At 70.9% G+C, this 47,777-nt stretch carries 48 protein-coding genes and 1 riboswitch; of the genes, 23 read left to right on the forward strand and 25 right to left on the reverse strand.

Annotation, left to right across the window (positions count from 1 at the left end; all coding sequences use genetic code 11):
- The coding region (locus GV155_RS10605) for a hypothetical protein (protein WP_236554254.1) at positions 1 to 348 on the forward strand (348 nt) is incomplete at its 5' end.
- 97 nt (positions 349 to 445) lie between these two features.
- Positions 446 to 898 carry a peptide-methionine (R)-S-oxide reductase MsrB gene (gene msrB, locus GV155_RS10610; RefSeq protein WP_160007776.1) on the forward strand — a complete coding sequence of 151 codons (453 nt, stop codon included), beginning with the start codon at positions 446 to 448 and terminating at the stop codon, positions 896 to 898.
- 61 nt (positions 899 to 959) lie between these two features.
- On the opposite strand, the gene GV155_RS10615 is transcribed toward msrB, so the two are convergent.
- Both GV155_RS10615 and GV155_RS10620 read right to left on the reverse strand, forming a co-directional pair.
- The gene (locus tag GV155_RS10615; protein ID WP_160007778.1) at positions 960 to 1,856 is read right to left on the reverse strand and encodes a universal stress protein; all 897 of its coding nucleotides are present in this window, start codon (positions 1,854 to 1,856) and stop codon (positions 960 to 962) included.
- Positions 1,857 to 1,859: 3 nt separating this feature from the next.
- On the reverse strand, positions 1,860 to 3,677 hold the full coding sequence (locus tag GV155_RS10620; RefSeq protein ID WP_160007780.1) for an amino acid permease: 1,818 nt from the start codon (positions 3,675 to 3,677) through the stop codon (positions 1,860 to 1,862).
- Between the two features lie 299 nt (positions 3,678 to 3,976).
- Positions 3,977 to 4,167: riboswitch (cyclic di-AMP (ydaO/yuaA leader) on the forward strand.
- Positions 4,168 to 4,171: 4 nt separating this feature from the next.
- Here GV155_RS10620 and GV155_RS10625 point away from each other — a divergent pair.
- On the forward strand, positions 4,172 to 4,561 hold the full coding sequence (locus GV155_RS10625) for a transglycosylase family protein (RefSeq protein WP_160007782.1): 390 nt from the start codon (positions 4,172 to 4,174) through the stop codon (positions 4,559 to 4,561).
- Between the two features lie 31 nt (positions 4,562 to 4,592).
- Here the strand turns inward: GV155_RS10625 and GV155_RS10630 are convergent, their stop codons facing one another.
- From GV155_RS10630 to GV155_RS10640, 3 genes are read right to left on the reverse strand one after another with little or no spacing between them, the layout of a single operon-like run.
- Entirely contained in the window at positions 4,593 to 4,877 is a 285-nt protein-coding gene (locus GV155_RS10630; RefSeq protein WP_160007784.1) for a hypothetical protein, read from the reverse strand.
- 8 nt (positions 4,878 to 4,885) lie between these two features.
- Positions 4,886 to 5,530, reverse strand: coding sequence for a dihydrofolate reductase family protein (locus tag GV155_RS10635; protein ID WP_160007787.1), 645 nt, complete (start codon positions 5,528 to 5,530; stop codon positions 4,886 to 4,888).
- A gap of 1 nt (position 5,531) precedes the next feature.
- On the reverse strand, positions 5,532 to 5,867 hold the full coding sequence (locus tag GV155_RS10640; RefSeq protein WP_160007789.1) for an ArsR/SmtB family transcription factor: 336 nt from the start codon (positions 5,865 to 5,867) through the stop codon (positions 5,532 to 5,534).
- 112 nt (positions 5,868 to 5,979) lie between these two features.
- Here GV155_RS10640 and GV155_RS10645 point away from each other — a divergent pair, with 112 nt between their 5' ends.
- From GV155_RS10645 to GV155_RS10670, 6 genes are all read left to right on the forward strand, one after another.
- Positions 5,980 to 7,707, forward strand: coding sequence for a DEAD/DEAH box helicase (locus tag GV155_RS10645; RefSeq protein ID WP_160007791.1), 1,728 nt, complete (start codon positions 5,980 to 5,982; stop codon positions 7,705 to 7,707).
- 17 nt (positions 7,708 to 7,724) lie between these two features.
- Complete coding sequence (locus GV155_RS10650) at positions 7,725 to 8,228, forward strand: SRPBCC family protein (protein WP_160007793.1); 504 nt, start codon at positions 7,725 to 7,727, stop codon at positions 8,226 to 8,228.
- 58 nt (positions 8,229 to 8,286) lie between these two features.
- The gene (locus GV155_RS10655) at positions 8,287 to 8,982 is read left to right on the forward strand and encodes a class I SAM-dependent methyltransferase (protein ID WP_160007795.1); all 696 of its coding nucleotides are present in this window, start codon (positions 8,287 to 8,289) and stop codon (positions 8,980 to 8,982) included.
- 79 nt (positions 8,983 to 9,061) lie between these two features.
- Positions 9,062 to 10,207, forward strand: a complete 1,146-nt coding sequence (locus tag GV155_RS10660) for an MFS transporter (protein WP_160007797.1) — start codon at positions 9,062 to 9,064, stop codon at positions 10,205 to 10,207.
- Between the two features lie 134 nt (positions 10,208 to 10,341).
- On the forward strand, positions 10,342 to 10,674 hold the full coding sequence (locus GV155_RS10665) for a YciI family protein (RefSeq protein WP_160007799.1): 333 nt from the start codon (positions 10,342 to 10,344) through the stop codon (positions 10,672 to 10,674).
- 17 nt (positions 10,675 to 10,691) lie between these two features.
- Positions 10,692 to 11,999 carry an RNA polymerase sigma factor gene (locus tag GV155_RS10670; RefSeq protein ID WP_236554255.1) on the forward strand — a complete coding sequence of 436 codons (1,308 nt, stop codon included), beginning with the start codon at positions 10,692 to 10,694 and terminating at the stop codon, positions 11,997 to 11,999.
- A gap of 3 nt (positions 12,000 to 12,002) precedes the next feature.
- Here the strand turns inward: GV155_RS10670 and GV155_RS10675 are convergent, their stop codons facing one another.
- The 3 genes from GV155_RS10675 to GV155_RS10685 all read right to left on the reverse strand — a co-directional run bounded on the left by GV155_RS10675 (position 12,003) and on the right by GV155_RS10685 (position 15,617).
- Positions 12,003 to 13,235, reverse strand: coding sequence for a TolB family protein (locus GV155_RS10675; protein WP_160007801.1), 1,233 nt, complete (start codon positions 13,233 to 13,235; stop codon positions 12,003 to 12,005).
- Between the two features lie 1,135 nt (positions 13,236 to 14,370).
- Positions 14,371 to 14,661 (reverse strand): DUF1330 domain-containing protein, encoded by a 291-nt coding sequence (locus GV155_RS10680; protein WP_160007803.1) that lies wholly within the window; start codon positions 14,659 to 14,661, stop codon positions 14,371 to 14,373.
- A 173-nt stretch (positions 14,662 to 14,834) separates the two neighbouring features.
- Complete coding sequence (locus GV155_RS10685; protein ID WP_160007805.1) at positions 14,835 to 15,617, reverse strand: alpha/beta fold hydrolase; 783 nt, start codon at positions 15,615 to 15,617, stop codon at positions 14,835 to 14,837.
- A gap of 185 nt (positions 15,618 to 15,802) precedes the next feature.
- Here GV155_RS10685 and GV155_RS10690 point away from each other — a divergent pair, with 185 nt between their 5' ends.
- The 4 genes from GV155_RS10690 (at position 15,803) to GV155_RS10705 (ending at position 20,032) form a co-directional block, all read left to right on the forward strand.
- On the forward strand, positions 15,803 to 16,420 hold the full coding sequence (locus GV155_RS10690; protein WP_160007807.1) for a histidine phosphatase family protein: 618 nt from the start codon (positions 15,803 to 15,805) through the stop codon (positions 16,418 to 16,420).
- Positions 16,421 to 16,583: 163 nt separating this feature from the next.
- Positions 16,584 to 16,763, forward strand: a complete 180-nt coding sequence (locus GV155_RS10695; RefSeq protein WP_160007809.1) for a hypothetical protein — start codon at positions 16,584 to 16,586, stop codon at positions 16,761 to 16,763.
- A 597-nt stretch (positions 16,764 to 17,360) separates the two neighbouring features.
- Entirely contained in the window at positions 17,361 to 19,169 is a 1,809-nt protein-coding gene (locus GV155_RS10700; protein WP_160007811.1) for an ABC transporter ATP-binding protein, read from the forward strand.
- Complete coding sequence (locus tag GV155_RS10705) at positions 19,166 to 20,032, forward strand: serine/threonine-protein kinase (protein WP_160007813.1); 867 nt, start codon at positions 19,166 to 19,168, stop codon at positions 20,030 to 20,032. The genes GV155_RS10700 and GV155_RS10705 overlap by 4 nt, the downstream gene beginning before the upstream one ends.
- A gap of 357 nt (positions 20,033 to 20,389) precedes the next feature.
- Here GV155_RS10705 and GV155_RS10710 read toward each other — a convergent pair whose 3' ends face one another.
- From GV155_RS10710 to GV155_RS10720, 3 genes are all read right to left on the reverse strand, one after another.
- Positions 20,390 to 20,869, reverse strand: coding sequence for a TspO/MBR family protein (locus GV155_RS10710; protein ID WP_160007815.1), 480 nt, complete (start codon positions 20,867 to 20,869; stop codon positions 20,390 to 20,392).
- Positions 20,866 to 21,249 carry a hypothetical protein gene (locus tag GV155_RS10715; RefSeq protein WP_160007817.1) on the reverse strand — a complete coding sequence of 128 codons (384 nt, stop codon included), beginning with the start codon at positions 21,247 to 21,249 and terminating at the stop codon, positions 20,866 to 20,868. The genes GV155_RS10710 and GV155_RS10715 overlap by 4 nt, the downstream gene beginning before the upstream one ends.
- Positions 21,250 to 21,477: 228 nt before the next feature.
- Positions 21,478 to 21,951, reverse strand: coding sequence for a tetratricopeptide repeat protein (locus GV155_RS10720; protein ID WP_160007819.1), 474 nt, complete (start codon positions 21,949 to 21,951; stop codon positions 21,478 to 21,480).
- 273 nt (positions 21,952 to 22,224) lie between these two features.
- Between GV155_RS10720 and GV155_RS10725 the strand changes: the two genes are divergently transcribed.
- Positions 22,225 to 22,803 carry an isochorismatase family protein gene (locus tag GV155_RS10725; RefSeq protein ID WP_160007821.1) on the forward strand — a complete coding sequence of 193 codons (579 nt, stop codon included), beginning with the start codon at positions 22,225 to 22,227 and terminating at the stop codon, positions 22,801 to 22,803.
- A gap of 1,340 nt (positions 22,804 to 24,143) precedes the next feature.
- On the opposite strand, the gene GV155_RS10730 is transcribed toward GV155_RS10725, so the two are convergent.
- On the reverse strand, positions 24,144 to 25,547 hold the full coding sequence (locus tag GV155_RS10730) for an aminotransferase-like domain-containing protein (RefSeq protein WP_201300140.1): 1,404 nt from the start codon (positions 25,545 to 25,547) through the stop codon (positions 24,144 to 24,146).
- 18 nt (positions 25,548 to 25,565) lie between these two features.
- Between GV155_RS10730 and GV155_RS10735 the strand changes: the two genes are divergently transcribed.
- The 3 genes from GV155_RS10735 (at position 25,566) to GV155_RS10745 (ending at position 28,307) form a co-directional block, all read left to right on the forward strand.
- Entirely contained in the window at positions 25,566 to 26,189 is a 624-nt protein-coding gene (locus tag GV155_RS10735) for a DJ-1/PfpI family protein (RefSeq protein WP_160007823.1), read from the forward strand.
- 592 nt (positions 26,190 to 26,781) lie between these two features.
- Complete coding sequence (locus tag GV155_RS21125) at positions 26,782 to 27,375, forward strand: RNA polymerase sigma factor (protein WP_442938838.1); 594 nt, start codon at positions 26,782 to 26,784, stop codon at positions 27,373 to 27,375.
- Positions 27,348 to 28,307, forward strand: coding sequence for a CU044_5270 family protein (locus GV155_RS10745; RefSeq protein WP_160007827.1), 960 nt, complete (start codon positions 27,348 to 27,350; stop codon positions 28,305 to 28,307). The genes GV155_RS21125 and GV155_RS10745 overlap by 28 nt, the downstream gene beginning before the upstream one ends.
- 197 nt (positions 28,308 to 28,504) lie before the next feature.
- Here the strand turns inward: GV155_RS10745 and GV155_RS10750 are convergent, their stop codons facing one another.
- A complete protein-coding gene (locus GV155_RS10750; RefSeq protein ID WP_160007829.1) occupies positions 28,505 to 29,038 on the reverse strand; it encodes a hypothetical protein in 534 nt (177 codons plus the stop codon).
- Positions 29,039 to 29,277: 239 nt separating this feature from the next.
- Between GV155_RS10750 and GV155_RS10755 the strand changes: the two genes are divergently transcribed.
- Positions 29,278 to 29,916: an HAD family hydrolase gene (locus GV155_RS10755; protein ID WP_160007831.1), complete on the forward strand. Its 639-nt coding sequence runs from the start codon at positions 29,278 to 29,280 to the stop codon at positions 29,914 to 29,916.
- A gap of 200 nt (positions 29,917 to 30,116) precedes the next feature.
- On the opposite strand, the gene GV155_RS10760 is transcribed toward GV155_RS10755, so the two are convergent.
- From GV155_RS10760 to GV155_RS21130, 6 genes are all read right to left on the reverse strand, one after another.
- Positions 30,117 to 30,671: a GNAT family N-acetyltransferase gene (locus GV155_RS10760; RefSeq protein WP_160007833.1), complete on the reverse strand. Its 555-nt coding sequence runs from the start codon at positions 30,669 to 30,671 to the stop codon at positions 30,117 to 30,119.
- 285 nt (positions 30,672 to 30,956) lie between these two features.
- A complete protein-coding gene (locus GV155_RS10765; protein ID WP_160007835.1) occupies positions 30,957 to 31,265 on the reverse strand; it encodes a putative quinol monooxygenase in 309 nt (102 codons plus the stop codon).
- 273 nt (positions 31,266 to 31,538) lie between these two features.
- Positions 31,539 to 32,060 carry an RNA polymerase sigma factor gene (locus tag GV155_RS10770; RefSeq protein ID WP_160007837.1) on the reverse strand — a complete coding sequence of 174 codons (522 nt, stop codon included), beginning with the start codon at positions 32,058 to 32,060 and terminating at the stop codon, positions 31,539 to 31,541.
- The gene (locus tag GV155_RS10775; RefSeq protein ID WP_160007839.1) at positions 32,057 to 32,665 is read right to left on the reverse strand and encodes a hypothetical protein; all 609 of its coding nucleotides are present in this window, start codon (positions 32,663 to 32,665) and stop codon (positions 32,057 to 32,059) included. The genes GV155_RS10770 and GV155_RS10775 overlap by 4 nt, the downstream gene beginning before the upstream one ends.
- A 465-nt stretch (positions 32,666 to 33,130) precedes the next feature.
- Complete coding sequence (arr, locus tag GV155_RS10780; RefSeq protein ID WP_160007841.1) at positions 33,131 to 33,547, reverse strand: NAD(+)--rifampin ADP-ribosyltransferase; 417 nt, start codon at positions 33,545 to 33,547, stop codon at positions 33,131 to 33,133.
- Positions 33,544 to 33,864, reverse strand: a complete 321-nt coding sequence (locus tag GV155_RS21130) for an AMIN-like domain-containing (lipo)protein (RefSeq protein WP_442938839.1) — start codon at positions 33,862 to 33,864, stop codon at positions 33,544 to 33,546. The genes arr and GV155_RS21130 overlap by 4 nt, the downstream gene beginning before the upstream one ends.
- A 242-nt stretch (positions 33,865 to 34,106) precedes the next feature.
- On the opposite strand from GV155_RS21130, the gene GV155_RS10785 reads away from it, so the two are divergent.
- On the forward strand, positions 34,107 to 34,517 hold the full coding sequence (locus GV155_RS10785; RefSeq protein WP_160007843.1) for an AMIN-like domain-containing (lipo)protein: 411 nt from the start codon (positions 34,107 to 34,109) through the stop codon (positions 34,515 to 34,517).
- Here GV155_RS10785 and GV155_RS10790 read toward each other — a convergent pair.
- The 5 genes from GV155_RS10790 to lon form a co-directional block, all read right to left on the reverse strand.
- Positions 34,484 to 34,864, reverse strand: coding sequence for a DNA glycosylase AlkZ-like family protein (locus GV155_RS10790; RefSeq protein ID WP_236554256.1), 381 nt, complete (start codon positions 34,862 to 34,864; stop codon positions 34,484 to 34,486). The two genes, GV155_RS10785 and GV155_RS10790, sit on opposite strands and share 34 nt — an antisense overlap.
- The gene (locus GV155_RS10795) at positions 34,855 to 35,544 is read right to left on the reverse strand and encodes a hypothetical protein (protein ID WP_160007845.1); all 690 of its coding nucleotides are present in this window, start codon (positions 35,542 to 35,544) and stop codon (positions 34,855 to 34,857) included. Before GV155_RS10795 ends, GV155_RS10790 begins: the two co-directional genes overlap by 10 nt.
- A 101-nt stretch (positions 35,545 to 35,645) precedes the next feature.
- Positions 35,646 to 36,065 carry an adenylyltransferase/cytidyltransferase family protein gene (locus tag GV155_RS10800; protein WP_160007847.1) on the reverse strand — a complete coding sequence of 140 codons (420 nt, stop codon included), beginning with the start codon at positions 36,063 to 36,065 and terminating at the stop codon, positions 35,646 to 35,648.
- Positions 36,066 to 36,106: 41 nt separating this feature from the next.
- The gene (locus GV155_RS10805) at positions 36,107 to 36,730 is read right to left on the reverse strand and encodes a methyltransferase domain-containing protein (RefSeq protein WP_160007849.1); all 624 of its coding nucleotides are present in this window, start codon (positions 36,728 to 36,730) and stop codon (positions 36,107 to 36,109) included.
- Positions 36,731 to 36,760: 30 nt separating this feature from the next.
- Positions 36,761 to 39,136: an endopeptidase La gene (gene lon / locus GV155_RS10810; RefSeq protein ID WP_160007851.1), complete on the reverse strand. Its 2,376-nt coding sequence runs from the start codon at positions 39,134 to 39,136 to the stop codon at positions 36,761 to 36,763.
- Between the two features lie 164 nt (positions 39,137 to 39,300).
- Between lon and GV155_RS10815 the strand changes: the two genes are divergently transcribed.
- From GV155_RS10815 to GV155_RS10830, 4 genes are read left to right on the forward strand one after another with little or no spacing between them, the layout of a single operon-like run.
- A complete protein-coding gene (locus tag GV155_RS10815; RefSeq protein WP_160007853.1) occupies positions 39,301 to 40,527 on the forward strand; it encodes an exonuclease SbcCD subunit D in 1,227 nt (408 codons plus the stop codon).
- Positions 40,524 to 43,718: an AAA family ATPase gene (locus GV155_RS10820; protein ID WP_160007855.1), complete on the forward strand. Its 3,195-nt coding sequence runs from the start codon at positions 40,524 to 40,526 to the stop codon at positions 43,716 to 43,718. The genes GV155_RS10815 and GV155_RS10820 overlap by 4 nt, the downstream gene beginning before the upstream one ends.
- A gap of 22 nt (positions 43,719 to 43,740) precedes the next feature.
- Positions 43,741 to 45,267, forward strand: coding sequence for a TldD/PmbA family protein (locus tag GV155_RS10825; protein ID WP_160007857.1), 1,527 nt, complete (start codon positions 43,741 to 43,743; stop codon positions 45,265 to 45,267).
- Complete coding sequence (locus GV155_RS10830; protein WP_160007859.1) at positions 45,267 to 46,676, forward strand: metallopeptidase TldD-related protein; 1,410 nt, start codon at positions 45,267 to 45,269, stop codon at positions 46,674 to 46,676. The genes GV155_RS10825 and GV155_RS10830 overlap by 1 nt, the downstream gene beginning before the upstream one ends.
- Before the next feature lie 78 nt (positions 46,677 to 46,754).
- Here the strand turns inward: GV155_RS10830 and GV155_RS10835 are convergent, their stop codons facing one another.
- Complete coding sequence (locus GV155_RS10835; RefSeq protein ID WP_160007861.1) at positions 46,755 to 47,666, reverse strand: CHAD domain-containing protein; 912 nt, start codon at positions 47,664 to 47,666, stop codon at positions 46,755 to 46,757.
- Positions 47,667 to 47,777 lie beyond the last annotated feature (111 nt).

The raw sequence follows: 47,777 nt of genomic DNA on the forward strand, positions 1-47,777 counted from the left end.
CCCCTCCACCTCACCGTCCCCCACCCCGAGTACCGGTCCCTGGTGGGGTGGACCGACAACCGCCACGTCGTGCTCGTCGACACCCACGACGACGACACGACCCGACTCCTCAGCCACCGCCTGGACGGCGGCCGAAGCCAGGTGATCACCAGCGTCGACGGCACCTCGAGCTACGGCGTGGGCAGCGTCCAGCTCGCATCGGCACTCCTCAGCGACATGGAGGTCCGAGGAGCGGGCACACCGGACAGGGGGTCGATCCCGGAGCTGCGCCTCGCACTGGCCGTGCTGCTCGGCCTGGCTGTCACGGCCCTCGCCGCGCGCCTGCCCCGCCGCCGGTCGAGGCCGTAGGAGACAGCTCCGCCACGGACGAGGACGGCGACTGTGCGACACCACCATCGGGGACTCGACGTGGCAGCCGTCAGGACCCCGTCCCTAGTCTGGACCCATGTTCAGGCGCCGGTCCCGACCACCGCCGGAGGTCGTCCGCTCGGACGCCGAGTGGCGCGCGAGCCTCGAGCCCGAGGCCTACCGGGTCCTTCGCCGCTCAGGCACCGAGGCCCCCCGGACCAGCCCGTACGAGCACCCGCCCGCGGACCCGGTCGGGGTGTACCAGTGCCTGGGCTGCGAAGCGGAGCTGTTCCGCGCCGACGACCAGTTCGACTCCGGGACGGGGTGGCCCAGCTTCACCTCCGCCGCGACCCCGGACGCCGTACGCGTCCGCACCGACTTCACGATGCTGGTGCCACGGCGCGAGGCCACCTGCACCCGCTGCGGAGGGCACCTGGGACACGTGTTCGCCGACGGTCCGGCGCCCACCGGGCAGCGATGGTGCATCAACGGGGCCGCCCTCACCCTCGACGGGTCTGCGTCCGCACCCGCGGCGGGGCAGCCCGGCTAGGTCGGTCCTCAGTCACACTGCTCCGCTGCACCCTTCGACACGGGAGCGATGGGCAGTCGGCTCAGTCGGTACGCGGGGCAGGCACCATGAGGACCGGCACGGGTGCCGATCGCAGGATCTTGGACGCCCGGGACCCGAGGAAGAGCCGGGCGGCCGGGGCGACCGAGCTCGGCCCGACGACCAGCACGTCGCCGTCGCCCCAGGTGACGTCCCAGATCGCCTTGTTCCACGACACGCCCTCCCCGACCACGAGCGAGGCCGCGAGCCGTTCGCCCAGGGCGGCGTCGACAGCGCCCACCTGAGCCTCGATCCCGGCCCGAGTGCGCGTCACCCACTCATCGACGACGAGCTCGTCGGCGGACTCCTCGACGGTCCCGAAGAACCTCTTGGGCGGTCGGACGAGGAACGACACGGCCCGGAGGTCTGCGCCGACCAGGTCGGCGAGCCCCGCGCCCAGGGTGGCCAGCTGGGCCGCGCCCGACGATCCGCCGTAGCCGATGCTGACCCGACGGATGCGTGTGGTCGGCCCGCAGCGGAACCCGCGCGGGGCGAGGAGCACCGGAAGCGGTGCCGTGTGCGCAAGCCGATCGGTGATGCTGCCCAGCGAGATCCGGCCGAGAGCCCCCTTGCTCGACGAGCCGAGGACCAGGACCGACGCATCCGTGGCGGCAGCGAGCTCGAGCAGTCCTGCAGGGATGGACGACGCCTGACGCACCTCGAAGGTCGCCTCGACGTCGCGCGGGAGACTCGCTCTGGCCCTGTCGAGGACGGATCGGGCCCATTCGGCGAGCGGACCGAGGTAGTCGCCGTCGACGAGCTCCGGCGTCCCTCCGGCGTGCGCCGTGGTGATGACGACCCCGACGACCAGCGGCTCGCCCGTCGAACGGGCCAGCAGGATGGCCAGCTCCAGGCCCGAGGTGCCGCTGTCCTGCGCGGTGTAGCCGACGACGATCGTCATCGGCTACGCCCGTGTCACCAGGGAGGACGCCTCGACGTGGGTCACGGGCACACCGTGCTCGGCGGCCCGGTCGACGACCTCGAACCGCTGCCAGACCGATGCCGACGCGGGAAGCGTCACGACGACGATCTGGTCGGGGTGGAACTCCTTGACGGCCGCCGCCAACGCGCGCAGCGGTCGGTAGTCCCCCAAGCCCCCCGACGCCTCCAGGTCGTCGGCGCTCATGGCGTCGAGCGTCCTGTCCAGTCGCTCCTGCGCAGCCTTGACCGTCTCCTCCCGTACGGACATCGCGCCGTGGCTCGAGGCGACGCCGGTCTCCACCGCGCTGGCCGGCACGCAGACGTAGTACGTCGCCGTCCCCGCGGCGTCGATCCGCTTCAGCTCACGGAGGAGCTCGTCGGCTTCCAGGGTCTGGTTGGCCAGCACGAGGACGCGGTGCGCCTCGCCGGTCAGTACGGGAGCGGTCTGTCCGGGTAGCCGGGCGACCCGTGCCTTGTTGATGAAGAACAGGACGATCACGACGCCCCACGACACCAGGCTCAGCACCAGCTGGATCCGCACGTCGTCGGTCAGGGCCATCTGGACCAGCACGAGGAAGATGCCCAGGGTCGCGACGACGGAGAGGCCGGGGAAGAGCCACATCTTCACCGTGAGCGTCGCTTGGTCGGCTCGGTAGCGGAGCACGATCTGGGAGATGGCGATGAGCAGGTAGACGAACAGGATGACCGCGCCGGAGGAGTTGAGCAGGAACGAGAACACCGTGTCCGGAGAGACGGCGGCCATGATGACCGCCAGGAACCCGACGACCGACGAGGCGAGGATGGCGACCATCGGGACGCCGCGGGAGCTGACCGACACCATCGCCGCGGGCGCCTCGCGGCGGGCCGCCAGGACGAACAGCATCCGGGAGGCCGTGTAGAGACCGGCGTTGAGGCAGGACAGGACCGCGGTGAGGACGACTGCGTTCATGACGTGGTCGGCGTACGGGATGCCCATCTCCCTGAACGCCGCGACGTACGGCGAGGCAGCCAGGTCGTCGGAGTTCCACGGAAGGATGACGGAGAGCAGGAAGACCGAGCCGACGAAGAAGATCGCGATGCGGGTGATGACCGAGTTGGCGGCCTTGGCGACGGCGCGCTCGGGGTCGTCGGACTCGGCAGCGGCGATGGTGGCGATCTCCGCCCCGACCATCGAGAAGATGACGGTGACGACGCCGGCGGTGATGGCCGCCCCGCCCTGGGGAAGGAATCCGCCTTGCGAGGTGAGGTTGCTGAAGTCCGGGCTCGCGTCCGGCCAGATCCCGAGGACGAAGAGCGCGCCGCAGACGAGGAAGACGATGATGGCGCCGACCTTGATGCCGGCGAACCAGAACTCGAACTCGCCGAAGGACGACACCGAGATCAGGTTGGTTCCCGTCATCAGGAGCATGAGGACGAGGCTGAGCACCCAGGTCGGCACATCGGGGAGCCAGAAGTTGATGACCACCGCACCGGCGACGGCCTCGAAGCCGACGACGATGACCCAGAAGTACCAGTACAGCCAGCCGACCGAGAAGCCGGCCCAGTCCCCCAGGGCCTCGCGGGCGTAGTCGGCGAACGACCCCGTCGACGGGTTGGCCACCGCCATCTCGGCGAGCATCCGCATGATCAGGATGATGAAGGCCCCGCACAGGGCATAGGTGAGGAATGCCCCGGGTCCGGTGTTCTGGATGACCGTCCCGGACCCGACGAAAAGGCCCGCTCCGATGACACCGCCCATGGCGATCATGGTCAGCTGGCGCTGGTTGAGCGCCTTCTTCAGCTCAGGTCCGGCACCAGTCATGTCAGGTTCCCCTCAGTGCACGAGATGACGGGGTGAATCGAGACATGTCGATCCGACGCGTTTGTCCGGCCGAACTGCACTGCCCCGAGATGCGGTTATCAACGTAATGACCGTTGCGACACTTGTCTACGGACCGGAATTCGCGGGAATTCCCCACCAGGAAACTATTTCCCACGTCGCAAGGGTCGGGGCATCGCTCCCCGGCGGGCTCGGGCGGCGTCGGCGTCCCTCGCGTGCGGCGACGGCCGCACGTACGATGCCACGGCCGCTCCCGATGGGCGGCGCGACAACTCCACACCAGCGCGGTCACGCCGAATCCTGCCCGCCGTCGCTGTAACCCACCACGGGCAGGAGCGGGGGACCCAGGTTCCACGCGGCCGCCGACACCCGTCCCGACGGGACGGCGGCCACTCGGGGCGAAGCCACTGCGGTGGCGGGGCACCTTTCTGCTCCAGCCCGACAGCTCACTTCGCAGGCGCGGGAAGGAACTGGCCATGCCTGCGATCCGTGCTGCCTCCGATGCCTCACGCCTGCTCGTCTCAGCCCTCGGCTCCGCGGCTCTCGCCGCTGCGCTGCTCACCGTGGCCGCTCCCGCGGCCGAGGCCCACGACGGCGCGAACCGGTGGGAGTGCCTCGCCCACTACGAGTCGACCCACCGGTGGCACGTCAACACCGGGAACGGGCACTACGGGGGCCTCCAGTTCTCGTTGTCGACCTGGCGCTACTACGGCGGCCCGAACTACTCGGGGAACGCCTACCCCCACGTGGCCACGCGCAAGGAGCAGATCAGGATCGCCAAGCGCGTCGCGTGGCGCGGGTGGAACGACCGGCAGGCTCAGGGCGGCGCGTCGGCCTGGCCGAACACGTGGAGCAGCTGCTCCTGACCCGCATCGCAGTCCTGGCGGGAGCTGCCTCCTACGTGAGGAGGTGGGCGGCCAACAGCTCGAGGTTTCCTCGGCTCCCGGTCTCGCGGTTCGGGCCGTCGGCCCAGAACTGGTCCAGGAAGACGCCGTGCTCGGTGTGGACGAGCCGGGTGCCTCGGTCGAGCGGGACGAGCCCGTACGACGTCACGGAGGTGGACAGGTGGGTCCCGTCGAGCCACATGTCGTAGGTGGAGACGATGCGGACGTGCTCGGCCGGCGCGGGGTAGTCGCGGGTGAGGGTGAAGCCGGAGTGGGCGAGGCGGCGTCCGTCGGTCATGGGGAGTCCTAGCGCGAGAAGGTGACGTGGATCGTGCCGCTCTCGGCGACGTCGGTCCTCATGCGGTGGGTGCGTTCGAGCCCGCGAAGGTCCTCCCAGACGCGGTGCCCACGATCGAGCAGGACGGGTGCGATCGCGACGTGGAGGTCGTCGACGAGGCCGGCCCGCACGAACGCGCGGGCGGTGCTGATGCCTCCCCCGACGCGCACGTCGAGCCCGCCGGCGGCCTCGCTGGCCTCGGCGAGCACGTCCTCGGGAGCCGCATCGCGGAAGCGGAACGTCGTCCCTCCCCGCATCTCGACATCGGGTCGTGGCGCCGTGCCGGTGAGGACGTAGACCGGGAAGCCGAACGGTGGCTCCTCGCCCCACCAGCCCGTCCAGTCGGGGTCGTCAGGGAACGCGTGCAGGCCGAACATCGCGGCGCCCATGATCTCGGCACCGACGCCCTCGAAGAACGCTGCGGCGTAGGCGTCGTCGACACCGGTCGTGCCGGCGCCGCTGGTGTCGCGGAAGACGCGCTCCCTGATGGTGCGGGTCGCGACGTAGGCCGTGGTGAGGGGCTCCCAGTCCTCCCCCATCGGGTTCTCGGGGCCGCCACCGGCCGAGGTGTAGCCGTCGAGCGAGCTGAAGAGGTCGGTGCGGACGCGGGTCATGTCACGTGGCTTCCTGTGCGGAGCGGGTCAGATGGATGCCGAGCCGGTCGGCCTGCCGTTCGGCGGGTGTGCGCTGCTCGCCGAGCCACAGGTGCAGGACGTCGAGAGCGCCCGGCCGCAGGGTCACCGTGCGCACTCGGCCGTGCTTCTCCGAGGTCACCACTCCGGCGTCCTCGAGCACCCGGAGGTGCTGCATCAGGGACGGCAGCGCCATCGAGAAGGGTGCGGCCAGCTCGGAGACGACGGCCGGCGAGATCGCCAACCGCTCGACGACAGCCCGGCGGGTCGGGTCCGCCAAGGCGCGCAGCACGGAGTCCAACCCGCCATAGTGAGGCATGTGACTCACTGTTGCGCAGGGATCGACAGCCGTCAACCACGCCTGAGGCGTCGCACGTCGGCGGCGGGCGAGCCGCCGCTCGCCACCGGGTCGGTCCCGGTAGCGTCCAGAAGTGCCGAGTCGTCGCCCCTCCCCCGCTCGCCGACGCAGCGCGTCGTCGCGCCGCGGCGGCACGCGCCCGCGGCCGCTGCCGACCGCCGGGCCGGGCGAGCGGCTGTGGGTGCTCGACGTCCCCTACGGCACCCAGGTCGACGGCGCCGCCTGGCACCCGGCGGTCAGGACCCACCTGTACGTGGGGCGTGACCTGCCCACCGACCTCGCGCCCTACGCTCCCGGGCCGTACACGCTCGGCCGGTTCATCGAGAACACGCTCAACCCCGACAGCCCGACCCCCTCCCCCGCACCGACCGACGAGCTCGAGCCCCGGCGGATCCAGTTCGAGGCCGCGGACGCGATCGCCGCGCGCGCCGAGGCGGGCGGACGGCAGTTCCTGCTGGCCGACGAGCCCGGCGTCGGCAAGACGATCTCCGCGGTGCTCGGGGCGACGGCGGTGGGCGACCTCCGCGGCGCGCGGCGGGTGCTCGTCGTGGCCGACCGGCCCGCCGCCATCACGATCGGCCACTGGTGCCGCACGATCACCGCGCTGGGCGACGGCGGCCTGGAATGGGTCGTGATCACGTGGGACCGCCTGGAGAAGGTCAAGGACCACCCGTGGGACGTGATCATCGCCGACGAGGCGCACGCGCTGCGGCGTACGACGACGAAGCGGTGGAAGCTCTGGGCCAAGATCTCGGGCCACGCCCGAGCGCACGACACGGCGCCGTTCGTGATCGCGACCACCGCGACACCCGGGCACACGCCGCTGGAGCTGCCGTACCTCGCCCCGGCCTACGCGCAGGTGCTCGACGAGCCGATGAAGGAGTGGACCTCGGCCGCGCAGCCCGGGGCCACGTTCGCCTCCGCGCTCGAACGCCACGGCGTCGGCGTGGAGCCGGGGCGCTCCGGTGCGACCTGGACCACCGATCCCGGCCGGCGCGCCGCCGACCTCAAGCTCGTACGCGGCTGGCTCGCCGACGAGCGGCCCCCGGCGATGCTGCACCGCGCCGCACCGTGGGGGCCGGTGCCGATCTCCGGCATGCCGGTGGCGCTCACGCCGGCGGAGCGGAGTGCGTACGAGGCCGAGTGGGGCGAGTTCTGCCGCGAGATGGACCTCGCGCGACGGGGGCGCAGCGTGGCGAAGGGCCGCGCCGCGCTGCTGCGGTTCCGGCAGAAGGCCGGGCTGATCCGGGTCGACTCGACGGTCGACTGGATCGCCCAGCAGGTCCAGGCCGAGCGACAGGTGGCGTGCTCGGTCGAGTTCGTCACGACCGCCGCCGACCCGATCGCCGACCGGCTGCGTGACTCGGGCATCGACGTCGCCACGATCTACGGCCGCGACCGGTTCGACCCCGAGGCCGAGCGGCTCCGCTTCCAGACCGGGCAGGCGAAGGTCTGCGTGTTCACCACGGTTGCCTCGATCAGCCTGCACGCCGGCGAGACCCTCCCCGACGGCCACCAGGCGAGCACGGAGCCGCGCGTCGGCGTCTTCCACCAGGCCCGCTTCTCCGGCATCGCCGCACGACAGGTCACCGGCCGTACCCACCGCGACCACCAGGTCTCGCCCTGGCACATCGCCTACGCCGAGGGCACGGTCGAGGAGCAGGTCGGCAAGGTGATGGTGGAGCGGATCGCCGCCGCCTCCGACACGGTGGGGAGCGACACCACCGGGCTCACCGACCTCGCCCAGCTCCTCGGCGCCGACTGGCTGCCGACCACGACCTTGACCGAGGACGGCACCTGACCTGCGAGGGTGGGCAGGTGAGCGAAACAAGCATCCGCAACCACCACGAGTCCCTCACCGTCGAGGCGTCGGCCGAGACGCTCTACGACCTGGTCTCGGACATCACCCGCACCGGCGAGTGGAGTCCGGTCTGTACGTCCTGCTGGTGGGACGACGACGCCGAGGCAGGTCAGGTCGGCGCCTGGTTCACCGGGCGCAACGAGCTCCCGGACCGGACGTGGGAGACCCGGTCGACGGTGGTGGCGGCCGAGCGCGGTCGCGAGTTCGCCTGGGTCGTGGGCGGCAGCTACGTCCGCTGGGGCTTTACCTTCGCCCCCGCCGGGACCGGGACGAGGATCACCGAGTCGTGGGAGTTCCTGTCCGGCGGGATCGCCATGTTCGAGGAGAAGTTCGGCGACCGGGCGGACGTCGAGATCGCCGACCGTACGCAGCAGGCCCTCCACGGCATCCCTGAGACGCTCGCTGCGATCAAGCAGATCGCCGAGTCGTCCACGGGCGCCGGAGATCGGGCTCGGTCCTGACCGGGCGCCGTGGCGTTTCGGCGAACCCGCAGGCCAGCCACATGCCACAGTCGGGGACGTGACCGGGAGCGACTACGACCAGTGGGCAGAAGCCTACGCCACGGCGAACGCCGAGGGCTTCTTCAACGCCTGGTACGAGAAGCCGGCGATGCTCGACCTGCTCGGTGACGTGAGCGGGCATCGGATCCTCGACGCCGGGTGCGGCTCCGGTCCGACCACCGCCGCCCTGATCGACCGCGGCGCCCAGGTCAGCGGGTTCGACCTCAGCGCCGCGATGATCGGGATCGCCCGCCGCACCCTCCCCGAGACGGACCTCCGCGTCCACGACCTGACCGAGCCCCTGCCCTGGGACGACGACACGTTCGACGCCGTGGTGGCCTCGCTGGTGCTGCACTACGTGCACGACTGGTCGGGACCCCTGGCCGAGCTGCACCGGGTGCTCACCGTGGGCGGGCGGCTGCTGGTCTCGGTCAACCACCCTGGCGCCTTCCCGATCGTGCACCCGGACTCGGACTACTTCGCGATCACCGAGTACACCGAGGACTACGACTTCGCTGGCACCAGCGTGGACCTCACCTTCTTCCACCGCCCCCTCAGCGCCATGTCGATGTCCTTCGCCGAGGCCGGCTTCCGGATCGCCGGGATGCACGAGCCAGCGGCCCACCCCGACACCCCGGCCGAGCTGTTGCCGCCGGGGGTGGAGCCCGCGGGGCGGTTCATCGGCTTCCTCTTCTTCGACCTGGAGGCGCTCTGACCGCGTGGTCGCGTGGAGCCTCGCCCGGTGACCGCCGTGGACCCGGGTCGATGGCCGGGCACGTGCGAGGCTGCGCCGTGTGACCTGGAGCGCGGACAGACGGCTTGCGGTGCTGCTGCTCGCGGTGGCCACCGGGACCAACGTGCCCACCCCCCTGCTCCTGGTCTACCGCGAGCAGCTTGCGATGACCGATGCGTCCGTGACCGCGCTCTTCGGCGTGTACGCCCTCGGCCTGATGCTGGCGCTGGCGGTCGCGGGCCGCGCCGCCGACCGGTTCGGGCGACGTCGGGTCGTGCTGCCGGCAGCGATCTGCGCTTGTGCCACGTCGGGCCTGTTCATCCTCGCGACCGACAGCGAGCTCCTCCTCTACGTCGTCCGGTTCCTGCAGGGCGCGGCCTCGGGAACGGTGTTCAGCGTCGGCAGCGCCTGGCTGGTGGAGACGGCCTCGCGACGCGGCAACCCCGCGGGACCTCGTACGGCCGCGGTCGCCATGACTGGGGGCTTCGCGATCGGGCCGGTCTTCGCGGGCCTGATCGGCGAGTGGGGACCCTGGCCCCTGGTCCTCCCCTACCTGCTGCACGTGGTGATCCTGCTGGTGGCACTCCTGATCTCCTGGTCGGTGGCGGAGTCGCTGGTCCGGCCGACGAGAGCACCCGACGCTCCTGCCACCGGCGCGTTCCGGCCCGGCGCCCGGCGTACCGGCCTCCTCGTGGTCGCGCCGCTCGCGGTGTGCGTCTACGCCTTCCCGGCGAGCACGGTCGCCGCGGTCCCCGTCCTCGTCGGGTTCCCCGTCGCACCTGTGGCGCTGACCGGGCTGATGGCCGGCCTCGCCCTCGGCGCCGGAGCGCTGGCGGCACCGCTCCAGGGTCGGCTCGGGCCGCGCACCGCACCGGTCGCGGCCGCCTGCGGAGTCGTCGGCTTCGGCGGTACGGCCCTCGCGGCCGCCGTACCCGCGCTCCTGCTGGTGGTCGTCCCGGCCTCGGTGGTGCTGGGAGCCGGCGGTGGTCTCGCGCTGGCCAGCGGAATCTCGCGGCTGCCCGCACTGGCCAGCGAGGGCCGGCTGGGCACCGTCTCGGCCGCCTTCTACGCCACCGCCTACCTCGGGTTCGGGTTCCCGCTGATGATCACCACGCTTGCCGAACGCGTCTCGGTGGCTCCCGTGCTGGCGGTCCTGGCCGGGCTGTGCGCCGTGCTCGCCGTCCAGCAGGAGCGGGCGCGGTTGTGAGTCGCTGGGACCTAGGCCACTGACCTCGGCGCTGGTGTCGATCTGGGTGGATGCTGTTCGTCGTCTCGGTGTCAGAGCAGTTCGACCGACGCAGGCGACCACCCCGGTCGCCCCATCCCGAAGGAGACACCCTCATGGCCCAGTACCTCGTCCTGATCTACGAGTCCGAGAACGACTACGCCAACGCCGCACCCGAGGTGTACGGCGAGGTGATCGCAGCGCACCAGCGGTTCTACGAGCGGTGGGGCGACGCGATCCTCGGCGGCAACGCCCTGCAGGGCAGCGACACCGCGACCACCGTCCGCGGCGACGTGGTCACCGACGGACCCTTCGTCGAGAGCAAGGAGATGCTGGGTGGCTACTACCTGGTCGAGGCGGCCGACCTCGACGAGGCGCTCGAGATCGGGAAGTCGTGCCCGGCCGGCTTCGGCGGGGTGGAGGTCCGCCCGGTGATGGTCTTCGGCTGAGCCGGCAGGAGGAACCGGTGGACGACGCGCACGAGCAGGTGACGACGCTCGACGCGGTCCGCCGGGCGCTGGACGACGCGCACCGTCGCGAGTGGGCCTCCGTGCTCTCCGCGACGGTGCGGGTCGCCGGGAGCCTCGACCTCGCGGAGGAGTGCACCCAGGACGCCTACGTGCGGGCCCTGGAGGTCTGGGCCCGGGACGGGCTCCCCCGCAACCCCGGCGCGTGGCTCACCACGGCGGCGCGCAACCTCGCCATGGACCGGCACCGGCGGGCCGCCGTCCTGCGCGCCAAGCTGCCTCAACTCGCACCGGACGCCCGGTCCGCTCCCCCGGCCGCGAGCGACCAGACCACGGCCGACGCCCTCGACGAGGAGATCACCGACGACAGGCTCCGACTCGTCTTCACCTGTTGCCACCCGGCCTTGGCCCTCGAGGCGCAGGTGGCCCTCACGCTCCGTCTCGTGTGCGGCCTGAGCACCAAGGACATCGCGCACGCGTTCCTCGTCAGCGAGTCGACCATGGCGGCGAGGGTCACCAGGGCCAAGAAGAAGATCACCGCGGCGCGGATCCCCTACCGGGTCCCGGCGGGTCACGAGCTGGCCGAACGGCTCGATCCCGTGCTCACGGTGCTGCACCTCCTGCTCGCGACCGGGCACACCGCCCCCACCGGCGACCAGCTCCACCGCGTGGACCTCGTCGACCGCGCCGTCGACCTCGCCCGGGCGCTGCTCGATCTGATGCCCGACGAGCGCGAGCTCCGCGCGCTGCTGGGGCTCGCCCTGCTCAGCCAGGCCCGTGCCGCGACCAGGGTCGACACCACGGGGTCCTTCGTCCCGCTCGAGGACCAGGACCGTCGGCTCTGGGACCGCGAGCTGATCGCCGAGGGTGAGCCGTTGGTGCGGGACTCGCTGCGCGGGGGGCGACCTGGCCGGTTCGCGCTGCAGGCGGTGCTCGCGGCGCTGCACACCGCCGCGCCGAGCGTGGCCGCCACCGACTGGGACGAGGTGGTCACGGTGTACGACCTGCTCCTGCGGGCCTGGCCGTCACCGGTCGTCGGGCTCAACCGTGCTATCGCGATCGCCTTCCGCAACGGCCCGGAAGCCGGGCTCACCGCCCTGGAGTCGCTCGAGGCCGCGCACGGCACCACGCTGGAGCGCTACCACTACCTGCCCGCGGCACGAGCCGACCTGCTTCGCCGACTCGGCCGGACGGCGGCGGCGAGCGCGGCGTACGAGCAGGCTCTGACGCGGTGTGAGAACGATCCCGAGTCCCGCTACCTGCGCCGACGCCTCGCGGAGGTACGGCTCGCCCACGGTATGACATGAGGGCTACCGGGTGTGGAGGTAGACGTCGGGGCACTGCCCGGGGTGACCCGCGAACAGCGACGGGCGGCAGGTGTTGGTGTCGCCTGGCGCCAGGTTCGAGGCCGTGCTGAAGAAGGCCACCGAACGACCGTCTCCGCTGATCGCCGGGTCCGTGCTCGCATCGTCGGCCTGCTCCCCGGCACCGCTCACGCTGACCCTCGTCGTGGCCTCGGTCAGGCGGTCGTGGGTGAAGATGTCAGGGCACTGGCCGGGGAGCGTGAAGCTGGGCAAGGTCCGGAACGAGCAGGTGTTGGTGTCGTCCGGGACCAGGTTCGACGCGATCGAGCCGAATGCGACGACCTGTCCGTCCGCGCTGATGCTCGGACCGAAGACGCTGGCGCCGCGGATGCCGTAGTCGGACTCGTCGTTGCCCTGGACCCCCGCGCTGTCGACGCTCACCCGCGAGGTGGTGCCTGCGACGACGTCACGGACGAACACGTCGCGACGCGCGTTGGTGTCAGCGGAGGTCAGGTTGGTCGCATCGGAGACGAAGGCGACGGTCTGCCCGTTCGCGCTGATGGCCGGCATGCCGCTGAACGCGTCGCCCTCCGCGCCGGCGCTGGTCACGCTCACTCGCGTGGTCTCCCTCAGTCGCCGGTCCCGCAGGAACACGTCGACCTGGTCGTTGGTGTCACCCGCCACGACGTCGGGTGCGAAGGAGGTGAACGACACGTAGCGGCCGCCGTTGCTGACGGCCGGTGCCGCCGCGTTCGACAGCGGCGCACCGCCGACCGACCTGCTGACCAGGAAGATCCGGCCGGTCCGGATGTTCTTGACGTAGATGTTGCGGGTGAACTCCGGGGTGCCGCCCGCGACCAGGTTGGTCGCGTCCGAGGCGAACGCGGCGAAGGTCCCGTCCCGGCTGATCGTCGGCGTCAGGCTCGGCGCGTTGCCGGGCGTCCCGTCGGAGGCGCTGCTGATCAGGGTCGTGGTCCGTGCGCGCAGGTCCCGCAGGAAGATGTCGCTGGCGTTGTTGCGGTCCCCGGGGACGAGGTTGGTCGCGCTCGAGGTGAAGACGACCTGCCTGCCGCCGCCACTGACCGCCGGCCAGTCGCTGTCTCCGTCGGCCTGGCGGCCCCCGCTGTTGACGCTGACCCGCTCGACGACAGCCGAGCCGAGCCGCCGGACGAAGACGTCCTCCACGGTGTTGGTGTCCCGCCGGACCAGGTTGGTGGCGACCGAGTCAAAAGCGATCACCGAACCGTCTCGGTTCACCGAAGGTCGGCTCAAGCGGGCACTGATGTCGTCGGGCTCACCGGTCGGGGACACGCTGACGCGGACCGTGCCGCTGGGTGGTGCCACGGCCACTCCGGAAGCCGTGGGAGCGAACCCGACGAGCACGGCGGCTCCGAGGGTGGCACAGGTGCGTAGGCGCATGAAGACTTCTCCTGGTCGTCGAACCTGTCGGCGCGTCGTGCCCGAGCTGGATCGTCAACGTAGGACGGCGTCGCGGCGAGGCACCAGAGCAATTGGTGCTGGTACCTCGTCGAGCAACCGTCGCCCGTTCGATCACGGCGGCTCGGGTGACGCACGCTCTGCGAGCCGATCGTCGGCTGGCACCCGAATCCGGGTCATGAGGGATTCGATGCATCAGGTTCCCGACAACAGAGATGCTCGTGGGCATGTCCGCGGATTTCCTGCCCGCGCCGACGCCTCGGCCGTCTCGACTGGTGCGCCATCGGTGGATGGCCATCGCTCTGGCTTTCTTCTTGACGGTGGGGACCAGCGCCGTGGCGTGGGCGTGGAGGCACCCCGATGTGTCCTTCGACTACGGCTACGGCATGTCGACGACTCGCCCTGTCGGCGTCACGAGCTGGACGGCGCTTGCCGACTCGTACGGGTCGGGGTCGTCGCCCGTCACCTTCACGGGTCTCGAGCCGATCTATGAGTCCGACGGTGCAGCGGTGCGCGTCGAGTACCTCCTCTGCGAGCTCGATCCGCAAGCACTCGAGGAGGAAGGCGTATCCGGCTTCGGGTTCGGGCTCAGCACCCGCGCGGTCGATCGATACTGCTCGAGCATCCGCCCGGCGCAGGGCGCGGCTTCCCTCTGCGCTCGCAGGACCGACAGGAGCTGCTGGTCGGGATCACGCCCACCCAGGCAGGGCGCAGCATCATCCGCCCGCACCACCTGTCGTACCGAGCTGGCTGGCAGCGAGGCAGCAGTGACATCCTTGTCGAGACGAGGCTCGAGGCGCGGCGAGCGGAGTGACTCCGGAGTTGCGATGCCCGTGTCGAACCCGTCGAGGCCGGTCCCTCGCCTGCGTCGGACCCCATGTACTCCTTGACGGAGGCGCAACCGCTGACGGGAGCAACTGACGGGTCCCGTCGGTCGTCACGTGGTGGCTCGTCGGTTCGGCGCTCCGATCCGGGAGAGGACCACGGTTCCCTGCGAGAAGGCGCGGCGGATCCGAGCTAGGCGCTGGTAGGCGGCAGAGGCGTACCAGTCCTTCGCGCCGTCGGTCTCGGGGAACCCGATGACGATGAGATCGTCGGAGAAGGAGCCCTCGACCACCGTGGGTGAGCCACCGTGGATGAAGAAGCTGCCTCCGTAGGGGGCGAGGGTGTCGTCGATCTCAGTGAGATAGGTCTGCAGACCTTCGCCGGGTTCGATCGCGTGCAGCATGCCCACGGCGAAGCTTGCGGGTCGGGTCGTAGTCGTCATGGTGCTGCTAGCGGTCGGCCGGGACGCGAACGATCCCTGAGTGACGGCCCGGGTGTGGACGAGTCACTGGCACGCTCCGCGTGATGTTCCGCCGAAGGCGACGGGTGCGACAGCCGACCGGCTGAGCAGCAGACTCAGTCGGTGCCGTCGAGAATGAGTCGGGCCGCCTCTTCCGGTGCGTCCCATTGTGGGAAGTGCCCGCACCGCTCGAACCAGTGCAGCACCGCGTCGGGATACAGCGCTTGCGCACGGGTGGCCTGCCTCGGCACGGTCACCAGGTCACGACGACCCCAACCGATCGTGACCCGGCCGGGCACGGTGCCCGCCGGGGCTCCCTGTTGCTTGGGCCCGTTCGTCAAGGCGTCCAGGGCGGCACCGGTCCCCGGGGAGTCGGCCAACCCACGCACGTCCGGCAACACGGTCTCGGCCGAGAGTGCCCAGGGTCGCGGCGACAACTGCGCGAGCAGCAGAGTCCGCCCCACCGGGCTGGCAAGCAGGGCCGGCAGCCTGCCTCGCAGGGCTCGGACCAGGGCGATCGACGGCCGCAGCGTGGCGCCGAAGACGACGAGCTCGCGGTCGCTCCAGAAGCCACCCGGGTCCAACGCCACGGTGTCGCCGCCGATGCCTCGGCGCGCGAGCTCGAGCACGATCCGGCCGCCCATCGACTGGCCCGCGGTCGAGACGCCGTCCAAGCCCTGTTCACGGATGAAGTCTGCGACGGAGTCGGTCAGGGTGGCGATCGAGACCTCGCCTGTCAACGGCGGCGTCTCGCCGAACCCCGGCAGGTCGACGGCGATGACCTCACGACTCTCAGCCAGCGCGTCGAGGACCGGGGACCACGATCGCCACCCAGCCCCCAGACCGTGCACCAGCAGCAGCGGACTTCCGCTGCCTCGTCTCACATGGTTCAGCGTCACTCCCGAAACGGTACACGCGGCATTCGGGCCGCTCGGGCCTCTCGGGGTGCCCGGACCGCTCGACCGCCAGATGCGTATCGGCCCGCTTGGCACTACGGGTCGAGACGTCATCTATCAGTGCAGCAGTCCCGACCGCCTTGCATGCTCAAGGCTCTTTCGCGTTCAGGCGCTGCCAGACTGGCTTCATGCGGGAGATCTATCTGGTGACACACCCTGAGGCGACCCACGTCGTCGAGGGATTGGTCGGCGGGTGGTACGACGCCGACCTCACCGCGAACGGAATCGAGCAAGCCGAACGGATCGCCACCTCCATCGCTGCCCGTACTCCTCACCGGGAAACAGCACTCACATCCTCAGACCTGCGGCGAACCCGTCGCACGGCCGAGGCAATAGCTGGCCGCCTCGACGTGGACCCCCTACTGGATCCTGGATTGCGGGAACAGTCCTACGGCGCCGCTGAGGGGCTGCCCGTCGGCACCATCGACTTCCTGCCACTGCCGGTGGCCGGCGACCGCATCCGACACCACGACGGGGTCACGGGATCTGAGACCAGACTCGACTTCGCCACCAGGGTCTACGCCGCCTTGGACCGTGTCATCGAGCGCGGCGCGGAGCACTCGGTGGTAGTGACCCACGGGGGCAGCGCAACATTCTTGATCGCGGCGTGGATCGGCATGCCCTTGGAGTCCCTCGGCTCGGTGAAGTTCAAGCTCTCCCCGGGAAGTATCAGCGTCCTGCGTCAACACGACCTGGCCAGCGACAGGCAGGTCGTATCGCTCAACGAGGTCGAGCACCTCAACTGACAGCCCTGCCACAACGGGCCCGTCAGTTGAGTCGAATCGCTTCTAGTCGGTTCGCCGGGCGTGCCAGTACGAGATGGGCTCGCGGAGCGTGCCACTACCGCATCAGGCCAGGGCGGCGCTCAGCGTCGCCACGTGTCTCTGTCCGGGCAATATGCTCGGTCTCATGAAGCTCTTTCGACGACGGGCCGCCGGGACATCGAAAAAAGCCGCATTGGCGGAGGCGCGAAGGGCCACCGGCAAAGCGCGTCGCGAGAACGAGAAGACCGAGCGCTATCGGGCCAACAAGCAGGGGGACCCCGCCCACCAGATGACCACGAACCAGTGGATCGGGGGCGGGAGCTAGGGCGTGCTGCACGACGTGGTGCCGGTCTGAGGAACCCGGATGAGGAACGCTGGCCACAGGTGAGCAGGGCGCTCGGAAGCTGAACGAGCCTCCGTCCCGCAGGGGTGTCGACAACGGACCGGTGGCCGTGGGCGGCACACAGTGGAGCGGTCGACGTCGAACAGCTCGGTGACCTCGGCGGTGCTGCACGCGCTGTGGCACGCGAGCAACTGCTCCGAGCTGACTGATGTCGACGATGCCCGGGCGGTCGGTCCTGCGAAGTACCGGTACTAAAGGACACTCGCAGACCGCCCTCGCGCACACCTAGCGTCGGTGTGGTGAGAGAGCGACCCACTCGGGGCCGGATCCTCACCGTCGAGAGGAAATCATCATGGCTTTCCGCGCCTACTCCCTGTCCAGCCGTCGAGGCCGCGGTCGCCGCGGTCGTCACGGTCGCACCGGCACGAGCACCCGCACCGGCGGCCACACGAGCGGTGGCACCAGCACCCGCACACGCACCGGTCACTGATCCTCCGACCAGGAGGTCAGACGGGCGGGGCGGGCCATCAGGCCCCTCCCGCCCGTCCGTGTTCCACGCCCCGTCCACCGGAGGACCGCATGACCAGCAACCTCCCGGCCCACGCGCCGGCCGCCCGGCTCCGGGAGATCGTGCACGAGTTCTGGCCCTACGCGGCCCCGCGCCGGGGTGCGATGGTGCTGGTTGCCGCGCTCTCTGTCGCGGGCCCGGTCTTCACCGTCGTGGAGATCTACCTCTTCAAGGTCGTCGTCGACGACATCCTCATCCCCCGCGACTTCGCCCTCTTCCCCGTCGTCGCGGCGACCTACCTCGGGCTCACGCTCGCGCAGGCCCTCGTCGGCGGGGCCGACCGGATGCTGTCGACCTGGCTGACCCAACGCTTCCTCGTCGATCTCCGCCAGGCGCTCCTGCGCCACCTGGGGAACCTGCCGCTCGACTTCTTCTCGCGCAGCCGGGTCGGTGACCTCCTGGCCCGGGTCTCGGGCGACGTCGCGGCCATCGAGGGGTTCCTCGTCTCCGGCAGCACGCGGACGCTCACCTATCTCGCAGAGCTGGTCCTCTTCACCGGCGCGCTGGTCTACCTGGATCCGACGCTGGCGCTGCTGTCCTTGGCGGCCGCACCGCTGTTCTGGCTGTCCTCCCGCTACTTCTCGCAACGGATGCGGGAGGTCTCCCGCGAGCGCCAGCGACGCTCGGGCTCGATCAGCACCTCCATCGAGCAGACCATCGGGATGATGCCGCTGGTCCAGGCCTACGACCGGGTCGACGACGAGGTGGACCGCTACGCCGTCCAGGCGGAGGCCAAGTACGACGCCGAGATGGCCTCGGCCCGGCTCCGGTCGCTCTACGCACCGACGGTCGACCTCGTCGAGCTCGTCGGCGCGCTCACCGTCATCGGCGCCGGGGCCTGGTTGCTCACCCAGGACCGGATGACGGTCGGCGAGCTGCTGGCCTTCCTGACGTACCTCAGCCGGCTGTTCGGTCCGATCCGCGGCCTCGGCAGCACCCTCACCTCCGCGTACTCCGCGGCGGCCGGCGCCGAGCGCGTGCTGGAGCTGCTCGGCGAGGTGCCCCTGCCCGCCGACAGGCCCGGCGCGCTGACCCTCGACCGCAGCCACGGCGACGTGGTCTTCCACACGGTCTCCTACACCTATCCGGGGGCGGTCCGGCCTGCCGTCACGGACATCTCGTTCCGGGTCTCCGCCGGCGAGCTGGTGGCGGTCGTCGGCGCCAGCGGAGCCGGCAAGTCCACCCTCGCCCGGCTCCTCACCCGCAGCGCCGACCCCACCGCGGGCGAGGTGCGGCTCGATGGGCACGACCTGCGCGACCTCACCCGGGCCAGCCTCCGGCGCCAGACGGCCGTGGTCCTGCAGGAGACCCTGCTCCGGGACGGCACGGTGCGGGAGAACATCGCCTTCGGCCTCAGCGGCGCCACCGACGCGGACGTGGAGCGCGCCGCCCGGTCTGCCGACGCGCACGACTTCGTCGTGCGGCTCCCGCTCGGCTACGACACCCCTGTGGGCGACCGGGGTCGGCGACTCTCCGGCGGCCAGGCCCAGCGGATCGCCATCGCCCGGGCCCTGCTCCGGGATGCGCCGGTGCTGCTGCTCGACGAACCGACCTCCGGTCTCGACGCCGGGAGCACCGACCGGGTCGTCGCCCCACTGCTGCGGCTGGCGGAGGGCCGGGCGACGCTGATGATCTCCCACAACCTCGCCACCACCCGGCACGCGTCGCGGATCCTGGTCCTCGACGAGGGACGCCTGGTCGAGGAGGGCACCCACCAGGACCTGCTGCGCGCAGGAGGGACGTACGCCGACCTGTGGCTGCTCGCCCACCCCGACGACCTGCGTGCCGACACGCGTCGTCCCGACGTGGTGCCGGCATGAGCACCACGGCCACCACGGCGGTCGAGCCACCGGTGCTGGAGCCCGGCGCCCAGCTCGCTCCCGGGCTGCAGGTGGTCGAGCTGCTGTCGCGTGGCGAGGCCCTCGACGTGTACGAGGCGTTCTCGGCCGACCTGTTGTGCAGCGTCATCGCCAAGACGGTGCGGCCGGACCGGGCCGACGTGGAACGGGTGCGGGACCGGTTGCTCCTCGAGGGCGAGCTGCTGCAGCGTTTCGCCCACCCCCACCTTCCACGTTCCTTCGCCACGATCACGGGCAGGGTCCCGGTCGTGGTGCTCGAGACCATCGCCGGACCCACGCTCGAGGAGATCATCGACTCCCGACCCCGCCGACTGCCCGCGACTGATCTCGCCCACCTCGGCCGCCAGCTCTGCTCGGCCACGCACTACCTGCACCGGCAGGGCTACCTCCACCTCGACATCCGGCCGGCCAACGTCGTGGCCCGCGACGGCGTCGCGGTGCTGATCGACCTGAGCATCGCCCGCCCGCCCGGCCCCGTGCGACGCGGTCTGGGCTCTCGGGAGTACCTCGCCCCCGAGCAGGCCCTCGGCCTGCTCGTGAGCGCGGCCACCGACGTCTGGGGCATCGGCGCCACGCTGTTCGAGGCAGCGACCGGCGCGGCACCCTTCGCACCTCTTGACGCTTCCGAGGAGGAATTGAGCGCAGCGGGGGTGTACCTGCAGAGCGTGCGCCCAGCACCGGCGCCATCCCGGCTCGGACGCCGCCTGCCGGCCGGCATGGTCACCTTGATCGCCGACTGCCTGTCGCCTGACCCGGAGCAACGGCCGAGCGTGCTCGCCGTGCACGATCGGCTGGGCACGTTCACCGCCGGACTCGCGATCTGATGAGGCCACCGGCTCGCATGCGTGGGACACACGATGGTTTCGCTGGCCGGACCTCCGGCTACCCGCCGACGAAGACGACGCGCGAGAGCGCTGGGCTAGGCACGGCGCCGAACCGAGGGTGAACGAGTGGACGTCGCCTGCGGCGGCGGACGCGGCACGACGGGCGCTGCCCCCGCCTGTCTCGCCGTGCTGGACGGCGTACCCGTCAATGAGGCGGTCGCCTTTGTTCGAGAGCACGACGACAAGCGGGACGCCGTACGCCACCTCGGGCGTTGAGACTCGGTCAGCTCGGAACCGACGGACGCCCGATGCACCTACCGTCGAGCCGAGCCGCCGGCGATGGTGTGACGTCGCAGCTCAGTTGAGCCGGGAGTACTGCACCGACAGGGCGGTGGCGACGCTGAGCCACACGGCGTACGGCGCCAGGGCCACCCCCGCCCAGGGCAGCGAGCGAACGACGAGCGCCACCAGCACCCAGGTGAGGACCACCGCCACGGCGAGCGCGACCGTGGCGGCGCCGATCCGGTGCGGGACGTAGAAGAGCCACGCCCAGGCCAGCGCGGCGGCCGCGGAGGCCGCAAGCACGAGCGTCGCGGGCCACACGCCGGTCGACGCGGCGGAGCGGGTGAACCACGCGCCCACCCCCAGCAGTGCCAGGAAGTTCAGCGGCCACACGACCCCGAAGACCACGTCAGGCGGCTGGAACGACGGCTTCACGAGCCGGGCGTACCAGCCCGGGTCGTGCGCCGTCCAGACGCTCGACAGAGCGGCGTACAGCAGCACCACCGCGACCCAGGCGAACGTGGCCAACCATCCGCCGGGGCCCGACGCGGTCATGCCTGGTCTGCAGCCAGTCGAGCGCGCAGCAGGTCGCCGAGCCGCGTGACCGAGCCCTCCAGCGCGTCGAGCTCGGCGCCGAAGACCAGCGGCCGCAGGCCGGCGGCGGTCCGGGCCAGGACCGCCGGGGCACCGCACGCGGCAACCGCCTGGCGCACGTCCGGCGGCATCTCATCGAGGTGGAGCAGGTCTACGGGCATCCCCAGGTCGGCGACCATGCGGTCCCACTCGGGCCTGCGCCGCACGCGCCCGTGGGTGATGTCGCACAGGGCGCAGTGGCGGGTCCCGCGCAGCTTTCCCCAGACGTACGCGGCCTCGCCGAACAGACCGCCGTCGGCGTCGTAGACCCCGACGAGACGGGTGACGGACCGGTCGCTCACGTGGTTCTCCTGACGGGTCGTGCGGCGGTTCGGTCCGAGGCTAACCCTCCTGCCGTCGCTCCATGTCTGGTGCGTGGATCGGAACTACTCCAGCAGCTCGTAGGTCGGGCGGCGGGGCGCCGGTCCTGCCGCAGACCAGTTGGCTCGCAGAGCGTGCCAGTAAGGGATCGGCTCGCGGAGCCCGCCAACAGCCGATCCCAATCTGGACACCTGCCGAGGTGGCCAGGGTCAGAGCAGCTCGTCGGCGTACTGGTTGACCGCTCGCTCGTAGGTGTTGCACAGGGGTGCCAGTGCCCGAAGGGCAACCCGCAGCGCCTCGTCCGGTCGGCCGCAGTCGCGCAACGCCAAGGCCAGGAAGGCGTCTGTCGCCGGCCCGTTCACAGGATCGCCGGGAAGATCTGTCAGCAGATCGACGGCTTCCTCTGCGTTGCCGGTGTTGCGCAGAGAACTCGCCAGCTGAATCACCGCTTGCGGCTCCCGGCTTCCCGCGACGCCAGCATCGAGCGCAGCGCGATAGAGCGGCACGGCATCGGTCTCCCGGCCGACGAAGTCGTAGGCCGAAGCGAGTTCGAAGAGGGCGCTGGGGTCACCCTCGCCGCGCTCGTCCGCAAGGTCGCGGATCGCCGCGAGAAGCGCCTTCGCAGAGAACTCGTCGGCCGAGCTCCATACTTCGGCTACTCGCACGTCCCACGCCTCTGTCATGGCCGGAGTCTGCCAAGAGCTCTCAGTCCGTGACGGCCACGACCAGCCAGACGCCCTTCCGGCCACAGCAGCGGCGCCGGGTCCGGAACCCGTCGGCCCGATCGGCGAAGGGAGCGGTCCGGTACAGGATCGGCCACCGTCACGCCACGCGTTGACCGGCGACAGTTCGCGATGACGCCGACCACGAGCTGAGGCGGGTCCAAGAAAGCACGCTCATCGCACAGGGTCCCGTTCGTGGTGGCTCGCGTTTGGCACGCCTCTCATCTGAGCGACATGTCTCCGAAAGCGCCCGTCGTCGAATGTCTGATCGTCGTGGACATGCAGAGGGCCTTTCTCGAGGGCGCAAACGCCTCACCGCAAATTCCGCAACTATTGCCTGCGGTGCTTCAGCAGCTCTCCGCCGCGAGGCAGGCCGATGCGTTGGTCGTTCAACTGCAGAACGACGGCGCTCTCGACGCGCCCGACGAGCCAGGGTCATGGGGCTGGCAGCTGTCGCTTGAGTCGGCGTCGACTGACGTGGTGATCCGGAAGAGCGAGGACAGCGGCTTCGTCGGTACGAACCTCCACCTGCTCCTCCAGGAGCGGCGGGTCGCCGCGTTGTCCGTCTGCGGGGTCATGTCCGAGATGTGCGTCGCTGCGACCGCCAGGGACGCGATGCGGTTGGGGTACGAGGTGGTGTTGGCGCACGACAGTCATGGGACCTACCCGGTCCCTCCGTACGCGTTGGGGGAATCCGTGGTCTGCGCCGAGGACGCCGCACGAGCTGCTGAGTGGTCACTTGGCGACGGCATCACGATCCCGGCCCACGGCGCAGACGTCCGTTTCCTGGCACCAACAACGAGCGACAACTGAGCCGGGACGCTCTGACCGTCTCAATTCACCGCGAGCCGACCGGCTTGTGGAGCGTGCCAGTACGGGATCGTTGTGTGGGACGACCCGTGCGCATCGCGGCAGATCCGGGCGCTCACCCCGGCAACGAGTCAGCGATGGCGGTTCAGGTGGACTTCAAGGCCCCACGCAACGCCGTGCTGGCTGTCGGTCTCGCCATCGGCTCAGAATCCGTCGTCGTGGCCCCGATCGTCGCAATGGCCGCTGCAACCCCCATCGTGCTGCTGACTCTCCTTATCAGACTTGCAGTAGGTATTGCTGCCGAGCAGCAGCGCGAAGCTTGTCCGTTCGCTCGACCACGCCTCCTGAGGGACATTTCTTCATCGATCCCGCACTGGCCCCTCCACGCGAGGATCAGCACGCGGAAGGTTCTAGCGGACCGACCTGCGGGTCCGACGTGTCTAAGGTTTGCCATGAGCACACTTGAAGCACATTGGTCTGTCAGGCAGAACGAGGTTCCTGTCGCTGTTGACCTGGGCGGCATCATCGCGCGATCAGGTGGAAGCGCTGCCTGGGTGAGTCACGTCCAACTTTTCTCGGTCGGGGTTCAGTTCGAGGTTTCTGTGATTGGCCGAGCAGGTCGGAACGGCCATCCGGCCCCACCGCCGGTCGACATGAGTGGCTGGATGGAAGAGGACCCGAACGCGAAGGTCTGGGTTACATCGGACGGAGTACGCCTTCCGACGGTCCCGCTAGAACGAAGTTGGCCTGATGAGGCCGAACCGGCGCTTTTCGCCGTAGGTGGTAGTCATTCGGCCCGGTTGTCCAACACGCCTTGGTGGCTACCCCTGATCCCTAGAGAGTCGCTAGTGATCAGTTTCTCCTCAACGCTCGTCGGACTTGAGGGGAGTCTGAGTATTGGCACCGCGGGTTGGCCCGCCCGGTCACGGGAGGTTCTGACTCCGTGATGTCTTGGCGCCGCACCGCCGACGCGTCCTCCGTCCTGTCTTCACAGCGGGTTCCCACTGCCCATTCATGGGCGTGCCCGCCGACGAAGGGCTCATCGGGGCCACCGGTGAGATCCGGACCCGCGCGATCTTGCGGACCGATCGGGCGGCGCCCCTCGGTATGTGATGGCCTGTCCGAAGCCTGGACGGGCAGCGCTTAGCGGTGCCCCCATTTGCGTCGCGTCCTGGGCCGGGCGTACACGCCCAGGCGTGGCAGATGCACTCCGACCCTCAGGCCACCAGCCCTTGCCCCATCCCTCGGTAGGACGGCCCGGTGGCCGATCGTCACGCGGAGCGTAACCACAGCGGGCCCGACATACGAGACGGGTTGTGAGTTCGCCTCTTGGTGCGACGCGTTCAGTTGCGGGCGTCGTCCACGGCCTGTTGCCGCACCACGAGCAGGGTGGCGCGGAGGCTCTTGAGATCGGTTGAGCCGAGCGCGAGGCGGACGGCCTGTGGAGTGTGGGCGGTCGTGGTGAACGGTGCGGCGGTGCTGACGGAGATCTGCTGTCGGGCCAGCGCCGCTGTGAGGCGGTCGGCGCGGGAGCTCTCGGCCAGCGGGAGCCAGGCGAAGTACGACGACGGGTGGGCCACGAGCGTGAGCCCGTCCAGCGCGTCGCGCGCCAGGACCTGCCGCGTCGATGCGTCTGCGCGCTTGTCCTCCTCGAGGCGGTCGACGGTTCCGTCGTCCATCCATCGGCAGGCGATCGCCGTGGTGAGGGCGGGGGTATTCCACGTCGTCGCTCGGATCGCGCGCTCGAGGTCTGGCACGAGGGCCGGTGGCGCGACGAGGTACCCGACGCGCAACCCGGTCGCGACATTCTTGGACAGGCCCGACACGTGGACGGTCACGTCGGGGGACGTCTCGACGAGCGCCGGTGGCGGGTCCTCGACGAGATAGGCATACGAGGCGTCCTCGATGATCACGGCACCACATCGGCGGGCGAGCCGGGCGAGCCGGTCTCTGTCGCTGGTGGGCGTGACCCAGCCGAGCGGGTTGTGCAAGGTGGGCATCGTGTAGATCGCGCGAACCTGGCGCGTCGCGCACAGTCGCTCGAGAGCGTCGAGGTCGGGGCCGTCCGCGGTTCCCGGGACGGGTGCGAGTTCGAGCTTGAATGCCTGGGCGAGCACCTTGAACCCCGGGTAGGTGAGGGCGTCGACGGCGACGACGTCTCCTGCGTTGAGCGTCGCCATCACCGTGACGGCCAGGCCGTGCTGTGCGCCACTGACCATGAGCACCCTCTCGGCGTCGGCGTCGATGCCGCGACGTCGTAGGTATCGCACGACTGAGGCGCGGTCCTGGGGTCGTCCGCGGTGCGGCTGGTAGTGCAGCAGGGCGTTCAGGTCGCCGGAGGTCGCCAGCTCGCGGAGTGCGACGCGGAGCTGGTCGGTCTGGCCGGGCAGTGCGGGGTAGTTGAAGTTCAGGTCGACCGCTTCGGTGGCCACGGCTTGCTGGTCGATGCCGTGGCTTGCGGGGACCGCGAGCTCACGCACGAACGTGCCCCTGCCCTGCTCGCGGCTCACCAGCCCCATCGACTCCAGCTCGGCGTACACCCGGGTGGCCGTCACCACCGCGATGCCTTCTCGGTCCGCCAGTGACCGGTGGGTCGGAAGGCGGACACCACCGGCCAGACGCCCGGCCCTGATCTCGGACGCGAACGCATCGACCAGGGACTTGTACTTCAAGACGGGCACCGCGCCAGTGTATGCATGACAATTCTTTGACTGTTCTGGACTTGGCTTCCTACGGTTCGACTTCACTCATCTAGGAGGCCCACCGTGCACATCGCCATCCTCACCTTCGAGGGATACAACGAGCTCGACTCCATCATCGCCCTCGGCGTGCTGAACCGGATCAAGGGCGACGACTGGCAGGTCACCATCGCCACCCCCACGCCGAAGGTGACGTCGATGAACGGCGTCGTCATCGAACAGATGACGACACTTGAGGAGGCGTGCGACGCCGACGCGGTCATTGTCGGTAGTGGCATCGCGACCCGTGAGGTTGTCGAGGACCCGGCCATCATGGGCGTCCTGCGACGCCTCGACCCATCGCGTCAGCTGGTAGCCGTTCAGTGCTCTGGCGCACTCGTGCTGGCTCGCCTCGGTCTCCTCGCGGACGTCCCGGCCTGCACTGACCTCACCACCAAACCGTGGGTCGTCGCCGCAGGAGTGGACGTCCTCGACCAGCCGTTCTTCGCCAGGGACAACGTCGCCACCGCCGGCGGTTGCCTGGCCTCGCCCTACCTCGCCGCCTGGATGATCACCCGGCTGGTGGGAGCCGAGGCCGCCGAGGACGCCCTCCAGTACGTCGCGCCAGTCGGCGAGAAGCGTGAGTACATCGACCGCGCGTGGCGCAACGTCAGCCCCTATCTCCCGGCACCTGCTCCGGCGCTCATCTGAGTCGCAGTCAGCTCCACGGACTGCTCCTGCCCAGCAAGGTGGGGACGGCACCGACATGGAGGACTGTCACGCAGGCGGAACCCTCCCGGGCGAGTTACGTACGGTGGTCGGGCCCGCCTGCTGTGGTCCCACTGGCCGATCGGCTCGCGGAACAGCCCCGGTCCGACGCTGACACTCGTCGCCACCGGCCCGGCGGCCGGTGGCCGGTGGCCGGTGACCGGTGGTCGGTGGTCGGTGGTCGGTGGTCGGGCATCATGTCGTGATGAAGCACACGGATGGTCGAACGACGCTGCCGCGCCGAGTCGATGGTCTGCCGCACGTCGTCATCGGACCGCTTCTGCTGGCGGCATCGACGGTCCTCGAGCGCTTGATCGGGGTGTCGAGAACCACCCTGACCACGAGCAAAGGTTCTTGCTTCTTCCCGAGGGCTCAGTGGCGCTGACGCGATGCGCCGGCTCAAGGTGGGCAATCGCGCGGGACTCGTCGCGCGCTGCTACAGCCTCGGCCTATTGGACCCAGCCACCTGGCCGCCCCGGCAACTCCCTGCTGTTTGTTCTGGGTTGGGTGTAAGGACCGAACCGGTCGTGGACGTATGAGGTATGTGAGGACCAACGCGCAGGGACGAGATGGCGAAGCCTTCGCCCAGTTCTACCGTCAGCACTACGGACACGTCACGGCCTACGTTCGCCGACGGTCCCAGGGTGACACCGACGCAATCACGTCCGCGGTCTTCACGATCGCCTGGCAGAAGTACGACTGCGCTCTGCGGGACGGACTGCCCTGGCTGTACCGCACCGCACAGCTCGAACTTCGTAACTCCCGGCGTTCTGACTCGCGCCGAGAGGCACGCGAAGAGCGTGACGCACGCGTGGGCGCCGGGCGTCTCGATGAAGTCGCAGACTCCGTGACTCAACAGCTGTGGGCTCGACGCCTACTTGAGCAACTCTCCGACACAGATCAAGAAGTCCTGATGTTGCTCTACTGGGAAGACCTGGACCACACCTCTGCGGCCAAAGCTCTGGGTTGCAGCGTTGGCGCATTCGCCGTGAGAGCGCACCGCGCTAGAGGAAAGTTCGCACGGCTTGTACGCGCGGACAGCGCCCACGGGACCCACCCAATCCAGACACCCCACACGATCCCGAGTGAGGAAGTTCAGTCATGCGCCACGACACCCCCAGCCAACTGATCGCTGCCGCGAACCCGGTCAACGTGAGCGCGGACGCTGCAAATTCGCCTGAGGCACGCGCCGCTCTTCAGCGCATCCTGCTGGATCCAGCAGCGGCCACGGTGGAGCCGCCCCACCGCCGCCGCTGGACCTACGTCGTGGCTGGCCTAGCAACTGCCGCCTCAGTAATGGTGGCCCTGCCGCTGTTTGGTGGGAGCAATGCACCCGTGTTCGCCGCAACCCCTCCACTGCTGTCTGCTTCGCACACCCCCACCCCCACTGGAGCCACCGCCACGCTGCGCTCGCTAGCCGAGACGGTGTCTGCGTTGCCCGACGACGTCGGCTCAGGAAGCGTGGCCCAGGTCTCCATGCAGTCCTGGAGTCTGTTCACCCGCATCGACGGCTCCGAAGTGCAGTCCGAGGTCGTACCGCAGGCGGAAACTATTCGTACCCAGCCCGACGGCACCACTTCGGTCCTGACGGAGTACGTCTATCAAGGAGAGGCATACGAAGAGAACTTCTCGACCCGTGATGAGCTCAACTACCCCATTACGGGCCTGTCCAGTGACGACAACGAGCTCGCCCGTCAACTAGCCATTGGCCAGCCGGCAGCGAACGGAACAGCAGGGAGCTTCGACTCCATCGTCCAGGCTTACCGCCAGGCCCCAATCGAGCCGGCTACCCGTGCAGCAATCCTCAGATTCGTCGCGTCCCGTGCAGGAGTGGAAACCATCGGGACGGTCAAGGACCGCCTCGGTCGTGAGGGGGTGGGATTCACTGTCGACTCTTCCTACAGCGGCCTTCCCACCCGTTACACGCTGATCTTCGACACCCAAGATGGACGACTGCTCGGGTACGAGGAAATGCTGACCTCTGACGCCGGGAAGCTGAACGTCCGCACTCCGGCAGTTATCCAGTACATCGCCTTCGAGAAGTCCGAATTTGTCGAATGACGCGCGATTGGCCCGTCGCTCAGAAGAGACTGGCCCTGGGGAATCGTTGGCGGTGTCAACGTGCCCGTGCAGCCCCGCCCAACCGCTGAGCTGGCCGACCGGTGCCGGAGCATGACGAACACCGCAGAAGGATCGCCTAGTGGGTCAGATGGGGCGCTCGATGCGAGACCTCTTGGACCGCTGGACGCATCGGGTATTCAGGCTGGGACTGGAGAGCCTTGCGAGCCACGGTAGGAACCCCCGTGCGCCTCCGCAACCATAGTTAACGACTTCTCTCGGCGGCGAAAGTCTGGGTCGGGCATGAGCTCGGGGTAGACGACGTAGAGCCGCCATCGGCTCTTTCCATCCGCGGGGCTGAACAGGGTGTCCAGTGCGCTGGCGAAGAGTTCGTCTTGACACGCCCGCGCAGCAGCCTCGGTTGGGAAGTCCAGCGCGTGCGTCGTCGTCAGCGACGATGGGCCAGGTTCAGTTTCGTACTCACCCAGCGAGTACCTGAGCCGGTCAATGAGCTCACTCATAGCGAGCGTGAGGCGTCCTACCGAGGGCGGGGTGACGTCAGCCGTTGCTGATTCGAGTAGCCCTGATCTGACGAATCGTTGGACGTACTTCGTTGCGAGATGGTCTTCGACGGCGCCGGCCAACAGTTCACCGTCCAGAATCGCAAGGACGCCGATGACGGCGTTGATGTCGTCGTCACGTACCTGACTCCTGGGCCGTCGGTCGTCATTCATTTGAGGAGGGTGACACACGCGAAGAAGCGCGGGCCCACGCCTGTCGGCGCCAGAGCGAGCCCAGCCTCCAGAGCTGGCTCGCCCAGTCCCGGATGCCGTTCCTCTGCCGAGACGAGACCAGATCGCTCACCGAGTTAGGCGACGGTCTTCGTGGCACGCTCGACCTCTGACCGGACGCGAACTGTTCCGAATTTGAAGCACCACTGCGCCGTTCGACAGGCATTGCCTAGTCTCGGGTCGTGTCGAACGTCCGCGCTGTCCTTCTCGATGTCTTCGACACCGTGCTCACGGTCGATTTCGACGCCGTGCTCGACGGATTGGCTGCGGCGTCTGGGTTGACGAGAAGCGATTGGAGCGAATGGGGCAGCGCTCACGGTCACGAGATCATGACCGGCGTCGTCACTCCTTACGAGGCGTTCACAGCCACCTTCCGGCTCGCGGGGAAGCCGCCCAGCGATGTCGAGTCACTCGTCCAACGAGACGCTGAGCTCCTCCGCGAGCACGCCACCTTGTATCCCGATGTCATTCCCTTCATGGAAGAGGCGCGCAGGCGCGGGATGGTGCTCGCGTTCGTGAGTAACTGCGCACCAAACGCAGGTCCACTGCTTCAAGCTTTGGGACTTGTAGCGAGAGCAGAGCACGTAGTTCTTTCGTGCAAGGTCGGCTCAGCAAAGCCCGACCCGGGCATCTACCGTTCAGCACTCGCTGCCCTGCGCGTGGACGCGAACGAGGCCGTGTTTGTGGACGACCAGGTGGCCTATTGCTCGGGTGCCGAGGCTATCGGGATTACCGCCGTGCGGATCGACCGCCGTGGTGGCAGCAGTGATTCCGCGCGTTCGTTGACCGACGTCTTGCCGATGCTCGACGACCGGACTTAACAGGAACCACCCGGCTGCAATTGAGAGCGCCTCGCCGGACCCGTGGATCGCGTGTGGCCAGACACCGATCGGCTCGCGGAGCGTGCCATAGCGGGATCGACGATTGGACCGCTTCCTCAGCTGATTGCCTACGAGGGGCACCTGAGTGCGTCTGAGTCCAACTCACATGGGCCGCGGGATACAGGCAATGGCGGAGTCCCTCAGCCAACCTTCCACTCTTCAGAAAGAACGGCATACACCAAGGTGTCGGTCCATTCGTCTTTGCTCCACCAGTCTTGGCGGAGGTGCGCTTCTTTCGTCATCCCCAGTCGCTCGCACAGTCGTGCCGAGGCCGTGTTGCGAGCGTCCATCTGCGCCTTGACCCGGTGCAGCTCGTAGTGTCCGAAGGCGAGGTCCAGCAGTGCCGACGCAGCTTCCGTTGCGAAGCCCCGCCCGGCGTACCGGGGGTGGAAACACCACCCGATCTCGCCCATCGAGGCCCGCTCGCCTAGCAACTCCAGCACCACGTCGCCGACGACCCGTCCGTCGTTCTCCACCACGAGGGCCAACGTGTCACCGGGCTGCGTGGGATGGGTCCGCTGGCGGCGTCTCTCTACGGCCTGCTGAGCATCCTCGAAGCCGAATGGCTCGGTCAATAGGAAGCGCGACACCGCCGGGTTACGGTAGTAGTCGAGCGTGGGTTCTACGTCGGTGGTCGTATAGGGGCGCAGCACCAGTCGGTCGGTGCGCAGCGGAAGGGCCAGCGAGGCTCTCATGCGGTCACCATGGCAAACACGGTCTCACTCCTGCCAACGCGGTGCAGTGAGGTCGTGTACCTGGCCGCTAGAGCGTGGTCCCGACCGCGAGCGCAGGCGGTCGAGTATCTAAACTCGTTCGTCCGCTGGAGGAGGAACCACTATCGGCGTCACTCCCCCCTGTCGGCAGCAAAGCCAGTCGCCGTCCCACGAGCCGATCGGCGCCCGGCGAGCCCGTGTGGCAGGTTGCGAACGGTCCGCCCGCGAGTGGAACCCGGACGGGCCAGCCCCGACGCGGGCAGGTCGCTATGTTTGCTTGACCCAGACAGGCGTCAACGCGGTGACATGCGGCGGGCCGGACAGCAGTGGCTCGACCTCGCGCAGGTAGCCAGCGTAGGCCTCAGTCTCCAGGAAGCGCCGCGACGACTCGATGCTCTCGTACACCTGGAAGGCGCTGATCGCGTCAGGATCGTGGGCGTCGAAGCAGTAGAAGTAGGCGAGGTGTCCGGGGTTGGCGTCGACGGCGGGCGCCATGTGGGCCTCCCAGATTTCGCGAACGTCGTGCCTGAGGCCGGGTCGGGTCTGGTGCCGGATGATCAATGCGAACTGGGTCATTGCGCGATGCTGTCACCAGCCACCGACACAGGTCCGGCGCCGGCGTCGGACCTGGGTCCCGGCAGCCCACACAGACTTCGTACCACTGGTCGCCCCCGCAAGCCCACCCTGGATCGCAGGGTCCGCGGCTCATCGACGGCAATCACCTGATGGTCGCCTCGACGGGATCCCGGAGTTTGCCAGTGACCGATCGGCCCGCGGAGCGGGCCAGTACGGGATGGTCGGGCGGGACGCGCTCCAGTCCGGGATGGCCCCTGGTTTCAGGGTTGCTCGCTACGGCTGCGGCTCGGTACCGATGCTGTCGACCCAGTTCAGCTGGGCACGAAGAGTCGCGCGCGCTCGGGAGTAGCGGCTGCGGATGGTTCCGGCGGGCTTGCCGATGATGCGCGCGACATCTTCCTGGGAGAATCCCTCCCAGTGAATGAGGCGAATGATCTCGCGATCCAGTGGAACGAGACGTTCGAGTGCTGTGTACAGCGCCTCGTGCGCACTAGGGGAAGGTGCAAGGCTCTCAGCAGCGAGTTCGTCCCGGAGCTTGTCGACCAGAGCAGTGCGCCGCCGCCCTGCCCGACGACTCGTCGCCAGAGTCTTTCGCGCGACCCCGAAGGCCCAGAGACGCGCTTCAGGGGTGTCGCTTGGAACGGCCTCAGGTCGGCGTGCGACCACCAACAGCGTGTCGCTGAGGAGGTCCGCTGCATCTTCCCGAACATCCACGCGCCGCAGAAAGTAGTTGAGAAGGTCAGGAGCTAGGTCTGCGACAATCCGCTCGATGACAGCCGCGCTCGGGCCGGTCAACGCTGACCCTCGGGGTACTCGCACCGAGTCGTGGCGCCCTCGATACTCGCAGTGTCGTCGTCAGCGCGCAGTTCCAGACTGGGAACTGATTCGAGGGCATCGGCATAGACGGCCTCGGTGACCTGCTCCGACCAGAGCGGCTCGGGCCCGATCTGCGTCCTGCGGTTCGCAGCGGGGAGCCCGTCGTAAATCCGCTGCCCGAATCCTTTCCACTTCGGGCTGCTGCTCATCGCATTGAGGGCGTCGCGCTGTGTCTGACTGACATTCGTGAACTCCAGATAGAGAGCGCAATCGAGAACCGTTCCCTTCTCGGTCGTGTAATCGACCGAGATTGGCTCCGAGACGCGCTCGACTCCAGGCTCGGTCCCCACGAATGGAGGAATAGACAGCTGATAGGCGCCATACGTGGTCGCCGCGGAAAGGGCGAGAGCACCGATGCTGACTGGAACGACCACACCTCGACGCATCCAGCGACGCGATTGCTTGGGCTTCTCGATCCCCTGGTCGACTGCCTCAGCCGCAATGAGTCGGGCCAGTGCGGCCGAGGGTGCTGTCGCGTCCCTCCGCACATCCGCCAGTAGATGGTCCAGCTCGTGCTCGTTCATTGAGACTCCATTCGCAGGTCGACCATCCTTCAACCCGTACATGGCCCGCACGGTTCCAAGTGCTGCACCGGTACCCCGACTCGTGTTCGCGAACGCTCGACAGCGGCTATCCGTGAATGCCTACCGAGCCGACAGGCGGCGCGTCGGGAAAGGCCCGGTCGCAAGCATCCCGTTCCGTCTCCGTCCCGCAAGCGGAACCGCCTGAGGGACGTCCGCAGGCAGTACGTGGCACCCCGAGAACGAGCGTCCCGGATGACCTGTCCGGAGGGATGACCGGTGAGGGGAGGTTGACGGGGACGACGCACGTGCCGGCCGGCCGGCCGGCCGAGAAGCGCGATCATGCCCCTCGTCCACCCGGCTGGCTCGGGATGAGGTGCGCACGCTCGGCCCGGTACGCAAGGGAAGTGGCGTCGGCCGCCCCACGGCGCCGTGCCCCATAGACAGCGCTCCTCCTCGGAGCCCCACTCAGTTGATGATCTCGCCGCCCTGACGCTCGATCTCCGCGAGCCGGTCCCGCCACGCTTGCAGCGCCTCGGGTGTCAACCGTGGCCAGTCGAGCACCTCGCGGACGACCCGGATCGGCTCGGTGCTTCGGTAGGACCGGGTGGGGTTGCCGGGGAACTTCTTGTCGGTCACGTTCGGGTCGTCCTCGAGCTCCCCGGTCGGCTCGACCTCGTACACGCGCGGCTCGCAGTCGCCCGACGCGAGCTCGGCGGCGAGACCGGCGCCGGCCACCTGTGCGGTGAAGTAGACGTGGTTCATCACGATCCCGGGCCGGTAGTTGGACCGGAAGCCGGCCGTGAGGAGGCCGCCGACCTGCAGGTCGGCCTTCGTACCGACCTGCGCCTGGTCCTCACCTGATCCGCTCGGCCCCCGCCTCACTCCGTCGCGGCCACGTCGACCACCAGCCGGGGCGGTGAGGTGAGGGTGAAGACCCGGAAGGGGGCGCGGTCGCCGTCGATCCCGGCGAGGACCTGGGTGAAGCCCTCGAAGGTGCCCGCCACGTACACGCCGTCGACGACGTCACCGTCCAGCGGGGAGAGCCGCCGGGGGCCGTCGTAGTAGTCGGGGGCGGGCGCGGTGGTGCCGCCTGCCCGAGGATCGCCCCCAGGCGCACTGCCTCGTGCTCGATCTCCTCGACCGGCGGCGGGCTCTCCTCGAGCCAGGTCACCGCGAGGTCGTCGCTGCGGCGGGCCCACGTCCCGCGCACCACTCCCCCGACGACGACCGGGTTCGCCTTGTGGAAGAACGGCCCCTCGTCCAGCACCTCGCTCACCGTCGCACCCTAGGGCGACGCGTTCCCGGCCGGCCAGTGCGGTGACGTAGCTCCCCCGGAGGCGTGCGTCATGCCGGAGATCGTTCGCGAAGGCAACGGAAGGGGCAGACCGGGCGTCCTACCTGGGTGACGACCAACATGGCCCAGGATCCGACGCGGTACGCCGTGCGTAGCGCGGTGACGGCGCTGGTGTGCACGGTCGCCGCAGCCGCGTTCGCCGCGGGCTGCGGCAGCCGACCCGCAACCGGCCCGGCGACGCCCACGCCGTCCGACGAGGGGTCGACGACCGCGGACACCGCGGACAGCGCAGACGGCCCTCCGGCGTTCGGCCGCAGCACGGGCCGTCGTACGAGCGACCCGTCCCGCAACGCCCTCCTCGTGCTGACGGACGTCCGCACCGGGGAGGCCGGGCGTTTCGACCGGGTCGTGCTGGAGTTCAGCGGCAGGGGGACGCCCGGCTACGTCGTCAACTACGTCGACCGGGCCGTCGTCGACGGCAGCGGGACGGTCGTCGATCTCGGAGGTGGCCCGGTCCTGGACGTCTACGCCTCCCAGTCGTCGGCGGTGAGCCGGTAGTGGTCGACCCAGCTCGTCCGCTCCCACTGCCTGCCCGCCGCGCGCAGCGCCAGGTAGACGCCGGCGTCCTCCGGGGCGAGGTAGTGCACCGCCCCGCGGAAGGCGAACGCCTTGACCACCGCGCCGGTGTTCAGCGCGGCGGCGAGCTCCCCCGGCTCCGACGCGGCGCGGCGGGTGCGCACCATCAGCTCGGCGGCGGTCTCGTCCATCGACAGCACCGCGCCGAGGCGGCGTACGACACCGCCGACCGGCTCCGTGCCGACCGGGTCGAGCAGGTGGCGGTCCAGGCGCCAGGCGAGGGCCTGGGGCCAGGTGAGGGACGCCTCGGTGCCCCTCGTCAGAGCCACCTCAACGCCGCCGCGTGGTCGGGGTGTGCGGGCCAGGACCGGTCCGGCTCGTCGTTCCAGTCGCCACCGAGGCGGGCCAGCGCGGCGCCCTGGGACTGCTGGAGGGTCTGAGGGAACTTGGTCCCGCGGTGCCGGTCGAAGTGGTAGGCCGAGGTGTCGTCCAGCTCGGTGAGGGCCAACCCGTCGGGCTCGATCCCGAATCCGAGCACGATGACGTCGGCCGCCGTGCCGGCCGTCGTGAAACCGGCCCAGGCCCCGGCGAACCGGAAGACCGAGGCAGGCACGGCTTCGTCGTCGATGGTCCAGGTCGTCCGCGGCCACTCGTCGTGTCGACGTGCCTGGCGCCTGCCCTGCTCGGTGATGCGGTCGCGGTAGTCGTCCGGGCTCACCAGGGGCGCGGGCATGGTGACGTCGGTCAAGGCGAACATCGCGTGGTCGGCTGCGTCAGCGGGCACCGCGACACGGTCGATCTCCAGCTCGTCGTAGCGGTCCTTGCGCAGGGAGGTGATCCGCACCCACGGACGCTCGGGGTCCCTTCCGCGAGTCCACCCGTGCTGGAGCTGCACGCCGGTCGCTGGATGACCGAGGCGGCCGTCCAGCGTCGCGAGCCACCGGGGCGCGTCCCACTCCCCCGCGAGTCCGTACGGGGTGAAGGTGAGTGCCGGCCAGCCGTAGCCCATGCGGCCGATCCTGGCACGGGTGCCGCGCGGCCTGCCCGGGTCGACCTGACCGTTTCACGCACCAGGTGCGTGAAAGGGCCAGGTCGACGTGCGATCTGCGTCTACCCGAGCCGCGCCAGCACGCGCGCGATCAGGTCGGTGGTCGACACACCCTCGGTCCGCGGCACGAGCCGCAGCCGGCCGTCGTCCACCGCCTCCCCGTAGACGTCGACCGCCACGTCGGGGTCGAGGTCGTCGCCGTGCACGACAAGCTCGAGGTCGTGCGTGGCGAGGAAGTCCAGGCTCGGGCGCAGCGGCGCGTCGGAGATCACCTCATCCACGTACCGGCAGGCTTCGACCACGGCGACGCGCTCGGCCAGGGACATGATCGGCGTCCGCTTGTACTCGGCCGCCGACTCGTCGGACAGCACGCCCACCACCACCTGGTCGCCGAGCTCCCGAGCGGCCCGGAGCAGCGCGATGTGGCCGGGGTGGAACAGGTCCCCGACCATGTCGACGTAGACACGAGATGCTCGGACCATCCGACTCCCCCTGACCGCTCGACGTGCTCGGTGCCTCCAGCCTAGGACCCGATCCGGGCCCAGGCGCCGTACAGCGGGTCGCCGCCCCCGCGCGGAGGGGTCCGCAGCGCGGTCCTCACCCCGTCGAACCCGGCCTGCTCGAGGTAGGCCCGGACGATCGCGACCCGTCCGTCGTCGTCGGTGGAGAGCCACCCGCGGACCGCCTTGGTCGGGAAGCACCGGTTGCTGAAGGTGAGGACGACGACCCCACCGGGGCGCAGCACCCGCCTGACCTCGCGCAGCACCGCGACCGGACGCGTGAGGTAGTCGACCGACACGCAGCAGGTCACCGCGTCGAACGAGGCCTCCTCGAACGGCAGCCGTGGGTCGACGTTGAGGTCCTGGACGACGACCTGCTCCGCCATCGGGTTCGCCCGCAGCTCGACGTCGTTCATCCCGAGCACGACGAGCCCACCGGCCGGTTCCCCGGACAGGTGGGACACCCAGGACGACATCAGGTCCAGGACCCTGCCGTCCGGCACCCCGAGCTCGTTGTACAGCGCGCTCACCGCGGCGATCGCGGCGTCGTCGAGATGGGTCACCAGGCGCGGCGGGACGTAGAACTCCGCGTCGTCAGCGCTGTCCTGCCGGTCGAAGAATCCCGGCGGCCACTCGTCGTCTGTCATGACCCGATCATGCCCCGGCCGGCAGGACGCTCAGGCCGCCCTCTCGACGGCCACCTCCGCGGCCTCGCCGAGCGCCCCGCGTACGACGTCGCGGACGTCGCCGACCACGTGCACCGTGAGCGCGGCGAGGACCTCCTCGGGCACGTCGTCCAGGTCGGGCTCGTTGCGCAGCGGGACGAACACCTCGGTCAGCCCGGCGCGCTGGGCGGCGAGCAGCTTCTGCTTCAGCCCGCCGATCGGCAGCACCCGCCCGTTGAGGGTCACCTCGCCGGTCATCCCGACCTCCGAGCGCACCGGGCGCCCGGTGGCCAGCGACGTCAGCGCGGCGACCATCGTGATCCCGGCCGACGGGCCGTCCTTGGGCACCGCCCCGGCCGGTACGTGCAGGTGCACCGCGCGGTCGAAGAAGGCCGGGTCGACGCCGAGCTCGCCGGCGTGCGCCTTGACGTACGTGAGCGCGATCTGGGCGGACTCCTTCATCACCTCGCCCAGCTGGCCGGTGAGGGTCAGCCCGGGCGCGCCGCCGGGGCGTACCTCGTGGGCGGAGGCCTCGATGAAGAGCACGTCGCCCCCGAGCCCCGTCACGGCCAGGCCGGTCGCGACGCCGGGGACCGACGTCCGCTCCGCCACCTCGGGCGTGAACCGCGGGCGGCCGACCAGGTCCTTCAGGTCGGCGACGTCGACGTGCACCGGTCCGCTGGCCTGCCGGGTCGCCAGGCGGGTGGCCGCCTTGCGCAGCAGCCGGGCGAGCAGGCGCTCCATCTGGCGTACGCCCGCCTCGCGGGTGTGGCTGGCGGCGAGCTCGTGCAGCGCCTCGTCGGTGACCGTGACCTCCTCGGGCGTCATCGCGGTGCGCTCGAGCTGCCGGGGCAGCAGGTAGTCGCGGGCGATGGCCACCTTGTCGTCCTCGGTGTAGCCGTCGAGGGTGATCAGCTCCATCCGGTCCAGCAGGGCCTGCGGGATCTGCTCGACCACGTTGGCGGTGGCCAGGAAGAGCACGTCGGAGAGGTCCAGGTCGAGCTCGAGGTAGTGGTCGCGGAAGGTGTGGTTCTGCGCCGGGTCGAGCACCTCGAGCAGGGCGGCCGCGGGGTCGCCGCGGTGGTCCGCGCCGACCTTGTCGACCTCGTCGAGCAGGACGACCGGGTTCATCGAGCCGGCCTCCTTCACGGCGCGGACGATGCGACCGGGCAGGGCGCCGACGTACGTCCGCCGGTGGCCGCGGATCTCGGCCTCGTCGCGGACCCCGCCGAGCGAGACCCGGACGAACTCACGGCCCAGGGCGCGGGCGACGGACTCGCCCAGCGACGTCTTGCCGACGCCGGGAGGTCCCGCAAGCAGCATCACGGCGCCGGAGCCGCGACCGCCGACGACCTGCAGGCCGCGCTCGGCGCGACGGGCGCGGACGGCGAGGTACTCGGTGATCCGGTCCTTGACCTCCTCGAGGCCGTGGTGGTCGGCGTCGAGCACGGCGCGGGCCGCGGCGACGTCGGTGGTGTCGTCGGTGCGCACCGACCAGGGCAGGTCGAGGACCGTGTCGAGCCAGGTCCGCAGGTAGGACGTCTCCGGGCTCTGGTCGCTGGCCCGCTCGAGCTTGTCGACCTCGCGCAGCATCGACTCGCGCACGGCGTCGGGCACCGCGGCGGCCTCGACCCGGGCGCGGTAGTCGTCGGCGCCCTCGGGCTCGCCCTCACCGAGCTCCTTGCGGATCGCGGCGAGCTGCTGGCGCAGCAGGAACTCGCGCTGGCTCTTCTCCATGCCCTCGGCGACGTCGTGGCCGATCTTGTCGGTCAGCTCCATCTCGGCGAGGTGCTCGCGGGTCCAGCCGACGACCAGCTCGAGGCGGGCGGCGACCTGCGGGGTCTCGAGCAGCTCGCGCTTGCGCTCGTCGGAGAGGTACGGCGCGTAGCCGGCGAGGTCGGCCAGGGCACCGGGGTCGGTGACCCGCTGGACCTGGTCGATGACCTGCCAGGCCTCGCGGCGCTGCAGGGTGGCGACGACGAGGCGCTTGTACTCCTCGGCGAGCTCCTGGACCCGCTGGTCGTTCCTGGCGTCCGCGTCGGTCGCGACCGGCTCGACCTCGACCCACAGCGCCGCGCCGGGGCCGGTCACGCCGGAGCCGATCCGGGCCCGCTGGTCGGCCTTGAGGATGGCGGCCTCGGTGCCGCCCTGCACGCGACCGACGCGCTCGACGGTCGCCACGGCGCCGTACGCCGCGTAGCGGTCGTCCAGCCGCGGAGCGACCAGCAGCCGGCCGTCGCTGCCCGAGCGCGCGGCGTCGACCGTGGCGCGGGCCGCGTCGTCGAGCTCGATCGAGACGACCATGCCGGGCAGCACGACGAGGTCGGGGACGAAGAGGACCGGCAGCTTCTGGACGGGAGCGTCGGCGGGGGTGACGGGGTCGGACATGGATCCTCCAGGGACGGTGCGGGCGCACGTTGAGTGCGATCGACTCAACCTCGGGGGCGGCGTCGTGCTTCCGGTGTTCACCGTGGGCGAACCCGGGGGGTGGATCCGGGGTCCCTCCGGCGTGCGTCCCGGGGGCTGTCGGCGGAGCCGTCTACGTTCGTCGCATGCGGCTGCTCCACACCTCCGACTGGCACCTGGGCCGGTCCTTCCACCGGGAGGGCATGCTCGAGCACCAGGCCGCGTTCGTCGACCACCTGCTCGAGGTCGTCGCGTCCGAGGAGGTCGACGCGGTGCTGGTCGCGGGCGACGTCTACGACCGGGCGCTGCCGCCGGTCGACGCCGTGCGCCTGGCCGACGAGTCCCTGGCCCGGCTGGCCGCCTCGCGGGCGCGGGTCGTGCTGACCAGCGGCAACCACGACTCCGCCCAGCGGCTCGGCTTCAGCTCCCGGCTGATCGACGCCGCCGGGGTCCACATCCGTGCCGACGTGTCCGCGGTCGGGGTCCCGGTCCTGCTCGAGGACGACCACGGCCCCGTCGCCGTGCACGGCCTGCCCTACCTCGACCCGCACACCGTCACCGACGCCTGGGGCCTGCCCGTGCGCAGCCACGAGAGCGCGATGGCCGAGGCGATGCGCCGGGTGCGCGCCGACCTCGCCACCCGCCCGGCCGGCACCCGCTCGGTCGTCCTGGCCCACGCCTTCGTCGCCGCCGGCGGGACCGCGCCGGAGGCCAGCGACTCCGAGCGCGACATCAGCGTCGGCGGGGTCTCGCTGGTGCCCGGGTCGGTCTTCGACGGCGTCGACTACGTCGCCCTCGGCCACCTGCACGGCCGCCGTGCGCTGACCGACCGGCTGCGCTACTCCGGCTCGCCGCTGGCCTACTCCTTCTCCGAGGCCGAGCACCGCAAGGGCTCCTGGCTGGTCGACCTCGACGCCACCGGCGGCGTCGACGCGACCTGGGTCGACGCCCCGGTCCCCCGCCCGCTGGCCCGGCTGCGCGGCTCGCTGGAGGAGCTGCTCGGCGACCCCCGGCACGCGGTGCACGAGGGGTCCTGGGTGGAGGCGACGCTCACCGACGCCAGCCGCCCGCTCCAGGCGATGGAGCAGCTGCGGCGACGCTTCCCGCACGCCCTGCTGCTGTCCTTCGCGACCCCTCCCCCGGGCCTGGCCGTGCTCGGCGACGGCGCGGCGCGCGGCACCCGGCGTACCGACCGGGAGCTGGCGACCGAGTTCCTGACCACCATGCGCGGCGCCGAGCCCGCCGACGCCGAACTGGCTCTGCTCCACGAGGCCGTCGACGCGTGCTGCGAGGACACCGACGTCGACACGCTGCTGAGCGCCGGGTCGGATCACGCCTCGGAGACCGACCCCGCGTCGGGGGTGGGTCGGTGAGGCTGCACGAGCTGGAGGTCGCGGCGTTCGGCCCGTTCACGGACGCCGTCACCGTCGACCTCGACGCGCTGGCCGAGGGCGGCTTGTTCCTGCTGTCCGGGCCGACCGGCGCCGGCAAGACAAGCGTCCTGGACGCGGTCTGCTTCGCGCTCTACGGCGAGGTCCCCGGCGACCGCGCTGCCGCCCGGCGGCTGCGCTCCGACCAGGCCGCCGAGGGCGCGGAGCCGCGCGTACGCCTGGTCGCGACCCTGGCAGGACGCCGCTTCGAGCTGACCCGGACCCCGGCCTGGCAGCGGCCCAAGAAGCGCGGCACAGGCACGACCCAGCAGCAGGCCAGCGTCCGGGTCCGCGAGCGGGTCGACGGGTCGTGGACCACGCTCACCACCCGGCTCGACGAGGCCGGGCACCTGGCTACGACGCTGCTGGGGATGAACCTGGCCCAGTTCACGCAGGTCGCGATGCTGCCCCAGGGGCGCTTCCAGGCCTTCCTGCGCGCCGACTCCGACGAGCGGCAGAAGCTGCTGCAGCGCCTGTTCGGCACCGCCCGCTTCGAGCGAGCCGAGTCCTGGCTGCGCGAGCGCCGCAGCGAGGCCCGCCGCGAGCACGACCGCGCCCACCTCGACCTCTCCGGCACCCTCGGTCGCGTCGCCGAGGTCGGCGGCGCCGACCTTCCCGCGTGGGACCTGGACGACCTCGCCCTGCCGGCGCGCTCCGGCGAGGTCACCGCCTGGACGCACGAGCTCGCCCGGGCCGCTGACGACGACCGGGCCACGCTCGACGCCGGCCTCGCCGACGTCGCCACGCAGGAGCAGGAGGCCCGCGCCCTGCTCGAGGCCGCCCGCGTGGAGGCCGAGCGGCTCGCCCGCCGCTCGGCGGCGACGGCCGAGCTCGAGGTGCTCCGCGCGCGCACCGACGACCACGACGAGGAGGTACGCCGCCTCGAGGCCGCTCGCCGCGCGGCCCCCGTCGCTCCGCTCCGCACCCGGCTGACCGCAGCGCTCGGCCAGCAGGACCGCGCCGGGAAGGACCACGCCGTGGCGTGGGCCGAGGCGGAGGCGCTGCTGGGCCCCGCCCCGGTCCTGGAGGTGCCGGAGCCGGAGGACGATGCCGACGAGCCGACGCTCTTCGACCTGCCGGACGACCGGGGGTCCAAGAGCGAGCCCCGGGGGTCGAGGAGCGAGCGCAGCGAGCGTCACGAGACCCCCACCACCCAGGACGCCCCCCGGTGGTCGAGGAGCGAGCGCAGCGAGCGTCACGAGACCCCCACCACCCAGGACGCCGCCGACCTCACCTGGATGCACGAGCAGGCCGACGCCGCGCTGGCCGACGCCACCGCGGTCGACGGAGCCCGCTCCCTGGAGCACCGCGCCCGCGAGGTGGCCGCCGGGCTGGCCGAGGTCCGCACGGAGGTCGCCCGCCGCACCGCGCAGGTCGCCGACCTCGTCGAAGCCTGCGCCGGCGCCCCGACCGAGATCGCAACCCTGCGCTCCAGGGCCGCCGGCGCCCAGCAGGCCGTCGTCCGGGCGGAGGCCGAGCGTCGTACCGTCCGCGACCTCGAGGCCCGCAGCACCGCGGCCCGCGACGCCGACCGTGTCCTCACCCTCCTCGCTCCGGCCCGTCAGCGGCACGCCGAGGCCCGCGACGAGGTCCTGGCCGCCCGCGAGGTCCTGCTCGACCTCCGCGAGCGTCGCATCGCCGGGATGGCCGCCGAGCTGGCCGTCGGACTCGCCGTCGGGGCGAGCTGCCCGGTCTGCGGCTCCGCCGAGCACCCCACCAAGGCCGACCCCGCCCCCGGGTCACCGGACGCGACCGCCGAGCGCCGCGCCCAGCACGACGTCGACCAGGCCAACACCGTGGCGCACCTGCGCGACGAGGAGGTCCGCGACCTGGAGAGCCGGCTGGCTGCAGCCCGGGCGCGCGCGGGCGACGACGAGACCGACGAGCTGCTCGCCCGGACCGAGGTGGCCCGGGCGGCGTGCGCGGCGCTGGAGGCCGAGGCCGCCGGTCTCGAGCAGCACCACCGCGACCTGGACCGTGTCGAGCAGGAGCAGGAGGCGCGTCAGGCCGCGCTGACCGAGGCCCGCTCCGCCCTGGACCGCGCCGAGGAGCGTCGCACCGCCCTGGAGGAGCAGTGCGTCGCCCTGGACGCCGAGCTGGCCGCGGTCCGCGGGGGGCACCCCGACCTGGACACCGCCGAGCGCCACCACCTGGACCGGGTGGGCGCAGCGCGGCGCGCGGTGCGGGCCGCCGAGGCCCTGGTCTCGGCACGGACGCACGTCCTCGAAGCCACCGCGGCCCTGGCTGCGGCGGCCGAGCACGCCGGTTTCGCCTCCCCCGAGCAGGCCCGCGACGCCACCCTGCCCGGTGCCGACGTCGACGCCCTCGACGCCCGCGTCCGCCGGCACCGGGAGCGGCTGAGCGCCGTCACCGCGGTGCTGCGCGACACCGATCCCGGCCCCGCGACCGGAGGGGACCAGGCGCAGCCCGACCTCCCGGCGCTCGAGGCGACGCACCGCGCCGCCCTCGACCGGCTCGGCGACCACCGCGGCCGCCAGCGCCAGGTCGCGCACCGCGCCGCCCGGCTCGGCGAGCTCGACGCCGAGGTCACGGCCGCCGTGGCCCGCTGGACGCCGCTGCGCGACGAGCTCGACCTGGTGGCCCGCCTCTCGACCTTCGCCGAGGGCCGCAGCGCCGACAACCGGTGGCAGATCCGGTTCTCGGCCTACGTGCTGGCCTACCGGCTGAGCCAGGTGGTCGCCGCCGCCAACGTCCGGCTGGCCCGGATGAGCGACCAGCGCTACGCCCTCGAGCACACCGCCGACCGCGGCCGCGACCGCCGCGGCGGCCTCGGCCTGCTGGTGCGCGACGACTGGTCGGGGCTCTCGCGCAACCCCTCCACGCTCTCGGGCGGGGAGACCTTCGTGGTCTCGCTGGCCCTGGCGCTCGGGCTGTCCGACGTGATCACGGCCGAGGCCGGCGGCGTCGAGCTGGACACCCTCTTCGTCGACGAGGGGTTCGGCTCCCTGGACGCCGACACCCTCGACGACGTGATGGACACCCTCGACGCGCTGCGCGACGGCGGCCGGGTCGTCGGCGTGGTCAGCCACGTCGCCGAGATGCGCGACCGGATCCCGGTCCAGCTGCGGGTGACCAAGGCCCGCACCGGCTCGCGCCTTGCGATCCACCGGTGAGCGGGCGGGTAGGTTCACGGCCATGAGCGGTCCCACCCTCGATCCCACCTTCGCGGCGCTGCCCCACCGACTGCTCGGCGAGGTCGCCCTCGGGCGGGCCGAGCAGCTCGGCGCCACGCACGCCGACTTCCGCCTCGAGCGGGTCCGCTCGCAACATCTCGGCGTGCGCGACGGGGTGCTCCAGGGCGCCAGCGACGCCGAGGACCTCGGCTTCGCCGTCCGCGTCCTGCACGGTGGCGCCTGGGGCTTCGCCTCCGGCGTGGTGCTGACCGAGGCCGAGGCGGTCGCCGTGGCCGAGCGCGCCGTCGGGGTCGCCCGGGTCGCGGCCACGATGACGACCGAGCCGGTCCGCCTCGCGCCCGAGCCGACGTACGACGACGTCACCTGGGTCTCGGCCTACGACGTCGACCCGCTCGGGGTCCCCGTGGCCGAGAAGGCCGCCGTGCTCGTGGACTGGACCGAGCGGCTGCGCCGCAGCGACGCGGTCGACCACGCGACGGCGTTCCTGCTGCAGGTGCACGAGAACAAGTACTACGCCGACCTCACCGGCACCCGGACCACGCAGCAGCGGGTCCGGATGCAGCCCGGCTTCGAGGCCATGGGCTCCACCGCGACCTCCTTCGACTCGATGGCCAGCATCGCGCCGCCGGTGGGCCGGGGCTGGGAGTACTGCACCGGCACGCCGGCCCAGGGCGCCTGGGACTGGGACGCCGAGCTGGCCGAGGTGCCGGACCTGCTGGCCGAGAAGCTCGCGGCGCCGTCGGTGCAGCCGGGCACCTACGACCTGCTGGTGCACCCCTCCAACCTGTGGCTGACGATCCACGAGTCGATCGGGCACGCCACCGAGCTCGACCGGGCGCTGGGCTACGAGGCCAACTACGCCGGGACCTCGTTCGCCACGCCGGACCACCTCGGCACGCTGCGCTACGGCAGCGAGGTCATGCACGTCACCGGCGACCGGACGTACCCGCACGGCCTGTCGACCGTCGGGTACGACGACGAGGGGGTGCAGACCCAGTCGTGGGACATCGTCCGCGACGGTGTCCTGGTCGGCTACCAGCTCGACCGGGCGATGGGCGAGATGATGCCCGAGCTCAACGGCGGGCGCTCCAACGGCTGCGCGTACGCCGACTCCCCCGGCCACGTCCCGGTCCAGCGGATGGCCAACGTCTCCCTGCAGCCGGACCCCGACGGCCCGTCGACCGAGGAGCTGATCGGTCGGGTCGAGCGCGGCATCTACGTCGTCGGCGACAAGTCCTGGTCGATCGACATGCAGCGGTTCAACTTCCAGTTCACCGGTCAGCGGTTCTACGCGATCGAGGACGGGGAGCTGCGCGGCCAGCTGCGCGACGTGGCGTACCAGGCCACGACGACGGACTTCTGGGGCTCGCTCGAGGCCGTCGGCGGCCCGCAGACCTGGGTGCTGGGCGGGGCCTTCAACTGCGGCAAGGCCCAGCCCGGCCAGGTCGCGGCGGTCAGCCACGGGTGCCCGACGTCGCTGTTCCGCGGCGTGTCGATCCTCAACACCGCCGAGGAAGGAGGCCAGTGATGGCCACCCCCGGACCCGCTGGCGCGCCCACGCCCCAGGACCTCGCCGAGCACGCGTTGGCCGCCAGCTCCGCCGACGACTGCGTGGTCGTCGTCCGCGACGCCACCAGCGCGAACCTGCGCTGGGCCACCAACACCCTGACCACCAACGGCGTGATGCATGCTCTGTCGGTCACCGTGGTCTCGTTCGTGCGGTCCGCCGCCGGCACCGGCACCGGATCCGTCACCTCCACCGCGACCACCCGCGACCAGGTCGAGGTGCTGGTGGCGTCCGCCGACGCCGCGGCCCGGGCCTCCTCGCCGGCCGAGGACGTCGCCGAGCTGCTCGGGGACCGGGTGTCGCCGGACTGGGCCGAGGCCCCCGAGCCGACCGACGTCGAGGTGTACGCCACCATCGCCCCCGCGCTCGGCGAGGCCTTCGGGCGTGCCCGGTCCGCCGGTCGGGTGCTCTACGGGTTCGTCAACCACGAGATGACCACGACGTACCTCGCCTCCAGCACCGGCCTGCGGCTGCGCCACGTCCAGCCCAACGGCCACGTCGGGGTCACCGGCAAGAGCGCCGACCTGACCCGCAGCGCCTGGGTCGGCGCCGCGACCCGCGACTTCACCGACGTCGACCCGCTGGCCCTCGACGACGAGCTGGCCAAGCGCCTGGCCTGGGCCGAGCGGCGCGTCGACCTCCCGGCCGGGCGCTACGACACGATCCTGCCGCCGACGGCCGTGGCCGACCTGATGATCGACGCCTACTGGTACGCCGGCGGGCGCGACGCCCACGAGGGCCAGTCGGTCTACAGCCGCCGCGGCGGCGGCACCCGCGTCGGCGACCGGCTCGCCCGCCCCGGGGTCGGGCTGTGGTCCGACCCCGCCGCGCCCGGGCTGGAGTGCGCCCCGTTCGTGCTCGCCACGACGTCGTCCAACGAGTCGTCGGTCTTCGACAACGGGCTGGCGCTGGGCCGCACCGACTGGCTGCGCGACGGCGAGCTGACCTCGCTGATCCAGACCCGGCACTCCGCGGCGATGACAGACCTGCCCGTGACCCCGTACGTCGACAACCTCGTGCTCGAGGTCGACGGCGCGTCCGGGAGCGTCGACGACCTGGTCGCCGGCACCGAGCGCGGCCTGCTGCTGACCTGCCTGTGGTACATCCGCGAGGTCGACCCCCAGACCCTGCTGCTGACCGGGCTGACCCGCGACGGGGTCTACCTCGTCGAGGACGGCGAGGTGACCGGCGCGGTCAACAACTTCCGTTTCAACGAGAGCCCGGTCGACCTGCTGCGCCGCTTCAGCCACGCCGGGGCGACCGTGCCCGGGTTCAGCCGGGAGTGGGGCGACGACTACTTCTCCCGCACCGCGATGCCACCGCTGCGGGTGCCGGACTTCAACATGTCCAGCGTCTCCCAGGCCCTCTGAGCCGAGATGACGCTCGCGGACAGCCGAGATGACGCTCGCGGCGCCTCGAGGTGACGCTTGCGGCGCCCTCGCTGCCGCTCAGCGCACCCAGCCACTGGTCTTGTCGCGGGCGACCTCGTGCCACAGCCGGGGCAGGTCGGCCTCGACGGCGTGCGCGGCAGCCTCCTCCCGGGCGTGCAGCCGCCCCCAGGTGAAGGTCGGCTCCCCGGAGCGCTCCGCCTCGGCGGCGAGGGTCCGCAGCAGAGCCCGGGTCTCGACGGTGTCCTGACGGTCCCCCAGCGCCGTGGTCAGCCGCTTGGCCCGCTTCGTGAGGCGGTCGGCGTCCGCGCCGAACGCCGGGCGGGCGACCTCGGCGGCGTACCGCAGCCGCTTGACCGCCTTGCGCAGGTCGTGCACGGCGTCGTCGCGCTCGCGCTCCGCGCGGCTCCCCGGGGCGACGTCGGGCACGGCGTCCACCCGGTCGGCGACGCGCGACAGCTCCTTGCGCAGCCGGGTGGTCACGACCTTCGCGGCCTTCTTCTCCGCCCGGTCGGTCCACGGTGGCGTCTCGGCCAGCCGGCGCACGGCATCGACGAGCCGCGCGCAGCGGTCCGAGCCCAGGACGTCGTCGGCGGCACCGGCCGTCCTCCGCGCGGCACGTTGGTGGGTGGCCAGCCGGCGGCGTACGGGTCCCCGCACCAGGCGCGGCTCCTCCTCGTCCAGCAGCCGGGCCAGGCGCTCGCCGACGACCTCGACGTCGCGGCGCTCCCCCAGCGCCCGGGCCAGCCACTGCAGCTCGGCCCGCACCGGCTCGACCTCGTCCCGGTCGACCAGGGGCCGGTACGCCGCGAGAACCGCGCGGAGCCGGCGGCAGGTGGTGCGGGTGCGGTGCAGCCCGTCGTCCCGGTCAGCCTGCGCCGCGGCGACGGCGCCCGGAAGCCGCTCGGCGAGCCCGGTCAGCCGGCGCTGCAGGACGTCACGGGCGGGTGAGGAGGGGGCGAGGGCGGCCACCGCCGCAGTCTGGACCGCCGTACGGCCCTCGGCCACCACCCCGGCGCGCCGGAACCGTCATCTCGAGGCGCCGCGAGCGTCATCTCGGCTGTCCGCGAGCGTCATCTCGGC

This window comes from Nocardioides sp. AX2bis, assembly GCF_902506435.1.
Lineage (GTDB): Bacteria > Actinomycetota > Actinomycetes > Propionibacteriales > Nocardioidaceae > Nocardioides.

Bases quoted from the DNA above. Each gene is read 5' to 3' on its own strand.
- GV155_RS10710 (WP_160007815.1), bottom strand. From the start codon at position 20,869: ATGACCGCGTCGGGCCCCGGCGGATGGTTGGCCACGTTCGCCTGGGTC.
- GV155_RS10775 (WP_160007839.1), bottom strand. From the start codon at position 32,665: ATGAACGAGCACGAGCTGGACCATCTACTGGCGGATGTGCGGAGGGAC.
- GV155_RS21125 (WP_442938838.1), top strand. From the start codon at position 26,782: ATGAGGTATGTGAGGACCAACGCGCAGGGACGAGATGGCGAAGCCTTC.
- msrB (WP_160007776.1), top strand. From the start codon at position 446: ATGTTCAGGCGCCGGTCCCGACCACCGCCGGAGGTCGTCCGCTCGGAC.
- GV155_RS10705 (WP_160007813.1), top strand. From the start codon at position 19,166: ATGAGCACCACGGCCACCACGGCGGTCGAGCCACCGGTGCTGGAGCCC.
- GV155_RS10825 (WP_160007857.1), top strand. From the start codon at position 43,741: ATGAGCGGTCCCACCCTCGATCCCACCTTCGCGGCGCTGCCCCACCGA.
- GV155_RS10815 (WP_160007853.1), top strand. From the start codon at position 39,301: ATGCGGCTGCTCCACACCTCCGACTGGCACCTGGGCCGGTCCTTCCAC.
- GV155_RS10830 (WP_160007859.1), top strand. From the start codon at position 45,267: ATGGCCACCCCCGGACCCGCTGGCGCGCCCACGCCCCAGGACCTCGCC.
- GV155_RS10700 (WP_160007811.1), top strand. From the start codon at position 17,361: ATGACCAGCAACCTCCCGGCCCACGCGCCGGCCGCCCGGCTCCGGGAG.
- GV155_RS10690 (WP_160007807.1), top strand. From the start codon at position 15,803: ATGCGGGAGATCTATCTGGTGACACACCCTGAGGCGACCCACGTCGTC.
- GV155_RS10665 (WP_160007799.1), top strand. From the start codon at position 10,342: ATGGCCCAGTACCTCGTCCTGATCTACGAGTCCGAGAACGACTACGCC.
- GV155_RS10615 (WP_160007778.1), bottom strand. From the start codon at position 1,856: ATGACGATCGTCGTCGGCTACACCGCGCAGGACAGCGGCACCTCGGGC.
- GV155_RS10620 (WP_160007780.1), bottom strand. From the start codon at position 3,677: ATGACTGGTGCCGGACCTGAGCTGAAGAAGGCGCTCAACCAGCGCCAG.
- GV155_RS10630 (WP_160007784.1), bottom strand. From the start codon at position 4,877: ATGACCGACGGACGCCGCCTCGCCCACTCCGGCTTCACCCTCACCCGC.
- GV155_RS10765 (WP_160007835.1), bottom strand. From the start codon at position 31,265: ATGACCCAGTTCGCATTGATCATCCGGCACCAGACCCGACCCGGCCTC.
- GV155_RS10745 (WP_160007827.1), top strand. From the start codon at position 27,348: ATGCGCCACGACACCCCCAGCCAACTGATCGCTGCCGCGAACCCGGTC.
- GV155_RS10635 (WP_160007787.1), bottom strand. From the start codon at position 5,530: ATGACCCGCGTCCGCACCGACCTCTTCAGCTCGCTCGACGGCTACACC.
- GV155_RS10725 (WP_160007821.1), top strand. From the start codon at position 22,225: ATGTCTCCGAAAGCGCCCGTCGTCGAATGTCTGATCGTCGTGGACATG.
- GV155_RS10800 (WP_160007847.1), bottom strand. From the start codon at position 36,065: ATGGTCCGAGCATCTCGTGTCTACGTCGACATGGTCGGGGACCTGTTC.
- GV155_RS10760 (WP_160007833.1), bottom strand. From the start codon at position 30,671: ATGAGAGCCTCGCTGGCCCTTCCGCTGCGCACCGACCGACTGGTGCTG.
- GV155_RS10795 (WP_160007845.1), bottom strand. From the start codon at position 35,544: ATGGGCTACGGCTGGCCGGCACTCACCTTCACCCCGTACGGACTCGCG.
- GV155_RS10625 (WP_160007782.1), top strand. From the start codon at position 4,172: ATGCCTGCGATCCGTGCTGCCTCCGATGCCTCACGCCTGCTCGTCTCA.
- GV155_RS10640 (WP_160007789.1), bottom strand. From the start codon at position 5,867: ATGCCTCACTATGGCGGGTTGGACTCCGTGCTGCGCGCCTTGGCGGAC.
- GV155_RS10750 (WP_160007829.1), bottom strand. From the start codon at position 29,038: ATGAATGACGACCGACGGCCCAGGAGTCAGGTACGTGACGACGACATC.
- GV155_RS10720 (WP_160007819.1), bottom strand. From the start codon at position 21,951: ATGACAGAGGCGTGGGACGTGCGAGTAGCCGAAGTATGGAGCTCGGCC.
- lon (WP_160007851.1), bottom strand. From the start codon at position 39,136: ATGTCCGACCCCGTCACCCCCGCCGACGCTCCCGTCCAGAAGCTGCCG.
- GV155_RS10695 (WP_160007809.1), top strand. From the start codon at position 16,584: ATGAAGCTCTTTCGACGACGGGCCGCCGGGACATCGAAAAAAGCCGCA.
- GV155_RS10680 (WP_160007803.1), bottom strand. From the start codon at position 14,661: ATGCTGCACGCGATCGAACCCGGCGAAGGTCTGCAGACCTATCTCACT.
- GV155_RS10805 (WP_160007849.1), bottom strand. From the start codon at position 36,730: ATGACAGACGACGAGTGGCCGCCGGGATTCTTCGACCGGCAGGACAGC.